Source organism: Kitasatospora sp. NPDC001683 (genome assembly GCF_053596495.1).
In genome coordinates this window covers 9,038-61,318 of the sequence record NZ_JBSFGK010000047.1, presented here as the reverse complement: position 1 = coordinate 61,318, position 52,281 = coordinate 9,038, and the positions used below count along the sequence as shown (strand labels likewise).

The 52,281-nt window shown below is 70.3% G+C and carries 51 protein-coding genes and 6 pseudogenes; 27 read left to right on the top strand and 30 right to left on the bottom strand.

Features of this window, described 5'->3' with window-relative positions:
- Positions 1–63: 63 nt before the first annotated feature.
- From ACWCYO_RS24375 to ACWCYO_RS24350, 6 genes are all read right to left on the bottom strand, one after another.
- On the bottom strand, positions 64–594 hold the full coding sequence (locus ACWCYO_RS24375) for a transposase family protein (RefSeq protein WP_449785377.1): 531 nt from the start codon (positions 592–594) through the stop codon (positions 64–66).
- A gap of 22 nt (positions 595–616) precedes the next feature.
- Positions 617–973: an SMI1/KNR4 family protein gene (locus ACWCYO_RS24370; RefSeq protein WP_270150611.1), complete on the bottom strand. Its 357-nt coding sequence runs from the start codon at positions 971–973 to the stop codon at positions 617–619.
- A gap of 1 nt (position 974) precedes the next feature.
- A complete protein-coding gene (locus ACWCYO_RS24365) occupies positions 975–1,157 on the bottom strand; it encodes a hypothetical protein (RefSeq protein WP_270150610.1) in 183 nt (60 codons plus the stop codon).
- Between the two features lie 35 nt (positions 1,158–1,192).
- Positions 1,193–2,524 carry an APC family permease gene (locus ACWCYO_RS24360; protein ID WP_449785376.1) on the bottom strand — a complete coding sequence of 444 codons (1,332 nt, stop codon included), beginning with the start codon at positions 2,522–2,524 and terminating at the stop codon, positions 1,193–1,195.
- Positions 2,525–2,854: 330 nt separating this feature from the next.
- On the bottom strand, positions 2,855–4,492 hold the full coding sequence (locus ACWCYO_RS24355) for a serine/threonine-protein kinase (protein ID WP_449785375.1): 1,638 nt from the start codon (positions 4,490–4,492) through the stop codon (positions 2,855–2,857).
- 360 nt (positions 4,493–4,852) lie between these two features.
- Positions 4,853–6,259 (bottom strand): flavin monoamine oxidase family protein, encoded by a 1,407-nt coding sequence (locus ACWCYO_RS24350; RefSeq protein ID WP_270150606.1) that lies wholly within the window; start codon positions 6,257–6,259, stop codon positions 4,853–4,855.
- A 287-nt stretch (positions 6,260–6,546) separates the two neighbouring features.
- Here ACWCYO_RS24350 and ACWCYO_RS24345 point away from each other — a divergent pair, with 287 nt between their 5' ends.
- Complete coding sequence (locus tag ACWCYO_RS24345) at positions 6,547–7,086, top strand: TetR/AcrR family transcriptional regulator (RefSeq protein WP_270150605.1); 540 nt, start codon at positions 6,547–6,549, stop codon at positions 7,084–7,086.
- Positions 7,087–7,153: 67 nt separating this feature from the next.
- On the opposite strand, the pseudogene ACWCYO_RS24340 reads toward ACWCYO_RS24345, so the two are convergent.
- Positions 7,154–8,195: pseudogene (locus ACWCYO_RS24340) on the bottom strand (integrase core domain-containing protein).
- Positions 8,196–9,024: 829 nt separating this feature from the next.
- Between ACWCYO_RS24340 and ACWCYO_RS24335 the strand changes: the two are divergent.
- Positions 9,025–10,401, top strand: a complete 1,377-nt coding sequence (locus tag ACWCYO_RS24335; RefSeq protein ID WP_449785374.1) for a multicopper oxidase family protein — start codon at positions 9,025–9,027, stop codon at positions 10,399–10,401.
- A 16-nt stretch (positions 10,402–10,417) separates the two neighbouring features.
- Here ACWCYO_RS24335 and ACWCYO_RS24330 read toward each other — a convergent pair whose 3' ends face one another.
- Positions 10,418–10,654, bottom strand: coding sequence for a hypothetical protein (locus ACWCYO_RS24330; protein WP_449785373.1), 237 nt, complete (start codon positions 10,652–10,654; stop codon positions 10,418–10,420).
- A 644-nt stretch (positions 10,655–11,298) separates the two neighbouring features.
- On the opposite strand from ACWCYO_RS24330, the gene ACWCYO_RS24325 reads away from it, so the two are divergent.
- Together ACWCYO_RS24325 and ACWCYO_RS24320 are read left to right on the top strand one after the other, a co-directional pair.
- The gene (locus tag ACWCYO_RS24325) at positions 11,299–11,532 is read left to right on the top strand and encodes a hypothetical protein (RefSeq protein WP_449785372.1); all 234 of its coding nucleotides are present in this window, start codon (positions 11,299–11,301) and stop codon (positions 11,530–11,532) included.
- A gap of 46 nt (positions 11,533–11,578) precedes the next feature.
- A complete protein-coding gene (locus ACWCYO_RS24320; protein WP_449785371.1) occupies positions 11,579–12,460 on the top strand; it encodes a dioxygenase family protein in 882 nt (293 codons plus the stop codon).
- 218 nt (positions 12,461–12,678) lie between these two features.
- Here the strand turns inward: ACWCYO_RS24320 and ACWCYO_RS24315 are convergent, their stop codons facing one another.
- On the bottom strand, positions 12,679–12,807 hold the full coding sequence (locus tag ACWCYO_RS24315) for a hypothetical protein (RefSeq protein WP_270150600.1): 129 nt from the start codon (positions 12,805–12,807) through the stop codon (positions 12,679–12,681).
- 453 nt (positions 12,808–13,260) lie between these two features.
- Here ACWCYO_RS24315 and ACWCYO_RS24310 point away from each other — a divergent pair, with 453 nt between their 5' ends.
- On the top strand, positions 13,261–14,568 hold the full coding sequence (locus tag ACWCYO_RS24310) for an RICIN domain-containing protein (protein WP_449785370.1): 1,308 nt from the start codon (positions 13,261–13,263) through the stop codon (positions 14,566–14,568).
- A gap of 103 nt (positions 14,569–14,671) precedes the next feature.
- Here the strand turns inward: ACWCYO_RS24310 and ACWCYO_RS24305 are convergent, their stop codons facing one another.
- The gene (locus ACWCYO_RS24305; protein WP_449785369.1) at positions 14,672–14,887 is read right to left on the bottom strand and encodes a hypothetical protein; all 216 of its coding nucleotides are present in this window, start codon (positions 14,885–14,887) and stop codon (positions 14,672–14,674) included.
- A gap of 57 nt (positions 14,888–14,944) precedes the next feature.
- The gene (locus tag ACWCYO_RS24300; protein ID WP_270150597.1) at positions 14,945–15,520 is read right to left on the bottom strand and encodes a TetR/AcrR family transcriptional regulator; all 576 of its coding nucleotides are present in this window, start codon (positions 15,518–15,520) and stop codon (positions 14,945–14,947) included.
- A gap of 152 nt (positions 15,521–15,672) precedes the next feature.
- Between ACWCYO_RS24300 and ACWCYO_RS24295 the strand changes: the two genes are divergently transcribed.
- From ACWCYO_RS24295 to ACWCYO_RS24275, 5 genes and pseudogenes are all read left to right on the top strand, one after another.
- On the top strand, positions 15,673–16,518 hold the full coding sequence (locus tag ACWCYO_RS24295) for an SDR family oxidoreductase (RefSeq protein ID WP_449785368.1): 846 nt from the start codon (positions 15,673–15,675) through the stop codon (positions 16,516–16,518).
- 44 nt (positions 16,519–16,562) lie between these two features.
- Positions 16,563–17,477: a nuclear transport factor 2 family protein gene (locus ACWCYO_RS24290; RefSeq protein WP_270150594.1), complete on the top strand. Its 915-nt coding sequence runs from the start codon at positions 16,563–16,565 to the stop codon at positions 17,475–17,477.
- Positions 17,478–17,778: 301 nt separating this feature from the next.
- A pseudogene (locus ACWCYO_RS24285) lies at positions 17,779–18,414 on the top strand (sigma-70 family RNA polymerase sigma factor); the annotation flags it as partial.
- Positions 18,404–18,994, top strand: a pseudogene (locus ACWCYO_RS24280) (transposase); the annotation flags it as partial. The pseudogenes ACWCYO_RS24285 and ACWCYO_RS24280, both read left to right, overlap by 11 nt.
- A 726-nt stretch (positions 18,995–19,720) precedes the next feature.
- Entirely contained in the window at positions 19,721–20,602 is an 882-nt protein-coding gene (locus ACWCYO_RS24275) for a hypothetical protein (RefSeq protein WP_449785367.1), read from the top strand.
- A gap of 103 nt (positions 20,603–20,705) precedes the next feature.
- On the opposite strand, the gene ACWCYO_RS24270 is transcribed toward ACWCYO_RS24275, so the two are convergent.
- Together ACWCYO_RS24270 and ACWCYO_RS24265 are read right to left on the bottom strand one after the other, a co-directional pair.
- A complete protein-coding gene (locus tag ACWCYO_RS24270; RefSeq protein WP_270150589.1) occupies positions 20,706–21,200 on the bottom strand; it encodes a hypothetical protein in 495 nt (164 codons plus the stop codon).
- A 544-nt stretch (positions 21,201–21,744) separates the two neighbouring features.
- The gene (locus tag ACWCYO_RS24265; protein ID WP_449785366.1) at positions 21,745–22,272 is read right to left on the bottom strand and encodes a hypothetical protein; all 528 of its coding nucleotides are present in this window, start codon (positions 22,270–22,272) and stop codon (positions 21,745–21,747) included.
- A 261-nt stretch (positions 22,273–22,533) separates the two neighbouring features.
- Here ACWCYO_RS24265 and ACWCYO_RS24260 point away from each other — a divergent pair, with 261 nt between their 5' ends.
- From ACWCYO_RS24260 to ACWCYO_RS24250, 3 genes are all read left to right on the top strand, one after another.
- On the top strand, positions 22,534–22,809 hold the full coding sequence (locus tag ACWCYO_RS24260) for an HU family DNA-binding protein (RefSeq protein WP_270150587.1): 276 nt from the start codon (positions 22,534–22,536) through the stop codon (positions 22,807–22,809).
- Between the two features lie 898 nt (positions 22,810–23,707).
- Entirely contained in the window at positions 23,708–23,938 is a 231-nt protein-coding gene (locus ACWCYO_RS24255) for a hypothetical protein (protein ID WP_270150585.1), read from the top strand.
- Positions 23,939–23,980: 42 nt separating this feature from the next.
- On the top strand, positions 23,981–24,394 hold the full coding sequence (locus ACWCYO_RS24250) for a nuclear transport factor 2 family protein (protein WP_270150584.1): 414 nt from the start codon (positions 23,981–23,983) through the stop codon (positions 24,392–24,394).
- 855 nt (positions 24,395–25,249) lie between these two features.
- Here ACWCYO_RS24250 and ACWCYO_RS24245 read toward each other — a convergent pair.
- Entirely contained in the window at positions 25,250–26,140 is an 891-nt protein-coding gene (locus ACWCYO_RS24245; RefSeq protein ID WP_449785365.1) for a hypothetical protein, read from the bottom strand.
- Positions 26,141–26,526: 386 nt separating this feature from the next.
- Here ACWCYO_RS24245 and ACWCYO_RS24240 point away from each other — a divergent pair.
- Positions 26,527–26,667, top strand: a pseudogene (locus tag ACWCYO_RS24240) (transposase); the annotation flags it as partial.
- Between the two features lie 24 nt (positions 26,668–26,691).
- On the opposite strand, the gene ACWCYO_RS24235 reads toward ACWCYO_RS24240, so the two are convergent.
- Both ACWCYO_RS24235 and ACWCYO_RS24230 read right to left on the bottom strand, forming a co-directional pair.
- The gene (locus ACWCYO_RS24235) at positions 26,692–27,819 is read right to left on the bottom strand and encodes an integrase core domain-containing protein (protein ID WP_449785364.1); all 1,128 of its coding nucleotides are present in this window, start codon (positions 27,817–27,819) and stop codon (positions 26,692–26,694) included.
- Positions 27,820–28,075: 256 nt separating this feature from the next.
- On the bottom strand, positions 28,076–28,528 hold the full coding sequence (locus ACWCYO_RS24230) for a hypothetical protein (protein WP_270150578.1): 453 nt from the start codon (positions 28,526–28,528) through the stop codon (positions 28,076–28,078).
- Between the two features lie 307 nt (positions 28,529–28,835).
- On the opposite strand from ACWCYO_RS24230, the gene ACWCYO_RS24225 reads away from it, so the two are divergent.
- Positions 28,836–30,011: an SCO2583/SCO2584 N-terminal domain-containing protein gene (locus tag ACWCYO_RS24225; RefSeq protein ID WP_449785363.1), complete on the top strand. Its 1,176-nt coding sequence runs from the start codon at positions 28,836–28,838 to the stop codon at positions 30,009–30,011.
- 104 nt (positions 30,012–30,115) lie between these two features.
- Positions 30,116–30,619 (top strand): annotated as a pseudogene (locus ACWCYO_RS24220) (transposase); the annotation flags it as partial.
- A gap of 262 nt (positions 30,620–30,881) precedes the next feature.
- Here ACWCYO_RS24220 and ACWCYO_RS24215 read toward each other — a convergent pair.
- Positions 30,882–31,094, bottom strand: a pseudogene (locus ACWCYO_RS24215) (IS3-like element IS987 family transposase); the annotation flags it as partial.
- Between the two features lie 92 nt (positions 31,095–31,186).
- Between ACWCYO_RS24215 and ACWCYO_RS24210 the strand changes: the two are divergent.
- From ACWCYO_RS24210 to ACWCYO_RS24200, 3 genes are all read left to right on the top strand, one after another.
- Complete coding sequence (locus ACWCYO_RS24210) at positions 31,187–31,858, top strand: hypothetical protein (RefSeq protein ID WP_449785362.1); 672 nt, start codon at positions 31,187–31,189, stop codon at positions 31,856–31,858.
- Positions 31,859–31,864: 6 nt separating this feature from the next.
- Positions 31,865–32,497, top strand: coding sequence for a Fic family protein (locus tag ACWCYO_RS24205; protein ID WP_449785361.1), 633 nt, complete (start codon positions 31,865–31,867; stop codon positions 32,495–32,497).
- Between the two features lie 83 nt (positions 32,498–32,580).
- Complete coding sequence (locus ACWCYO_RS24200) at positions 32,581–32,853, top strand: hypothetical protein (protein ID WP_449785360.1); 273 nt, start codon at positions 32,581–32,583, stop codon at positions 32,851–32,853.
- A gap of 112 nt (positions 32,854–32,965) precedes the next feature.
- Here ACWCYO_RS24200 and ACWCYO_RS24195 read toward each other — a convergent pair whose 3' ends face one another.
- Together ACWCYO_RS24195 and ACWCYO_RS24190 are read right to left on the bottom strand one after the other, a co-directional pair.
- Positions 32,966–34,048 carry an NlpC/P60 family protein gene (locus ACWCYO_RS24195; protein ID WP_449785359.1) on the bottom strand — a complete coding sequence of 361 codons (1,083 nt, stop codon included), beginning with the start codon at positions 34,046–34,048 and terminating at the stop codon, positions 32,966–32,968.
- Between the two features lie 52 nt (positions 34,049–34,100).
- Positions 34,101–35,126 carry an ArsR/SmtB family transcription factor gene (locus tag ACWCYO_RS24190; RefSeq protein ID WP_449785358.1) on the bottom strand — a complete coding sequence of 342 codons (1,026 nt, stop codon included), beginning with the start codon at positions 35,124–35,126 and terminating at the stop codon, positions 34,101–34,103.
- A 269-nt stretch (positions 35,127–35,395) separates the two neighbouring features.
- Between ACWCYO_RS24190 and ACWCYO_RS24185 the strand changes: the two genes are divergently transcribed.
- Positions 35,396–35,788 carry a peptidoglycan-binding domain-containing protein gene (locus ACWCYO_RS24185; RefSeq protein ID WP_449785357.1) on the top strand — a complete coding sequence of 131 codons (393 nt, stop codon included), beginning with the start codon at positions 35,396–35,398 and terminating at the stop codon, positions 35,786–35,788.
- A 421-nt stretch (positions 35,789–36,209) separates the two neighbouring features.
- On the opposite strand, the gene ACWCYO_RS24180 is transcribed toward ACWCYO_RS24185, so the two are convergent.
- Positions 36,210–36,452 (bottom strand): hypothetical protein, encoded by a 243-nt coding sequence (locus ACWCYO_RS24180; RefSeq protein WP_270150570.1) that lies wholly within the window; start codon positions 36,450–36,452, stop codon positions 36,210–36,212.
- A 466-nt stretch (positions 36,453–36,918) separates the two neighbouring features.
- Entirely contained in the window at positions 36,919–37,248 is a 330-nt protein-coding gene (locus tag ACWCYO_RS24175) for a helix-turn-helix domain-containing protein (RefSeq protein ID WP_270150568.1), read from the bottom strand.
- Between the two features lie 231 nt (positions 37,249–37,479).
- Here ACWCYO_RS24175 and ACWCYO_RS24170 point away from each other — a divergent pair, with 231 nt between their 5' ends.
- A complete protein-coding gene (locus tag ACWCYO_RS24170) occupies positions 37,480–37,767 on the top strand; it encodes a hypothetical protein (RefSeq protein WP_270150567.1) in 288 nt (95 codons plus the stop codon).
- Positions 37,768–38,261: 494 nt separating this feature from the next.
- Here the strand turns inward: ACWCYO_RS24170 and ACWCYO_RS24165 are convergent, their stop codons facing one another.
- From ACWCYO_RS24165 to ACWCYO_RS24155, 3 genes are all read right to left on the bottom strand, one after another.
- A complete protein-coding gene (locus ACWCYO_RS24165; RefSeq protein ID WP_449785356.1) occupies positions 38,262–39,140 on the bottom strand; it encodes an STAS domain-containing protein in 879 nt (292 codons plus the stop codon).
- A 118-nt stretch (positions 39,141–39,258) separates the two neighbouring features.
- Positions 39,259–39,492 (bottom strand): ATP-binding protein, encoded by a 234-nt coding sequence (locus ACWCYO_RS24160; RefSeq protein ID WP_270150566.1) that lies wholly within the window; start codon positions 39,490–39,492, stop codon positions 39,259–39,261.
- Between the two features lie 66 nt (positions 39,493–39,558).
- The gene (locus ACWCYO_RS24155) at positions 39,559–40,305 is read right to left on the bottom strand and encodes a type IV toxin-antitoxin system AbiEi family antitoxin domain-containing protein (protein ID WP_449785355.1); all 747 of its coding nucleotides are present in this window, start codon (positions 40,303–40,305) and stop codon (positions 39,559–39,561) included.
- A gap of 618 nt (positions 40,306–40,923) precedes the next feature.
- Here ACWCYO_RS24155 and ACWCYO_RS24150 point away from each other — a divergent pair.
- Positions 40,924–41,325: a hypothetical protein gene (locus ACWCYO_RS24150; protein WP_270150563.1), complete on the top strand. Its 402-nt coding sequence runs from the start codon at positions 40,924–40,926 to the stop codon at positions 41,323–41,325.
- Between the two features lie 787 nt (positions 41,326–42,112).
- On the opposite strand, the gene ACWCYO_RS24145 is transcribed toward ACWCYO_RS24150, so the two are convergent.
- From ACWCYO_RS24145 to ACWCYO_RS24130, 4 genes are all read right to left on the bottom strand, one after another.
- Entirely contained in the window at positions 42,113–43,309 is a 1,197-nt protein-coding gene (locus tag ACWCYO_RS24145; protein WP_449785354.1) for an IPT/TIG domain-containing protein, read from the bottom strand.
- A complete protein-coding gene (locus ACWCYO_RS24140) occupies positions 43,306–43,617 on the bottom strand; it encodes an IPT/TIG domain-containing protein (RefSeq protein ID WP_449785353.1) in 312 nt (103 codons plus the stop codon). The genes ACWCYO_RS24145 and ACWCYO_RS24140 overlap by 4 nt, the downstream gene beginning before the upstream one ends.
- Positions 43,618–43,770: 153 nt before the next feature.
- Positions 43,771–44,562, bottom strand: coding sequence for an IPT/TIG domain-containing protein (locus ACWCYO_RS24135; RefSeq protein WP_449785352.1), 792 nt, complete (start codon positions 44,560–44,562; stop codon positions 43,771–43,773).
- A 308-nt stretch (positions 44,563–44,870) separates the two neighbouring features.
- Entirely contained in the window at positions 44,871–45,131 is a 261-nt protein-coding gene (locus ACWCYO_RS24130; protein ID WP_270150560.1) for a hypothetical protein, read from the bottom strand.
- A gap of 656 nt (positions 45,132–45,787) precedes the next feature.
- Between ACWCYO_RS24130 and ACWCYO_RS24125 the strand changes: the two genes are divergently transcribed.
- Entirely contained in the window at positions 45,788–46,051 is a 264-nt protein-coding gene (locus ACWCYO_RS24125; RefSeq protein WP_270150558.1) for a hypothetical protein, read from the top strand.
- A gap of 273 nt (positions 46,052–46,324) precedes the next feature.
- Here the strand turns inward: ACWCYO_RS24125 and ACWCYO_RS24120 are convergent, their stop codons facing one another.
- Both ACWCYO_RS24120 and ACWCYO_RS24115 read right to left on the bottom strand, forming a co-directional pair.
- The gene (locus ACWCYO_RS24120; protein WP_270150557.1) at positions 46,325–46,453 is read right to left on the bottom strand and encodes a hypothetical protein; all 129 of its coding nucleotides are present in this window, start codon (positions 46,451–46,453) and stop codon (positions 46,325–46,327) included.
- Positions 46,440–46,754, bottom strand: coding sequence for a helix-turn-helix domain-containing protein (locus ACWCYO_RS24115; RefSeq protein ID WP_449785351.1), 315 nt, complete (start codon positions 46,752–46,754; stop codon positions 46,440–46,442). The genes ACWCYO_RS24120 and ACWCYO_RS24115 overlap by 14 nt, the downstream gene beginning before the upstream one ends.
- 584 nt (positions 46,755–47,338) lie before the next feature.
- Here ACWCYO_RS24115 and ACWCYO_RS24110 point away from each other — a divergent pair.
- The 4 genes from ACWCYO_RS24110 to ACWCYO_RS24095 all read left to right on the top strand — a co-directional run.
- Positions 47,339–48,745, top strand: a complete 1,407-nt coding sequence (locus tag ACWCYO_RS24110; RefSeq protein WP_449785350.1) for a hypothetical protein — start codon at positions 47,339–47,341, stop codon at positions 48,743–48,745.
- Positions 48,746–49,845: 1,100 nt separating this feature from the next.
- Entirely contained in the window at positions 49,846–50,517 is a 672-nt protein-coding gene (locus ACWCYO_RS24105; RefSeq protein WP_449785349.1) for a hypothetical protein, read from the top strand.
- A 252-nt stretch (positions 50,518–50,769) separates the two neighbouring features.
- Positions 50,770–51,567 carry an IPT/TIG domain-containing protein gene (locus tag ACWCYO_RS24100; protein WP_449785348.1) on the top strand — a complete coding sequence of 266 codons (798 nt, stop codon included), beginning with the start codon at positions 50,770–50,772 and terminating at the stop codon, positions 51,565–51,567.
- A 152-nt stretch (positions 51,568–51,719) separates the two neighbouring features.
- On the top strand, positions 51,720–52,281 hold a 562-nt coding region (locus ACWCYO_RS24095), incomplete at its 3' end, for an IPT/TIG domain-containing protein (protein WP_449785347.1).

Below are 52,281 nucleotides of genomic sequence, written 5' to 3'. Positions count from 1 at the left end.
ACACCCGCAGGAGGCACTCCGCGCTGAACTACCTCAGCCCGATCGAGTTCGAACAACGATCAGTTACGCTGGCACTCGCCGCATAGCACTGGTGTCCACACCTCGGGGGGAGCCCCCCTCGTCGATGCCCAGCACCCGCGGGACGACCCGGGCGGGCAGGCTGATGCGCATCAAGCAGTTCAGCACGCCCGCCCAGGTCAGCACGTGGTGCAGCACGCCCAGCAGGCGGGCCCCGGCCGACCCGGCCAGTGCCACGGCGACCGCGTCGACCACCTTCTGCAGAGCAGGAGTGGGACGCTGGTAACGCCGGGTCAGCCCGTCGATCTGCTCGGCGAAGGTGACCTTCTCGCAGGCTGGGTTCTCGCAGTACAGGCGGCGCACCGATAAGTCGATCACGACCGCCCGACCGCCCACCGCCTCGTCTGCGACATGCCGCTCGTATCGAGAGTGCACCCAGTCCGACGACTGCCCGCACAACGGACACGCCGCCGGCAAGTCATCCCTGGTCCGGGCAGTGATCCTCAGTAGATCCCCGCTGGCCTCCACGCGCTCGACTTGCACCGCGGCCAGCTGCGGCAGCAGGTCCCCCACCATGACAACACACCCAGACAGCGTCTCACCGCCAACCGAGCGACACCATAGGCGAGTTGAAGCGATCACCGGTTACGAAAATCTTGTAAGAGCCGAAGACCGTACAGACCCATTCGTCCGCAAGCGCTGCCTCCGAGAGCCTCGAGACCGCGATTCCCTGCTCGTTCGAGTTCACGGCGGGGATGTGAATGCCGACGATCTCCTCGATCGAGCCCCTACCGAAAGCTGCAACGAAGGCCCGGTAGTCGGCAGGGAATGGCGTCCCGTAAACCTTCTCCGCCGCACTCCAGTCGACGGTGTCCCCGCAGGTCGGCCCGATGCACGACAGCAGTTCTCCGATGCCCGCCATGGCGGCAATTGCAACAGACTGATCGTCACTCACGCTACGGCTTCCATTGGGTCGGGGCGTCCTTGCCCATGTTGTGCCATTGTCCGTCCTTCAGGCTGTACATCTCGTTAGCTACGTCCGCATCGAACAGGCTTATCGTGCCGATGTTGCGTACCGAATTGAGGCAGTTCAGCGGCGGTGTTGAGGAGCCTGTTGGCTGCAACAGGTGTTGCACCATCCCTCGCCAGAGTGACGGGTCGGCCGTCGCGCCCTTCAGTTAGCCTTGCGGCGGTGCCAGGCCAGCGGAAGGTAGAGCAGCGTCGAGCCGCCTGCGGCGATGAGGCAGTAGGTCACCGCGGTGGTGCCGTTCTCCGTGTACTGCTGCCACGCCGCCCAGGAGCAGACGGCCGTGAGGCTGAGAGTGATGAGGGACAGGACGAAGCTGCCGCCGGGGATACGGTAGGGCCGCTCGAGTCCCGGCTCGCGTACACGCAGCGCGATGAGTGCGGCGACCTGGAGCAGCAGTGTGATGTTGGTGAGGAAGACGTCCACGATGATCAGGTTGGTGAAGCTGCTCAGGCAGAACAGCGCGTAGATCGCCGAGGAGCCGATGATGGAGGCGACCGGTACCTGGCCGTGAGACCTCCTGGCCAACCACCTCGGGAAGTAGCCGTCCTGCGCCAGGGCGAACGGCAGGCGGGCGTTGGAGGCGAGCAGCGCGGAGAACATCGCCGCCGAGGCGAGCATGCCGCCGACGGTGACGGTGGTCTGCAGCCACGGTCCGGTCAGGGTCTTGGCCACGTCGGAGAATGAGCCGCTGTGCCAGTTCTTCCAGCCGTCTGGGCCGCCCGGCCCGACCGCGAGCGAGGCGAGCGCGGGCAGCAGGTAGCCGACGACTGTGACTACGACCGAGAGGGCGAGCGCCCGGGGCAGGTGCTTGCGCGGGTTGTCGATGTCGCCAGCGAAGGTCGAGACGTCGTCCCAGCCGCTGTAGTTCCACATGGCGAGGAAGAGCCCGGCGCCAAAGGCGTTCCACATCGGCTGATCCGGGCGGCTGGTCAGCTCCGTCACCGGGTTGACGCCGTGGCTGGACAGGTGGACGAAGCCGGCAACGGTCAGCAGCAACAGCGGGGTGAGGCAGACGATCGCAAGAAAGACCGAGGAGCTGCCGACCCTGGCCGTGCCCATGAGGTTGACCAGCGTGAAGACCATGATGACGGCTAGGCAGATGAACCAGTGCAGGTCGAACTGGAAGTGGCCTGCGGTGAACAGCACGTGCTTGCCAGGTTCGGCCCAACGGGCCATGGACTGCAGGTAGGTGGTGAACAGGATCGGGTAGACGGCCATGTCCACGAAGCTGCACAGCCAGCTGAGCATGCCTTGCTGGAAGCCCCAGAAGTTGCCCAGCCCGCGCCGGACCCAGTGATAGGAGCCTCCGTCGACCGGGATTGCCGTGCCGAGTTCGGCACAGACCAAAGCGTGGGGGACGCTGTAGATGAGTGGTGTCACCAGGATCAGCAGCAGAGCCATCCCGGGGCCGGAGGTGGAGAACAGGCCTTCGATGCCATAGGCCCCGCCGGAGACGCTGAAGAAGATGAGCGCCACGAGGGCTGTCGGCTTCACCTTCCGGGGCGGGGACATTGCTGTCTGGGGCAGGGCGAACGACTGCTCCGCCGAAGGGGTTCCGGCGGTGGCAGTGGCGTTCGGGGACATTTCTCACCTAGTTCTGGCGGACGACGTGCGAGAGGTGGGACGGCCGTCTCTGCGTCGCTGCCGGGTCGGCACATCGGTGGGGTTGTCTTGTCTGTAGGTGTCACGGCCAGCGAACGAAGATCGCTTCCCATGATCGGGGCTGGGCGATGGATCCGGAACGATGTCGCCGAGGCCGACGGGTCGGTTGATCGGTCAGCGCCGGATGCGTCCGGGCTCGGGTGGTCAAGCGGTACGGCGGTAGGCGGTGATGGAGACCTTGACTGGGCCGTCGTCCGAGGCGGTGGCGAGCGTGCGGATGATGGCGATGTCCTGGCCGCCGTGGGAGCGGACGCAGAAGCTGCGGTCGACACGCAGGGTGGTGAAGGGCAAGGCGGAGGTGGGCTTGGTGTCGATGCCCGTGAGGCAGTCGGGGAGCGTGAGGGGGCCGGTCGGGGCGATGTAGGCGTCGTTGTCCTCGGCGATGTAGAAGGCGCCCGCCTGGCGGGCCAGGTACCAGCTGGAGGTGTCCTGGGTGACTTTTCCGGCTCTGAGGTCGAACTCGTGGTCGCGGTCGGGAGAGGTGAGTTCGAGGTTGGTGTAGGCGGCGGTGTAGCCGGAGGCGGCGGTCTGCTGCGGGGACACGGAGGAAGGGGCGGGGGCGGGTGCGGTGGCGGGCGGGAGGTCTGCGGTGGCAGCTGCGGGCTGTTCGGTGGAGTCGTCGAAGTACTCGAAGTAGTCGAGCAGGAAGAAGGCCGCCGCGGCGCCGATGAGCAGGGCCGTGGCCGTCAGGAGCCCCGTGCGGACGCCCCGGGTGCCCTCGCGCCGGCGGCGGCTGGCGCGGGCAGGTTCCGGGCGGGCCGGCTCCGCCGCTCGGCGGGTGGGTGCGGGGGCGGGCAGGACGGGTGCGGCCGCGGCGCCTGCCGGGTCGAGGACGGTGGCAGGCGGTGCGGGCGTGGCCGGAAGGGCGGTGTGACGGTTCAGCTCGCTGCTGACCTGCGGGGGCAGCCAGCCGTCGGTGAAGCGCAGTTCGCCGCCGGTGGCGAGATGGCGGCGGGCGGCCTCGATCAGCCAGGCGGTGCCCGGCCGGTCCTCGGGGTTCTTGGCCAGGCAGTGCCGGACGAGGTCGTGCAGTCCGTGCGGAAGAGCGGACAGGTCGGGCTCCTCGTGGACCGCCCGGTAGAGCGAGACCTGTTCGGGCCCGTCACCGAAAGGGGCCCTGCCGGAGGCGATGAAGGTGCTCAGGGCACCGAGGGCGAAGACGTCGGTGGCCGGGGTGGCGGGCAGACCGAGGGCCTGTTCGGGGGCCATGAAGCCGGGTGAGCCGATGCGCAGGCCGGTGCCGGTGAGCGGGCTGGCGTCGGCGGCGCGGGCGATGCCGAAGTCGATGACGCGGGGGCCGTCGGCGGCGACGAGGACGTTGCCGGGCTTGAGGTCGCGGTGGACGACGCCTGCGGCGTGGATCGCCTGCAGGGCCTCGGCGATGCCTGCGAGCAGGAGCAGGACGGTGCGTTCGGGCAGCGGGCCGTAACGGCGGACGACCTGGTGGAGGGAGGGACCGGGCACGAAGGTGGTGGCGAGCCAGGGGACGGCGGCGTCGGTGCCCGCGTCGACGACCTGGGCGGTGTAGAGGCCGTGGATGCGCCGGGCGCTGGCGACTTCCTGGGCGAAACGGTGCCGGAACTCGGGGTCCTCGGCGAGTTCGGGCCGGACCACCTTGAGCGCGACGGGGCGCCCGCCGGGGGTGTAGGCCAGGTAGACGCGGCCCATCCCGCCCGCGCCGAGCCGCGCGCACAGGCGGTAGCCGCCGACCTCGCGGGGGTCCTCGGGGGACAGCGCCTCGTAGGCGGAGAACGGCTGGGCGCCGTAGGGCTGTGCGGTCATGCTGGCTCCCAGCGGGTCGTGCGGGGTACGGGGCGCGGTGGAACGGGTGCGGCGGCAGTGGCGCCCCGGGTCTATGCCAGCGTCCGGAATCGCAGCGGATCATATCCGGCCGCGGTTGCTGTCAGCGCCCGGCCCGTTCGACCGATCGCGTAGGCGCGGCTGGCCCCAGGGGCAGGCAAGCTGCGGTGTTCGGGTCCGAGCACGCCCCCGCCGGTGCGTTCGGGGGTAAGCACCGACGGGGGCCGCCGTCCCGCGGGCGGGGGGTCGCCCGGCGGGGTCCTGGTGGACGAAATCCCGGGTTGTCTCCGCCGTCCGCGCACGGCGGGAACACCCCAAGGTTCCGTCGTGGGGACGGCGGGTTCAGCCGGCGATCTCCTTGGCCGCGCGGATTCCCGACAGGTAGGCGCCGTGGACGGTGGCGAAGTCGCCCTTGTCCGTGGCCTCGCCGGCGAAGTGCACACGACCGTCGACGGCGGCCGCGAGCTGGTCGCGCATGGCCGGCGTGGAGCCGAGCTTGTTGAACGAGTACGAGCCCAGCGCGTACGGGTCGGACGCCCAGCGGGTGATCTGATAGTCGAGCGGCGCGGGGATGCCGCTGCCGTACATGGTCCTGAGCGTGGCCATCGCGCTGTCCACGACTTGGCCGTCGCTCCAGCCCTCGATAATGCGGCCGAAGTCGGCGGCATTGAAACCGAGCAGGACCGGCTTGCCGGTGGGGCGGGTGACGTTGATCCACTGCGTCCACTGGCCGTACCTGTCGACACGCGGCACGTAGCCCAGCCAGTCGGTGTCCGCCCAGAACACGGTGGGGAAGCGCAGGTAGCACTTGTTGAGCACTCCCACACCGAGCTTGCTGACGGCGGCGAGCTTGTCGTCGGGCAGGCCCGGCCCGAACTTCACCGCGCCAGCCTGGAGCACTCCCAGCGGCAGGGTCACCAGCACCCGGTCGGCCTGGAACACACCCTTGTCGGTGGTGACCGTGACACCACCGGAGTTCCAGTCGATGTTCTTGACCACCTGCCCGGTGCGAACGGACAGCCCGGCCGCGAGCAGATCGGTGATCTGGTGGTACCCCTGCGGGAACAACACGTCCTTGCCCTTGACCTTGTTGTCCTCGTCGAAGTGCAAACCCGACATCTGCTCCACGCTGCCGGAGTACTCGTGCTCGTAATCGTTCAGGTCCCAGTTGAGCAGCGCCCTGTCCTGGTCCGACAACGAGGACCAGCCGACCGCGGCCTCCACCACGCTGCGTACCGACGCGTCCTTGTCCCCCTCGTCCTGGAACGAGGTCAGCGCGTCGGCGGCCTTCTTCCGCCAGCTCTCCAGCGCCTTGGCCTGCGCGTCACTCAACTTGCCGCCGTCGGCGGAGTAGTCGGTAGTGCTTTCCAGGTCCGTCACGACCGTCTTCGCGTTCGCCTTCGCGGCCAGCGCGGCGATCGGGTTCTTCTCGATGCCATGGATCCACGAAGCGCCCAGATCGAGCGGCGTGTCCGCCCACTGCTGGCTGGTCCAGATGCGGCCACCGACCCGGTCGCGCGCTTCGAGCACCGACACATCGTGGCCCTTGTCGGCCAGGTAGCGGGCGGCGCCCAGGCCACTGATCCCAGCTCCCACGACGATCACCTTCTGGCGCCCGGACGGGCTGGGCGAGCCGTCCTCGCCTCCGTTGTCCCCGCTGTCGTCGCAGGCGGACAGGGAGGCAAGAAGGGCGAGACTGGGCAGGCCCAGACCCACGCTCCGCAGGAAGCGTCGGCGATGCATCGTCATGGCTGGTAACCGATCTTCGATCTGACACGGGCTGATCCGAGGATGCGGATGAACGCTTCGTTGCGCTCGCCGCACCGCCCGTGATGGGAAGAAGCCGCTTGGACTCCAGGGCACCCCGTCCGGTCGGGGACCGCCTCGTGCACGGCGATGCCGCTTCCGCGGGCACACGCGATGCGGAGCCGCGGATCAGAGCGATCCCGGCCCTTACGTACAATGAGGCTGATACAGAGCAGATTACTTAGATACATCGATGTGTCAATAGAGGCATTGGGGGTTTGGGCGCGACCATGCGTACCGACGCGACAGAAGTGCTGGAGTCGGCGATCCCGATCCTCGCCAAGGACCGGGCGGCCTCGATGCAGTCCATCGCCACACGCTCGGGCATCAGCCGGGCGACCCTGGTCCGCCTCTTCCCCACCCGCCAGCACCTGGTACAGGCGATGGCCCAGAAGATCCTCGACGACTGCGACCGGATCCTGACACGGGCCGAGGCCGACACGGCCGCCATGGAACACGTCCTGACCGCACTCGTCGCCGACTACCCGCCGTTCGCCCAGCTGTGGAACCTCGTCTACGTCGAACCCGACGTCCTGGGCATCCCCGAGGCCAGCGCACGCGCAGAGACGATCTTCACCCGGACCGTCGAGCTCATCCAACGCGGCCAGGACGCCGGACTACTGCGTAAGGACATGCCCGCCACCTGGCTGGCCTCGACATTCTGCGGCCTGGCCGAGACCGCCTGGGAACTTACTCTCGAAGGGCACATGGGCCAACGCCAGGCTCCCGACTTCATCGCCACGATCCTGCTGCGTGGCGCGGCTGCCTGAAGCGCCAGGCCGTGCGGTGGATGGCCCAGTCCCGGCTGTGTGGGTGCCGATAAATCATCCGGCGTGGTCACGCGGCATGTTGGTATTCGTGGAGGGTTCCGCCCAGTCGGTCTCGCCGACGGACCACCAGACGTCTGATCTGTGCTGGTTCGTTGATCGGTTCGGGTAGCGGGCGGAGTGGCGCGGCTTGCTTCAGGGTTCGGTGCGGCCGGTGCTCGTTGTAGAAGGTCTCGAACTCGCGCAACGCGTGGAGGAGATGGCGCTGGTTCCGGATCAAGGTGCGGTCCAGCAGCTCGCGTCGGCAGGTCTGTATCCAGCGCTCCATGACGGAGTTCATCCGCGGTATCCGGATGCCGGTGGCCACGACGCTCGGGCCGGCGTGGGCCATCAGGGCGTCGAAGGAGGCCGTGAACTTCGAGTCGCGGTCCCGGATCAAGAACCTGGCCTTGTTACCCGCGTCCTCGAGGTCCATGAGCAGGCTGCGTCCGAGCTGCACGACCCTCCCCCAGCCTCCGGCCGGGAGGTGCCCCCATCGCGGTGGGGTGTGCGGTGGCGCCGAGGATCCGGACGCGCCGGGTGCCGTGCTCGTACAGGCAGGCTCCGGCCAGGGTACGGGTCTCGAAGAGGTCGCAGGCGAGCAGGGCCTCGGCCTGGCCGCGCAGGAAGTCGGCCCAGGTCGCGCCCTGCCGCTCGGGCGCTGGTGGGATGCCGTGCTCGCGGAGGATCTCCCAGACGGTGGAGGCGGCGACCTTGATACCGAGGGCCGCGAGTTCACCGTGGCTCCGGCGATAGCCCCACGAGGCGTTCTCGCGCGCGAGGCGCGGGACAAGGGCGCGGATCGACCGGACCGTGGGCGGGCGTCCACGGCGCTTGGGCACGCAGGTGGTGGAGTGGTGCCGCTTGAGCAGGTCGCGGTGCCAGCGCAGGATCGTGTCCGGGCGGACCAGGAGCAGAACGTGCCGCAGCTTTCCCACCGGGAGGCGGTGGAGCAGACCGGCAAGGACGACACGGTCGGTGTCGGTGAACCAGGGCTTGCCGACCTGGCATAGCAGGACCAGCAGTTGGTGCCGCAGCGCCAGGATCTCGATGTCCTTCTCCCGAATGCCCATCAGCAGCAGCCGCAGCAGCGCGAAGCTGATCGTTGTTCGAACTCGATCGGGCAGACCGCCCGCGCTGCGCAGCCATGACGCCAAGGTGGTGGAGCCCTGGCGGTACCGCAGAAGTCCGGCAAGCGCACGAAGGGGCGCAGCGCTGAGGCTGCTTCCGGGCCTGGTGAGAGCTGGTCCGGGGAGGGTGGGACGGGCGGCGCGGGGGCGTTCACGCTGCCGGTTCGGTTCCAGGCGCCGGTGGACGAGAACGTGCTGGCGTTGTTCATCGCCTCGCGGGTGATGACGGGTGAGAATCCACCTGGTCGTCCCACGGGCCGGGGCGCTGGGTGATCCGGTCGCGCCCTTGGACCGAACCGGCTAAATGCACGGCGACCCCGATAGGTGTGATCGTCCGGGGTGGGAGAAGGACTGCTGCGCGATGCGTCTTCAGGCGCGCGTCGCCAGCGGGTAGCGGAGGTGTGGCATGGCGAAGACGGCGTTCGGCCGACGGCCCCGGACTCTGGGCGGCCGTTTGCTGGCGGGGCTCGCGGGCGCGGCCGTCATCGCGGCCGGCACGGTGAGTGCACCCGTGTCCACCGCCCGGGCCGACGACGATCCCCCAACCTGTGCCCCGTCGCCCACGCCACCGTTCTTCATGGACGAGGCCCAGCAGCCACCCCTCGCCGAGATGGACGGGCCTGACCACTACACGGTCACGGCAGCAGTCCACTACACCCATCGATTCGCCAGCTCCTGGCCACCGGTGAAAACGCTGGCATACAGCACGGCCAATGCCTCGACGGACTACTCCGGCCCCGAGATCGTGACCCGAGAAGGCCACCCCGTCGACGTGAAAATCGTCAACGCCCTGCCCCCGGCCGGGACCCCCATCTTCCCGTTCGGCCAGCCGAACAACGACAACCCCGCCAACCTCCACCATCACGGCGGCCTGCAACCCGCGCCCAGCGACGGGGTGCCCGCCCCACTGGGAGTGGAACTGCCGCCCGGCGACTCCTACACCAACCACTATCCGAACGACCAGGCCGCGGCGCCCCTCTTTTACCACACCCACACCGACAAACTCACCGGCTACCAGGCGTACCCCGGGCTGGTCGGATTCTCCCCGCACACCGACGAGCGGGAACGACACTTCGGCCTGCCCAGCGGAGAGTTCTCCAAGGAATACGAACTGCAGGACAAGTCGTTCGCCCCTGCCACCAAGCAGCTGTGCTACACCAACTTCGGAGACCTCCCGGTCATCAACGGCACGATCGCACCCAAGCAGCAGGTCGAACCCAGGCGCTACCTCTTCACCCTGCTGAACTCTTCAGCCAACCGCTTCTACCACCTGAGCCTGCGCCAGGTCGGCGGACACCGGGGAAACCACCACGGCCTACCGCCGCGCATGACCGTGGTGGCCAGCGACGACGGCTACCTGCACCACCCCGCCCAAGTCGACGACCTCCTCATCGCCCCCGGCGAGCGGTACCGCGTCGTCATCGACTTCACCGGCCACCACACGCAGCAATGGGTCCTGGCCAACGACGCCCCCGCCCCCTACCCAGGCCCCAACACCGCACCACGCATCCCCCAACTGATGCGGTTCGACATCGGCACGGACGTCACCTCCCCGGACCACTCCCGCATCCCGGGCACCCTTGACGAGACCAACAACCGCGAGCCCCTGTCCGCCAAACTACGTGAGGCCCGCCTGCGCACCGTCCAGGCCGGCGTGGGGGACGTGCCCGGCGCTCCGCAACTCGGCGACAAGGACCGGCTCCTGAACTACGAAGACCCGCCCACCGAGACACCACAGCTCAACTCCTGGGAGGTGTGGGCCATCCGTAACCACGGTGCCAACGCCCACCCCATCCACCTCCACCTCCTGGAGATGCAGCTCGTCGGGCGCTGGCATGTCGGGCAGTGGGACGACAACGGAAAGCCCGTGCCCTCCTCGATCGGGCCGTTCGAGCCCGCACCCGCCTACGAGTCCGGCCCCAAAGACGTGTTCATCGCCCCGCCGGACTACATCACCGCCTGGGTCGGCAAGTTCACCGTCCCCGGAACAGCCGTGTGGCACTGCCACATCCTCCCGCACGAGGACGGCACCACGACCAACGGCAAGATCGAGATGATGCGCCCCCTCGTCATCGGATCCGAACCACAGACCCAGCTACCGCGCGTCGGAACACTGGAGCGACTCGACCGACTCGTGCGCCAACCATGAGTGACGCCCTATATCGTCAGGAGACGTCGAGGGAGACGTCGTTGCCAGGGGAAGGAGGGCAACCGAGGTGGACGGCCTTCTCGACGAGTTCCAGCGGGGAGCCCTCTTCCCCCCGATAGTGCCCCGGCACGTCCAGCACGGGCGCAGCGCGGGCCTTCTCCAGGCGCTTGCGGGCCTTGGCGGCGGCCTTCTCCTGGCGTTCCTCGTGCTTCTGGCGATAGGACCAGCAGCGTCGCCAGGGCGGCGGGTCCACTGGCCGTGGAGCCCGTACTCCCAGGTGCTCTCCTCCTTCGGAACCTGGCCGCAGTCGGCACAGGCCAGGGAGTCCATCAGCTCCTGGTGGGCCTTCTGCTGCTCGTCCTCGCGGACGGCCCGGCGCTGGTCGTAGGCAGCGCGGTTGTCCGGGCTGTCCAACGTCTCGACCAGGGAGTGCCGGCCCGAGCGGTACCGGGCCGCGAGCTCTGGTCGGCATCCGGCGTTCAGGCCGTCGAGGACTTCCCCGACGGCCTGCTCCGTCACGTGCGCCGGGGCGGTCAGCCGAAGTGGCGGACGAAGACCTGCGACTTGCCGTTGGCGTCGCCGGGCACGATGCCGCCGGCCGCGGACTGGAAGACCACGTCCCGTCCGTCGGCGCTGACCGCGTGGACGCCGGCCGAGGCGGGCTGGTCCGAGACGGTCCTGTCGGTGTCCGTGCGCAGGTCGCGCAGAACCAGCGACGCCCCGGTCGTGTTCTTGGGGGCGTACAGCAGGTAGCGGCCCCAGGTCGCTGAAACGGCCCCTGATTGTGCACCGGCGTCGGGTCAGGGGCGCGAGAAGGCGGAAGCCGCCGGTTCGAGGCGAAGATGATCACTCAACGTGCCCTGCCATCGCGTCGCGGCCGCGGATCAACGTCACATCTTGGCAGAATGCACAGGTGCAGCCCCTGCCGGTTCCCTGCCCGCCCACCTCACCCTGGCCATCCTCACCGAGGCGGGCTGGGACAAGGTCGTCGCCACCGCCCCGGGCCACGTCGAGGAGGTCCGCCGCCTCGTCCTCGACCCGCTCACCCAGGCCCAGCAGCGCACCCTGCGCGCCATCGGCCAGCGCGTCAACCAGGCCGTCGACCCCACCGGCGCCTACCGCCTGGACTGACGATGCGTCCCACCCCCCGCTCCGCCCCCGCCGCGGAAGGCTCACCGTGCCCTCGATACTCCATCCCGCCGTGCCCGCCGGCGCGTACGACGAGTTCCTGCCCGGCGCCCTGCGCCGGGCCCGCGACCAGCGCGACTGGACCCCCGCCGACGGCCCCCTGCCCGCGCTCTACGTCAGCCACGGCGCCCCGCCCCTGCTCGACGACGGCCCCTGGCTGCGCCAGCTCCTCGACTGGGCCCAGAACCTGCCCAGACCCAAGGCCGTCCTGATCGTCTCCGCCCACTGGGAGCACGCGCCGCTGTCCCTGTCCGCGCCCGCCGCGCACACCCCGCTGGTCTACGACTTCGCCGGGTTCCACCCCCGCTACCGCCAGGTGCGCTACGACACCCCCGACGCGAGCGCGCTGGCCCGGCGGGTGGCGGCGATGATGCCGCACGACGAGCCCGTCCACCAGCATCCGCGCCGCGGCCTGGACCACGGCGCCTGGCTCCCGCTGATGGCCATGTTCCCGCTCGCGGACATTCCCGTCCTGCAGCTGTCCATGCCGACCCACGACCCCGCCCGACTGCTGGACCTCGGCGCCCGCCTGGCACCCCTGCGCGAGGAGGGCATCCTCGTCATCGGCTCCGGCTTCATGACCCACGGCCTCCACGCGATTACCCCCGACATGCTCTTCAAGGGCGCCGTGCCAGCCTGGTCCTCCGAGTTCGACGCCTGGGCCGCCGAGGCGTTGGCGCGCGGCGACGTCGAAGAACTCGCCGCCTGGCGCGACCGCGCACCCGGCATGCCCCACGCCCACCCCACCCCCGACCACTACACCCCGCTGTTCATCACCCTCGGCGCCGGCGGCGGCCCAGAACGACCCGTCACCACCGCCATCGACGGCTACGTCCTCGGCTTCGCCAAACGCTCCTTCCAGACCACCTGACCCCCAGCGGCAGAACCGCGCGCGGAAAGATCACGCAACCCCGGGATCCGCCAACCTGGCCGCAGGCGCGGTCCCGGGTCATCCGTCAGACCGGACGGACGTCAGGGGAAGACAGGACCGAGGAGCCGGCCCTCGGACCGGCGGATGCCACGCTGCAGTGAAGCGGCCCGACGACCCTATCTATGCGCGGCTCCTGCGCCGCGCACCCGTGGCATGGGTCAGCTGCCGGCCCTCTCAACGGCGCGCAGGGCCTCCACGAGCGCGGTCTGCCGCTCGGTCAGCTTCCCTCGACGCGGGCCCCGCCTGGCCGGGGCGTGCGCGGCCACCACCGTGGCGGCTGCGGCCACCCCGGCTCCATAGCGAGGTCAGGTCTCCAACGGCACCTCGGCGTAATCAGCCTCCTGCCCGGCTCCTTCGCCGGCCCGTCTGAAGCAACGCGGCCGGCAGGCTTCACGGTGTCCGGCAGCTGGCCGTTCCCGGCAGTGCCGGCCGCTGCAAGGCCGAATCAGCGAGAGCACCGGACAGGTCGTCCGGTGCTCCCGCGCACGGTCTCGGAAGCGAGGGCAGCGTGTGCCGGCCGTCGGGATCGGTGCGGCGAGCGGCTCGTTCGAATCCCACCCGGCGGCCGCCGCCAAGGCGGCGGAAGCGGCCACCGCGAACCCCGGGCAGCTCGGGGACCCGGCCTCGGCCACCAAGGCGGCGGGAGCGGCCACCCGAGGCACGACCGCAGGCCCGCACACGACGACGGCAACCACGTCCCGCTGACGGCCGTTCCCAAGAGCGATCCGGCCAAGGGACTGGTGTACACCGGGCTGGTCGTCGCGCCGGCCAACGATCCCTGCGCGGGCGAGCTCAAGAGCGCGGACGGCCTGTGCACCCACGGACCCGATGCCGCTCCCGACGGCGTGGACATCCACAAGAGCGTCCCGCCGGTCGTGCCCGCCACCGCGCCGACCCCCGGCCCCACCGGCGGATCGAGCCCGTCGCCCGCAACCACCGATCTGCCGCAGGGCACGGCGGCCTGGGACATCAGGACCCTCCCCGGCCAGGGCGGCTCCACACCGAGCCCGTCGAAGACACCCACCGGCACGGGCAGCCCCACACCGAGCCCGTCGAAGACACCCACCGGCACCGAGGTGGTCTGCGACGGCGACGGCACCACCGGCAACCGGGTGCAGGTCCTCTACGTCCACGGCCCGGACCACGACCGGTTCGCCGACTACCGGGACTCGATCAAGCACTGGGCGGCGGACGTGGACGTCATCTACCGCGCGAGCGCCGAACAGACCGGCGGCAACCGGCACGTCCGGTACGTCACCGACTCGAACTGCACGGCCAGTGTGCTCGACGTCGAGGTCTCGGCGGCGGCACTGGGCAACTGGAGCGCGGCCAACGGTGAGGTGGTGGACAAGGGGTTCAACCGCCGCGACCGCAAGTACATGATGTTCACCGACGCCCAGGTGTACTGCGGCCTCGGCAGCTTCGCCAACGACGACCGGGCCGGCCAGGACAACCCGAGCAACTTCGGCCCCTCGTACGCGCGCATCGACTCCGGCTGCTGGGGCGCCCACGCCGCGGCACACGAACTCGGCCACAACCTGGGCGCGGTGAGCAACAGCGCACCGGACTCCAGCGGACGCTCGCACTGCACGGTCAACTGGGACCTGATGTGCTACCCGGACGGTGGCGGCAAGCCGATGACCACGAAATGCTCCGACTTTCTCAACAGGGACCGCCTGGACTGCACCAAGGACGACTACTTCAACACCGACCCCAAGCCGGGCAGCTACCTGGCCTCGCACTGGAACGTGGCGAACAACCAGTTCCTGATCGCGGACGCTCACGCGCTCCCGGAGATTTCGATCCGCCAGCTCACTGCGACCGAAGTCGACTTCGGCTGGGGGAAGGCCGAGGGCGCGAAGGGGTACCGGCTCGTGATCAACGGCCAGGCCGGGGCCCTCATTCCAGCGGGCCCGTACTCGAACTCGACCGTGATGCCGGGCCTTACGCCGAACACCGACTACACGCTCGCCATCGAGGTCGTCGACGCCAACGGGAAGAGCTCCGCCCCGGGCCGGGCGACCAGCTTCCACACGCCTCGCGGCTAGCGGCCGACCCGACCGGACGGACCAGGACTGGTCCGCCCAGCCGGCCTTCCGATCACCCCGTGCCGCCTGTGGAGTAATCCCACCCCACGGGCGGCACGGCCCATCACCCTCGCCCGTCGCCGACATCGGCGGCGGGCGACGGGCCGTTGCTGCGGCGGCTGCCGTCCGGCCCACCGCCACCGACGGCGAGGACGTCCAGGCTGCGGCGGATGCCGTGGTCGCGCCGCGAGTCCTGCGTAAGGGAGTTGATGTCATGGCCGAGTCGCCAGAGGGCGGACGTAGTGGCGATCGCCTTGAGGCCGGGACTGGCGAACGCCACGCTCCAGCGGCGCCCGGTGCCGGTCCGACGGGTCCGTGCCGCGCGTGCGGGGGCGGGCTATCGGTCCGTGCCGTGGCGGAGCCCGTCGAGGAGCAGGTCGAGGAGGCGGCCGGCCCGTTCACGCTGGTCGGGAGCGCTGGTGACCAATGCGACGCCGGCGAGGCTGAAGCCGACGTCGAGGGGCTCGACATCCGAGCGCAGGAGACCGGCGTCGGCACCGGCGTGCAGAAGGGTGGCGACCGCGGTGCCGAGCCTGTCGAGCGACTCGGCGAAGGGGTCCGCGCCGGAGGCGACCGCGGCCCGCAGGGCGTCCGCCATGCCGTGCTTGGCGGCCAGGTAATCGATGAACCGGTCCATCCACAGCCGCAGCGCCTCATCCGCCGGGTTGACGGCCAGCAGCTCGGCGGCGCTGTCGCAGACCCGGGCCAGCTCGTTGCGATAGGCCGCCTCGACCAATGCCTCGCGGGTGGGGAAGTGACGGTAGAGCGTGGCCGAGCCGACGCCCGCAGCCTTGGCGATCGCGTCGATCGCAACGTCCGCGCCCTTCTCCGAGAAGGCGCGCACGGCCGCTTCGAGGATCCGCTCCCGGTTGCGGCGGGCATCGGCACGCAACACGCTCGGCTGGGCGGTCAAGGCAGCTCCTTTCGTCAGGTGATCAGTCTACCCAGGAAACCGGGGAACTCCCCGGTTATTGCCAACCGGGGAGTTCCCCGGTTACCGTGGCAGAGCAAACCGGGGAACTCCCCGGTTGCTGGCTTCGCCCCTGAGCTCCAAGGAAGACCCTCATGACCTCCCCGAAGACGGTTCTGATCACCGGCACGTCCTCCGGTATCGGCCTGGCCGCCGCGATCGGCGCCGCGCGGGCCGGCTGGACGGCCATCGCGACCATGCGCGACACCGGCAAGGCCGACGCGCTCCTCAAGGCCGCCGCCGAGGCGGGTGTGGCCGACCGCGTCCAGGTCAAGCGCCTGGACGTGACCGACCCCGGGAGCATCGCCGCATGCCTGGACGAGGTGATCGCCGAGCACGGCCGCCTCGACGCGCTGGTCAACAACGCCGGCGCCGCCCAGGTCGGCACCATCGAACAGAGCAGCCTCGACGACGTCCGCGCCGCCATGGAGGTCAACTTCTTCGGTGTCGTGGCCGCCACCCGTGCCGCCCTGCCCCACCTGCGCGCCTCCCAGGGCCGGGTGATCACCGTCAGCAGCGTCGGCGGCATCGTCGGCCAGCCCTTCAACGAGGCGTACTGCGCGGCCAAGTTCGCCGTCGAGGGCTTCATGCAGTCTCTCGCTCCCGTCGCCGCCACCCTGGGCGTCGACGTCACCGTGGTCGAACCGGGCGCGGTCGCGAGCGAGTTCGTCGCCAACCTCGGCCTGGACGTCCCCGCCCTGCTGGATGCGGCCGGCCCCTACGCCCCGGCCCTCAAGGCGTACATCGCCCGCACCCGGCAGTCCTTCGGCAACGCCCAGACCCCCACCGAGGCCGCCGCCTCGATCATCGACGCCCTGACCGCCGACCGCCCGCCCTTCCGCGTCCAGACCTCGCAGTGGGCCCGCGACTTCGTCGCCACCACCCTCGCCGACCTCGACGGCTCCGCCGTCCAGACCCTCACCAGCGCCTGGGTCCGCTGAACCACCCCGGAAACCGAACCACCCCCGTAACAGGAACACCGATCATGCCCGAGCCCACCGCCCTCGACACCCTCCGCGCCACCCTCACCGCCGGCTCCTACGAGCACCGCGCCCTCACCGTGGTGCACCGCTGGTACTCCGGCTACGAGACCGCCAACCGCGACCCCGACCACCAGGGCGAAATCGTCACCGAGGACTTCACCCTCCACCGCCCGCCGCAGAGCGGACAGCCCGACGTCCACGGGCGCCAGGCCTACCTGGACTTCTTCGCCGCCATGGACCCGGCCCAGGCCAACGCCCACCACCTGCGCAGCCACGCCATCGAGCACACCGGCCCCGACACCGCCCAGGTCACCGTCACCCACGACTTCGAAACCGCCGGACCGGCGATGAACGGCTCCACCCTGCTGCAATACGACCTCCAGCTGGTCCAGCACCCCGCCGAGCGCCTGCCCCGGATCAGCATCTGCGACCTGCAGGTCCTCGCCCGCCAGGACAAGCCATTCACCGACGCACTCGTCGAGAACCGCGTCCTCGCCTTCGTCCACTACTGGTGCTCCCTCCTGGAGCAGCCCGCGGACAGCGCCGAGGAGCTGCGCGAACTGCTCCACCCCGAGCTGGCCATGACCCTGCCCGACGGCCGGGTCCTGCACACCTTCGACGAGGTAGCCGCCTGGTACGCGCAGGCGGGCGAGCTGGTCGACGTCAGCACCCACCATGTGATCGACCCGGTGATCACCCCCGGCGAGGACGGCGACCACCGCCTCACTGTCGACTTCGCCTGGGAAGGCATCAGCCGCACCGGCCAGCCGATGACCGCCCGCACCCGCCACGACTGGACCCTCACCGACACCGGCGAGCGCTACCTGCGCCTCAAGCGCTTCCACGTCACCGCCCTGGAACCCTTCACCCCGGTCACCGCCGAAGAAGCCCTCGCCCACCACGACGCCGCACGCTGAACCGGCCTGTGGGCCACAGGCGTGAGGCCGCCCCGGCATACGGCACGCGCCGCACCGCCTGGCCGCTGCCGTTGGTCATGGAGGGGTCCGACACGGGGTTCTCACCTGATGTCGCCCGAATGATCACGAGGTGTCGGCTCCTGCGCCGCAGGAGCCGACACCTCGCACCACGCAGCCTTGCCACCACTGGGCACGTGGCCGGTCCGCACACGCCCTCCAGGCAAGGAACCCGCACCGGCGGGCCATGTCCCCTCCGGTGCACACACGCGGGAAACGATCGACCACAAGGGGAGGACGCCGGATGCGAATAGGCAGGGAAAGCAGCACGGAGACGGTCACCGCAGCGCAGGCCCAAGACGCGGCGGCCCAGGAGCGGTTGATCGCCGACCACCTGCCGCTGGTCTACAACATCGTCGGCCGCGCGATGGACGGCCATGGCGACGTGGACGACGTGGTGCAGGAGACCATGCTGCGCGTCGTCCACTCCCTGAACACACTGCGTGACCCGTCCTCCTTCCGGTCCTGGCTGGTGGCGATCGCGATGAACGAAGTCCGTCGCTGCTGGACGACCCGAAAGGCGGCACCCGTGCCAGGACTGCAGGAACTGGCTGAAGTCACCGATCCGGCCGCCGACTTCGTGGACCTGACCATCCTGCGACTCGGCCTGACGGGCCAGCGTCGCCAGGTCGCCGAAGCCACCCGCTGGCTGGACGAACGCGAACGCGACCTGCTCTCCCTCTGGTGGCTGGAGACCGGCGGCGAGCTCACCCGCGCCGAACTCGTGACAGCCCTCAACCTCACACCCCAGCACGCCGCCTCACGGGTCAAGCGAATGAAAGAACAACTGGAGACCGGCCGCCTGGTGGTCCGGGCCCTGACCGCCGAACCACCGTGCACCGAACTGTCCGAACTCACCGCAACCTGGGACCCAGTTCCACCCCTCCCTCGAACGCGTCCTCGGCCCGCACCTGGACCACCCCGCCGTCACCCACCTGCTGGAACAGCACGGCTCCCCTGCCGCCCTGCGCACGGCCGGCCGACGAAAACTCGTGACCCTCATACGGCCCAAGGCCCCACGCATGGCCGAACGCCTGATCGACGAGATCTTCGACGCGCTCGACGAGCAGACCGTCGTCGTCCCGGGCACCACCACCCTGGACACGGTCGTGCCCTCCCTGGCCCGCTCGCTCGCCGCCGTCCACGAACAACGACGCGCCGTCGAAGCCCAGATCGCCGAACTGCTGGAGGCCTACCCTCTTTCCAAGGTCCTGACCTCGATGCCCGGAGTCGGCGTCAGGACCGCCGCCACCCTCCTGGTCACCATCGGCGACGGCACCACCTTCCCCACAGCAGCCCACCTGGCCTCCTACGCCGGCCTCGCCCCAGCGACCAGATCCTCCGGATCCTCCATCCACGGCGAACACGCCCCCAGGACCGGCAACCGGCTCCTCAAACGAGCCATGTTCCTATCCGCGTTCGCCGCCCTCCACGACCCCGCCTCCGAAGCCGCCGCTGACGGGGACGCCGTGGACGGGGACGCCGCGGACTTCCGGTACGCCAACCTCGCCGTCCGCAGCAAGCTCATCGGCCAGATCCACGACAAACAGCTCCCCGCCGCCGTCTCGATGGGCGCCGAACTCGTCACCCTGGCCGGCGGCCTCAACGACGACGCCGCAGGCGACACCCACCCGCTATTCCCCGAAGGGGCCGCCGGGCCCCTGCCGAAGGCTCGGGCCCGGGTCCTGGCGGAGCACGGGAACTGGATCCTGTTCACACCGGACGCATCGCTCGCCCTGACCGACCTCGGGATCCTTCTGCGTGACCAGCGGGTCGGGGAAGCGCGGCTCACACGACCGCTCTTCGTGAAGGAAGCGTGGCTGGAGTCGGAGTACTACCGGGACCGCCTTCCGCTGGAGGGTGTCACGGCCTGAGCAATCAGCGGCACGGCGCCAACTTGCTTGCCGAACCATCACCAACCGACCGACACCTCGCTGAATCAGCGACAGTTGTCTTGCTGACCCACCCAGAGAACCGCACGTCGAGTAGCGCTGTTAGTGACAAGTAGCGTGCTGAGTCACACCGCTGAACCGCCGGCGCTCACCCGTAGCCGGGCAACCAGCCCACACAGTCGGGGGCGGTGTCCGGGCCCACGGCCGAACTGCGTAAGGTGACGGCCGCCTCAGCCAGAGGTGATCGTCTCGAAGGGGAACAGTGCGGTACCAGCGATCCAGGGCGGGCAGCGTGTGGCAGACCGTCAGTGGCTCAGGGCGGCCTGGCGGGCGCGGGCCATCCGGGAACGGCGGGAGGCCGCGGCTGCCGCAGTTGCCAGGCCACGGCGGCCTCGCCGGACAGCCGCCGGTCTACTGACCGTCGCCGCGGCGTTCGAGCTGGTGGTCCTGGTCTGGTTCATCGCCCTGCTGCCACCGGCGTTCCACGATGCCGACCGGTACCGGGCCGCCCTGCCGTGCCCGGCCGCCGTGACCCGGGGCGACTGTCTGGCCGTCGGCACCGAGGTGACGCTCGAGGTGCATGCGGAGGTCGGCAAGGACCCGGACGACCGGATCGTGGTCCAGGCGCCCGGCGGGGACGGCCGGGAGAGCATCCGCCTGCACGGCACCGAGCCCGTACTCAGCCGAGTTCACCCCGGCGACCAGGTCGAGGTCGCCCGATGGAAGGGCGAGCCGGTTTCGGTGGCGCTGTCCGGACGTCGGCAATACGCCGAGAATCTGCCGACCGACGGCCCGTACATGTTCCTGGCCGGGATCACCAGCGTCGGCCTGATACTCGCGGCGACGCTGTCGAAGGCCCGCCGCAGCCGGCGCGGCGACACCGGCTCCGCATGGGACCGCGGTCCGAGCTGGGCGCTCACGATCCTGGCGGCCGTGGCCCTGATGCTCGGACTGCTGGGTGTCTGGCTGCAGAGCTTCACCGTGCAGTTGCTCCTCGAAGTGCTGGTGGCCGGCCTCGGCGCCGTCAGCCTCCGCCCGCCCCGCCCGGCACCTCCCGAGCCCCTCCTCCCGCCCCGCCCACGCTGCCCTCGTCACCCGGCCGTACGGCTGCGCAGCGTCCCGCCGGGCAGTCTGGTCCGGCGAAAGCCACCACGGCTGGGATGGGGGCGTCGGTAGCTTGTTGTCGCAGGCCCAGGCCGCCTCCCTGACAAGTCGCGGCCAGGGCCTTGCTCTGTTTCGGCCCGGACCGGGGAGAGCGCGAAGCGGCCTGAGCGAGGACCTACAGGCGGCGCGCTGGCAGATCCTCGCGGGCTCGCCAGAAGTCTGCATCGCGAGGGTCGGCCAGCCACCCCGTCATGCGCTCGGCGCATGCTTCGAAGGCATGGGGCAGCGAGATCTCGTCACCGACGGCGAACTTGAGGACGTCGCCATCGTGGGTGCTGTGATCGCTCTCGCACCAGCAGCCCACGTTGACCAAGGCGGTCACCTCGTGCCGGCCTTGGTCCGTCCAGCCCACCTGGAGCTGGAATTCCAGCCAGTCGCCTGGACCCGACGGCCGAATGTCGCACAGGAGCAGGATCACTTGTGTCCGGCACTGAGGGCCTGTGAAGACCGCGTGCTCCGGGAACCAGTCCCATCCCTTGGAGGCGACCTCGGACTGAGCTGCGGCGACACTGTGAGCGGAGCGCTGAAGCGATTCGATGCCGGTGGCGGAAAGTTGGGGGAAAAGCATACTCAGGGGGACGTCGTCGAAGGTGCCTTGGCCTATGTACATGAACTGATCATCCGGTGCCCCCCCGGAACGAACCTGGTCGGCCTGATAGCGGTAGGACTCGGTGCCGGTCTGAATCAGGGCCCCAACCCTCGCCGCAGCCCCACCAGTTGCTTCCGACCCACGTCGTCGACGGTCTCGACGGCCAGCCCTCCACTACCGGATGCGGCAGACTGCCCGTCAGGCCGCCCACTCGGACACCCGTCTCTGATTCGATGCCCTGATTCGCGGGGACACGCGGCCCGGCCGGGCCCGGGAACGACGGGGGTACGTTCCACGGGCCCAGCCGGGGGGAGGCAAGCAGCGCCGAGCCGCGGCGCGGCTGCTCTGGCCGGCGGCCCGGTGGTGCTGTGGTGGGGCCGCCGTGCCGGGAATGCTAGACCCGCCGACCAGCCGATGGCCAGGGCCTTGGCCTGCGATCTTTCGGCCGCGCGCGATCCACCGCACCGGCCGGCGCAGAAACATGTACAGGCGCGGCGCCCGGTCCGCCGCGTGCGCCGTCCAGACCCCGGCCCTCGGCGGGCAGGGACACGACGAGCCGTCGGCCTCAGGGCGGCTGGTCCGAAGCCAGGGGGATCCGGCCGACGTCGAGTACCCCGTAGGTCGGTACCCCGGCCTGGTAGATGCGCCCGGCGTCGCGGACCTGAACGTCCGGATCGAGGACGCCGCGGAACCTCGTTTTGGTGAGGGTGCGTTTTTGGAACGCGAGGACGAACGCCGGGGTCATGGGCACGCCGAGGTAGGCCAGGGCGGGGGCCTCGGGTCGCGTGGGGTCGAGCGCGGTGCCGTCCGCGGTCGCGCACCATGCGTGCGCTTGTGCCGTGCCGTCGGCGGTGAGCGCGTATCCCTCGACGTATGCCGCGCCGGGCAGACGGGCGGCGATGCGCAGCGCGTTCGGGTGGCATTGGCCGCAGGAGCCGCGGCGCGGGGCCCCGGAGCGTGGCCATGGTGCGGGGGCGAGCAGGCGGCCTTGGGCGAGCACGATGCGGGCTGCCGGGGAGCCGGGGGTGGTGGCCAGGGTGGTGACGGCGGTGACGAGGGCGTGGTCGTGGGCGGTCAGCAGGTCGGCTGGCATGTGGTCGAGTCTGTGTCCGGCCCGTGAGCGCGGCGAGTTGACGGACGTGCTGCTGATCCGGGTGAGGGATCCGGCGGCACCGGCGCCGGTACGCTCTGGGGCGGCTGACGGGCGCGGACGGGCTGGACGGGCGGGTTGAGCCCGGTCGGGGCCCTGTCTGCGACATGGGCCGTCGGCGCGCCGTGCCTTTACTCGCGCGGGATGCCCGAGTTGTCTGGCAGCATGCCGTGGACACCGATTCCATGGTCGAAAGTGGGCGTGATGAACCGCACCGAGCTGGTGGAAGCTCTCTCCGTCCGGGCGTCCGTCAACAAGAAGGACGCCGACGCCGTCCTCTCGGCGTTCGCCCAGATCGCCGGGGAGGTCGTCCAGCAAGGCGCCGAGAAACTGATGATCCCCGGCTTCCTGACCCTGGAGCGCACCCACCGCGCCGCCCGTACGGCCCGCAACCCTCAGACCGGGGAACCGATTCAGATCCCGGCCGGCTACAGCATCAAGGCCACCGCCGGCTCCAAGCTCAAGGACGCCGTGAAGTAAGCCCGCCACGGACGTCCGGGACTCGTGGCCCCGAGCGTCAGAGACGGACCAGATCATGCCGAGCTGCTCCAGCATCTCCACCCGGTAGCGCGCCAGGCAGCGGGCGGCGATGTCGCGTACGCGGGATGCCGGGGCCGCGGGTGATCTGGGGCAGCACGCGGGCGCGGTCGGTCGGAAGGTCTACTGCCGCTCGGTCGCGTGCCGTTGTCCATGCCTCCACGATGGGACAGGTGTTTTGAAGCTCCTTGCCGGTCCACGGATCCGGCCCCCGTTGTCGCCGTCGGGCTGGCGACCAGACCGTGCAGCGCGAGATCGCCGAGCGCCTGCCGCACCGCCTTGTTCGAGGTGGCCGCAGGGCACAGCAGGAGTTGGAGCTGGTCGGCGGTGGCGACCTTGAGGACGCCGTGCGCGCCGAGGACGTCGGCACGCAACGCGGTGGTCGAGCCGTTGGGTTGGCGACACCGCGCCGGTACGCGGCCCATCCCGGCCGGGACGGCTGCGGCGGTCCGACGGCGTCGCCCTGGTCATCGTGGTCGCCGGACCGGGCGGGACGCTGAGGGGCGCTCACGGGCGACTCCCGGTGGTCGTGGTCGGCTGCTGCCTCTCCGGGATATCCGGCTCCTCCGACAGCGGCCAAGCCCGTCCCAGGCCCGCGCGCCGCACCCTCTCCAACCATCCCTCTCAGGCCCGCCGCCACCCCCGACCAGCGCGCGGCGGGCGGTGTTTCTCCCTCGGGGGCTTCGGCGTCCTGCCCGTCCAATCGGCGGAGGTGGCGTAGTCCCTGAGCGCATCGCGGGAACGTGACAAGGTCGAAGAAGGGCACCTGTGGCGCTGACCTCTGCAGTCGGGCCACGACCCGGACTCGCTCCTGCATACTCCCGAAACCGGGTTGAAGCTGATGCGCTGGCGCCTTCGTCGGCTGAAGGACGAGGGTCTGGTCGAGTCCGTCGTCCTCCCACAGGCCGCGCGGCAGCGGGCCTGGTTCCTGACCGAGCGGGGCGTGCGGATCGTCGCCCGCTTCCCGGAGCTGCGGCACGTGGCCTCCCCGCCGCTGGCCGAGGACGAGACCGACGATTTGGCTGTTGAGGTGTTGTGCCGGTTGATGGGCGGAGTGCAAGTGGTGGGGTGAGAGCATGGGCTGTCGATTTGGCCTGACCTCGAGTGAGTGATCATGACTGCAGCTGAGCTTGTGTCGGCTTATCTGTCGGCACTGGAGCGGGCGGATGCCGAGGCGGTCCTGGAGTTGTTCGCGCCTGGCGCGATGGTGCACTCTCCGCTGTACGGCCCCCGACCGGCCACGGAGTTCTATCCCGAACTCTTCGCCGATACCAGCCGGGCGAGCCTGACTCTGCTGGGGGTGGCGGAGGGTCAGACGCAGCAGGGGGCCGCGCTGATCTCGTTCTGGTTCCACTTTGACTGGCGCCTGCCGTCCGGAGCTGCCGCGCCGTTTGACGTGGTGGACCTGGCTGAGCTCGCCGAGGACGGCCGTATTGCCACGTTGCGCATCGTGTACGACACCGTTGACGTCCGTCCGGCGTTCGAACGCGAGACGGGCAGTTCGTGGCGGGCCACCACAGATAGTTGAGGTACCGGAAATCCCGGTGAGAATGATCACGGTCCGGTCGGCACGAGCGCGCTGACGGCCGGGGGGACCAGTGGAACAGCCACACCGCGTCCTGGCGCGCCTTGCGCCGCCCACCCGGCAGCAGGAACTCGCCCTCGGTCGCCCAGTCGGTCACGGCGCCCGCCCCGCCCGGCGCCTCCGGCGCGGTGCCGCCGAGGACGAGGGCCAGCACGGTCTCGTTGACGGCCATCGCGTGGGCACCGGAGCGCCCCGGTGCCCCGAGCGGTGCCGCCCATGTCGGAGCGGGGCGGGCCGAGGACGTGCCCAGCCGCCTCCAGCCCGGCCGTGCCCTCCAGCCAGCCACGTCTTGTGCCGCGCTTTGGTGTTGCTGTCTGCTCAGACCGGATCGGTGGGCAGGACGCAGTAGGGGTGGACCGCGATGCGCATGGGCGGTTCGGCGAGCAGGCCGGTGATCTCGTCGCGCAGTTCGTCGGCCAGGGGCTGTTCTCGTAGGCGTCCTTTGCCTCGTGGCTGCGGAATACCAGCCCCTTCACCTCCCGGTCGGCCGCGCGCTGCGGGCACTCCAACCGGTCCGGACCGGCGTTCTCGGTCAGCTCCAGCTCCAGCTCCGAGCCCGCCTTCCCGCCGATCGAGCCCCGGCACGTCCAGCACGGACGCAGCGCGGCGCTCGCCTCCCGGGCGGCTTCCAACTGTTCTTCGGCCTCCCGTTCCAGGTGCTCGGTGTGTGCCTGATGGCAGGGCCAGCAGCGGCCGCCGGGGCGGCGGGTCCACTGCTCGTTGCCGTCCGGGCCGTACTCCGCGGACCGCGAACCCCTGGAGCTTGCGCCCCAGGGGTTCACAGTCCGCGCTGGTGGCTCAGCGCTGCTGGGCGGCCTTCACCTGGTCGAGCTGCTTCTTCACCAGAGCCTGGTCCGGCTGCGGCACGGAAGCCTTCGCCATGTCGCCGATGCCGATCACGACGTCTCCACTCCGGACGAAGGCATAGGAGAACTCGGCCGACGTCTCGCCGGCCTCGGCCACCTTGAAGGTCAGGGTCGCGTCGCCGAGCGTCGGGTAGCTCAGCTTCGACACGGACATCGTGATCTTCTCGTTGCCGTTCCCGGGGACGGAGCCGGGGATGCTGGAGCACGACCCGAGCGCGGCCGCGGCGGACGAGAAGGCCTTGTCACCCTGGCCGGCACCGAACTGGTCGAGGTGGATCATGACCCCGGTGCCCGAACCGGTCTTGTAGACGCCCTCCACGCCCGCGGTCGGCTTCGTCGCGGCGTTCATCTCGTCCATCAGGTCGAGCACGGGCTGACAGGCGGCGTTGTCCGCGACCATCTTGCTGTCACCGCCGGCCGGGCCGGTTTTCGCGTCGGTGGCGCCCGGCACGTCGGCCTTGGTCAGCAAGGCCTTGGTGAGCTCATCGGTCGACAGGCTCTTCGCCGGACCCGGCTTGCCCGTCGGTGCGGCCGTGCCAGTCGGAGCCGGCTTGCCCGTCGGAGCGGCCGTGGCGGTCGGTGCGGCCGTGGCGGTCCCGGTGTCGCTCGGCTCGGGGTTGTTGGGGCCGCACTGGGCGGCCATGGACCCGAGGAGAGCGATCGGCAGAACAGCCGTCACGAGGAAGCGCTTGTGCGAAGCACGCATGGAGAAGTGTCCCCCTTGAGTTGGATCATGGTACAACTGCCGTGCCGGAGCCCGGTCATGATGCTCGCCGAGACCCCCGCCGCAGTGATCAGCAGCGATCCCTGCATGGGCCTGCAAGCCTGCATGAGGGATTCGGGCCGTTCCACGGGGGCGGATGCCGCCCGCGTGGTTGGGCCACCGCGCTGAGGCGCCACAAACTACCGCAAATCTTCGGCTGATGAGTACAGATGATCATCCGACAGCTGGAAGTCATCTCATGTGGAGAGTCTGTGGACTCAAGGCGGACTCACAGCGGACTCACCTGAGGGTTGCGGCGATGCTCGCGAAGGCTCGGCGCAGCCGCGCCCCACGCGGTCGGCGCGGGGCGCGGCTGGTGCGATGCGGTCAGTAACGCCACCAGACCTTCTCGTTGCTGGCCGAGGCGCAGGGGTAGGGGCTGGGCTTTGCCCGTGACGTGGACACCCTGACACTTGGATCTTGACGATCCAGGAAGGGAAGTCCGGGTGGGACGTCCGTCGAAGTACTCGGACGAGTTCCGTCGTGATGCCGTCGCGCTGTACCGGGTCTCGGAGGGCTGGCGCACGTTCGCGGCCGTCGCGAAGGAGATCGGGGTCAACCACGAGACCCTGCGGAACTGGGGACGGGCCTGAAGGGTGTCAAAACTCCGATCAGGCCGCTGAACTGGGGGTTTCCCTCGGGCTGCGAGGCGACTGGATCGGGGCGCCGTGGTACTCGTTGAGGAGTCCGCCGAGTACTCGACGGCACCGGATTGCCGCAGCGGGCAGCCGGATGACGTTGGGTTCGTCGTCCGGGGCCCGCAGCTCCAGGCTGCGGTGGGCGCGGCCGGTGTTGTAGTGCTCGGTGTACTCGGCGAGAACGGCGCGTAGGTGCCGTTCGCCGATGATGAGCAGTCGGTCGGTGCATTCGGCGCGCACGGTGCGTATCCACCGCTCCGCGAAGGCGTTCGAGCGCGGGCTCTGCGGCGGAGTCGGGATGACGGTCGTGCCGTTGCCGGCGAAGACGGCATCGAAGGCAGCCGTGAACTTGGAATCGCGGTCCCGGATGAGGAACCGGAAGCCCCCGGCTCCGTCTCCCAGGTCCACCAACAGGTTCCGGGCGAGCTGCGCCACCCACTCCCCCGTAGGGTGCGCTGTGACACCGAGGACATGGACACGCCGGGTCGTGGTCTCCATGACGAAGAAGACATAGAGGCGCTTGATGAAAACGGTGTCGACGTGCAGGAAATCGCAGGCCAGAAGCGTGCGAGCCTGGGCATGCAGGAAGGTCCGCCAGCTCTGCCGGGAGGCGCGCCGAAGTGCGGGCGGCAGTCCGAAACGGCGAAGGACTCGGCGGATGGTGGCAGCGGCGACCCGATGACCGAGCCGTCGAAGCTCGCCATGGACGCTGACGTAGCCCCAGGTCGGATTGTCCGTGGCCAGGCGCCGGATGAGCGCGACGAGTTCGTCGGGCAGCGGCGGCCGACCGGGCCCGGCCGGTGGCTGTCGCCACTTCCAGCGGACCAAGCGCCGATGCCAGGCCGGCAGCGTGCCCGGGGCGACCAGCCGGTGGCGGCGCAGCGCGGTCGGTAGCTTTCGGGCCAGTGCGGAGAGCACCGCACGGTCGGCCCACGACATCCGTGGTCGCTCGATCTGGCGGCGGAGCAGGGCGACCTCGTGACGCAGGACGAGGATCTCGGCGTTTCTCGCAGCTGACGAGAGCGCCCCAGTAGTGTCAGCCAGTCCAACACCCGGCAGAAGATCAAGTACAGCAGTCGCAGACCCACGAACCGCGATCATGCCCGTGAGGCGACCGCTGGCAAAGCCGCTGCTCAGCCACCGTACGGCAGCAAAGACACCCTTCAGCGGACGAGCAGGCCCTGGCCGTTCAGGTGGCGCTGGCGGGTGAGCCAGGAGATCAGCTGGCTTGACGGGGCGAAAGCGGCACCTTGACGGGGCGAAACTCACCAGCGGCCCGGCCGTGGGCAACACCGACCAGCTCCAGTCGAGCCGGCTACGGCCGGAGTGGCGTCTGATTACTGGCGGATGGTGCCGCTCACCACGGGTTCAGGCCGTAGCGGCCGCACGCCCCGAAGAGGTACAGCTCAAGTTGCTGGCCGACGATGCCCTCCTTCTTGGCGGTGTACTCGGTAAGCAGCCGCATCTGGTAGATCAGGCCATCGGGCATCTCCACGCGGGGCTGTCCGGAGGGCAACGCGCCTGGGCCGATCTCTAGGAGTACGAACATTGCCATGGGCCCCGGCTGAAGAACGGCCAGCTCTGCCGGGTAGGTCCGTTTGAGATCCTCTAGGTAGGCCTGAACCTGCTCGACGCTCTCATGACCGCTGAACGCGAACTCCATGACATTGCAGAAGAACGCGCAAGCCACGCCAAGAAAGGCGTTCCCGGCGACAGCGATGTCGGCCTCGCACTCCCCGGCCCGCTTTCCATGTAGGAGCATGTCCTGCAGCGCTCGGTGTGCTGCGTCGACCTGCTGTCGGAGCGTCATCGTGGCCCCCTTGATGAGTGTCAGTCAGCCCATCTGCCGTCCCATCATCGCGGCTTCTGAAGCCGAGGGACAGGGGTCGGGGGCGCTACGGCCGTGACGGTGTCCCAAGGCCACCAACTGGCCGCGAACTGCCTGCGCGCCATCCTGCTGAGCCGCATGGATGGGCCTTGGCCTTGGCGTGGAGCACCCGCGCCTCCCACCACGGATCGTCCGGAGCCGGGCCAGGCCGTTGTCACGGCCTAACGCGGAATGCGGTGTTGCGGCCGGTGCCGGTGACGCGGGGCACCCGAGGGCTGAGTGAGCGTCGGTGTCCAAGCCACAAGGCGTTCCGGGCCACTTCGCCGGTCGGTGTGTCCGAACGGGCGGGCATACTGGCGCCGTGCCAACCCCCGGGGAACCCCACCAACCCCCTTCCCGTGAGCCGGAGCCGATAGCGCCGGGCCGGGCGACACCCGACCCGTTCGAGGGGCGCGTCATGGATGAGCGGTTCATCAAGGACGCCGCCGTCAAGGAGCCTGCCGCCCGGACCCGGGTGCTCGCCGCGCGATGGCGGCAGGAGCCGCCAGTGGACCCGGGTGGCCGCCGCTGGGCGCCGGGGGCGGCCTCCGGCGCGGCCCGCTCGCGGTGGATGCGGCCCGGACACCGGCGCACCGCGCTGATCGCGGCCGGCGCTTTCGCGGCGCTGCTGGCCGTCGCGGTGGGGATGGACCCGGCCGGTCTGCTGAACGGCAGCGGTCGGTCGGCGCGCGACCCGTGGGCCGTGCCCGTATCTCCCGAGCCGGCCGCGGACGTCGCGCTGCCCGGCGGCGGGGTCTCCGACGGCACCAGGTGCGGTACCAAGGGCTTCCACCACTTCAAGCCAGCGCCCGCGTCCTTCACCTTCGCCGCCGGACCGCAGTCGGACGCCCCGCCGCCGGGACCGCAACTCGTCCTCAGCTCCTACGGGTTCTCACGGACCTCGCAGAAGGACCCCGGGCACTTCACCATCGGTCTGGGGCTCGGCCCGGGCCCCGGCGCCGGCGACCGTGCGCTGGACCTGTCCGCACCGCTCGGCCCGCAGGGCGTGGCGGTGGAGATCGAGGGCCCGGACGGCCTGGTCGCCGGGGCCCACGGGCTCCCGCTCATTTCCTCTTCACACTCCCGTTCCACCCACGGATGTTCATGCACCTCTGGACAATCCCATAGCTTGCCGTTTAACCTCTCGGCCGCCGGAAATCGAACGCTGTCGGCCAACCGGGTGTGGGACGATCCCGGCATGCTGCTGATTGCTGACGGAGTCACTCCGGTCCCGCGGATGATGCTGGTTGACGATCTTGAGACCGATAGCGGCGGCTTCTGTGAGCTGGACAGTCCGCTCTTCCTGGCGATCGGCGACCGGATCAGCTTCGATGGCCGAAGCCTGTCCGTGACACGAGCAAACGGCGAGACCTTCTCGCCCAGCGGCGAGTGGGGAATCCGCTGCCGCCGAGGTCCCCGAATCTGAGTGTTCGACCCTGTCACCCACACGGGCATTCCCAAGACGGTGGTTAGGCCTTCACGTGATCCTGAACTCGGCTAAAAGATCGAGGACTTCACGCGAAGGCCGTGGTGACGAGTGTGGTGGAACAGGCAAGCCAGCGCGATCCGTTCGCGGAACTGTCACGCTTCCGGGCGGACTTCTACGACTGCCTGCGCGGTCGAGGGGACGCGCTGTTCGAGCTGGCCGACGCGCTGCTGTGCACTGAGGGCCCGGTGAAGACTCTGGTGGACCTGGCGCTCGCGCCCGAGCACCGGCGTGGGCACGGCGCCCTGTACGGCGCGTTGAACAAGGGCCGCCTGGACATCGACCGGCTGCGGACCGAGCTGGCCAGCCTGTCGCTGCCGCGGGCCGCCGACGGCCGCCTGGTGCTGGCGGTGGACGTCTCGCCGTGGCTGCGGCCGGACGCCGGGACCTGCCCGGACCGGTCGTTCTGCCACACCTATGGCCGCGGCGACGCCAAGCACCAGATGATCCCCGGCTGGCCGTACTCATTCGTCGTCGCGCTGGAGGCCGGGCGCACGTCGTGGACGGCCGGTCGGTGCCGGCCACGGCCTTCGCCCAGATCCGCTCCGGCCGCTCCGCGTCCTTCAGCAGCGCGGCCGCCGCAGGCAGGTCCGCGGCGAACTCCCGCGCCCCGGACATCTGCGAGTGGAACGTGATCCGCCTGCCGATAGTCATCGAGGGCGATCAGTGCCTCGTCGGGCGCAGGGCACCCGGCGAGAGAAGCCTCGACGACACTTTCCGCCGCAGCCTTGATCGGAGAATCCAGTACATCGAGCAGCGGCAGGATGCGGATCAGGCAGAATACTCCACCTTGCATGGTCATTCCTTGTGCGCGGACTCCTCCGTGGTCGTCCCCGGACGCTGCCCGGAGTCGACCTGGTCGCGTCGCACTCAGTTGCGCAGGCTCTCGGCCGAGCCGATGCCCAGCTTCTCCGCGACGGCCCGCAGCGCGGCCGACTCGTTCGGGTAGTCACCGAGGACCTCGGCGACCATGCGCACTGCACGACGACGCAGCTCAGGCGGGTAGGAAGAGGGACGGGCCATGACTCGAATCCTTACACGAAATTGAGTCCCCACCGAACCCGGGGCGGTTCACACTGGCCAACAGGCCCAGCTTGTTGTGGAAGGCTTGGCCGGTGGACTTCGATCTTGCACCCTCCGCCCTCGCGTGGGCCGAGGCGGACCCCACTCGCCATCCGTTCGACCGTGCCTCGGCGTCCGCAGTCGTGGCCGCCCTGCGGCCGACCGAGGACCAGACCGTGCTCACCTGGTCGCACGGTGAGGGCCAGGCCTGGACAGACGCGCTGACGCGCGCCCTCGTGGAACGCTTCGGACGCTGGGTCATCGGCTGGCGATGGGCCCACCCCGGGGGCTGGATCAGCAGCGGCGCCGTGAGCGCCCCGTGCTGTCCCCGGGAGTCGCTAGCTGTCCCCGAGGCCTTGGACCGGGTCGCGACGGCGCTGTGCGAGTGGCGGGCCTGGCTGGAGGACCTGGCGGAGAGCTTCGACCGGTATCCGCTGGACTCCGTCCCCGCCGGGGAGCGGCCGCGTTTGTGGGAGCGCGCCGCTGTCCAGCTGGTCACCCTGGTCGTCGAGCGTACGCGGGCCGACGACGCCTGGCACGTGCACTGCGAGCAAGTGCTCACCTGGTTCCTCACCCACTGCGGCGTGCCGGCGAGCGCGGCGGAGGTGTTGGTCGAAGAGGCGATCGGCGGGCGGTTCGACAGCTGGACCGGGCCCGAGCGCCAGGTGCTGGAGGACATGGCGCAGCGCCTCGCCTGGTCGCTCCGGACCGCTGACGGAGTGTGAGCCGCCGTGTCCGACCATTTGCGGACCTGGCTCGCCGTCCGCGCGGCCGTGCCCTGGCACGAGGCACTCGACGTCGACGCGACGGCCGGCCCGCTCACCCCTGTACGGGATGGGGCCGTCCACGACATCCGTACCCGCGACCACGCTCGTAGCCCGGACCGGGCCGCCCGGCTGCTCGCGGGTCTCGCTCTGGCCCGCGCGGACGCCGCAGCCGGCCTGCCGCTGAGCTTCGACCTGCTCGCAGCCTGGCAGCGGCTCGTGCTGGCGACGTCGGAGGTGCCATTCCGCAGCCGTGCGGCGTTCGCCAAGGCGGGCCGGGAGCGCTACGGCATCGGACCGGACACCCGCCGCCGGTTCGACCGCTGCCTGACCCAGAGCGACGACGTGGCGCTTCCGTTCGCCGCCCGCGCGGCCCGCACCTACCTCGATGTCTGCTTCTTCCATCCGTTCGACGACGGGAACGCTCGATCGGCGTTCCTTGCCCTGACTTTCGTGCTGGCCCGCGCCGGGATCGTCCTGGACCAGGTCGGCCCGATCCGCCAGCTGCGGCGCCGCGCCGACGACCCCGACGGTGCGCTCGCCCTCGCCCGCCTGGTCGCCGTACTGATCGACAACACCCGTCGGCGCACTTCAATCTGACGAAGAGTCACCCCCACGTCGGCCGGCAGTGGTGGGACGACGCGTTCCCGGTCATCGGGTGCGGGCATCCGAAGGATCGGTGGGTGGATCTGCTGCAGGTCCAGACCGGGCTCGCGGTCACCGGCGACGGCGGGATCCCCCTCCACGCCCGGGTCTTCGGCGGCGGTGCGGCCGAGGTGAGCCAGGTCGTCGGGGCGATGAAGGACCTGCGGAAGATGGCCGGGGAGCGGGAGTTCCTGCTGGTCGCCGACTCCAAGCTGGTGTCGTACCCGAACGTCGCCGCGCTGCTGAAAGCCGGGGTGCCGTTCATCGCCCCGGCCCCGGCCGGTCGAGGGCGGCGTAGACCTCGTCCTTGACCTGCGCACTGTGCGGCCGTTGATGGCGTGCTGGAGCGGACAGCGGCCCCGGCTGGTGGTGTCGGGCGTTGCGCGGGTGGCGGCAGCCGTCACCCGCGCGGCACCCGGGCGGTCAGGCCGAGACGTGGTACCAGTAGCCGCCGGTGCGAAGGGTGACGTAGTGGACGTTGGTGTTTGTTTCCTTCGCCTCGTACATCATGTCGGCGCCGGTGGTGGGGTCGGTGCCGGCGTAGAGGACGACGTGCACGGTGTTGTGGGCGTCCGTGCCGAAGTACTCGACGTCGCCGGGGCGGCGCTGGGCCTTGGTGATGGGGGTGAGGTGGCTGTCCAGGGTCTGCTCGGTGGTGCCGCCCCCATTGGCGAGGTCGATGCCGGCGCCGAACCAGAAGGCCGCGCGCACCAGGCCCGAACAGTCCAGGCCTGTGGTGGTGTTGGCCGCGCAGGGCTGGGGCCCGGTGTATCGGTCGCAGGTGCCCAGGGAGGGGCCGGGGCCCTCGCCGCGCAGGGAGTGGCCGCCGCCCCACGCGTACTTGACGCCGAGGTAGGACTTCGCCGCGTTCAGGACCTTGGCGGGGTCGACGGCGCCGCTGGGCAGCGGGGCGGGGGTGCTGGTGTAGAGGGCGTTCTTGACGGCCGTGCCGACGGTGCCGTCGATGGTCAGGGCATGGGTGGCCTGGAAGTCGCGTACGGCGGTGTCGGTGGCCGGGCCGAACTGCCCGTCCACGGTGAGGCGGCCCGCGTGGAAGGTGTTGAGCATCGTCTGCAGGGTGCCGACGCACGCGCCGGTGGCGCCGGTCCGCAGGTCGCCGCACTGGGTGCGCAGGTCCACGGTGCCGGAGGCCGCGGCCGCCGCCGCGTCGAGCGCCGACTTGGTGGCCGGGCCCACGATGCCGTCGGGCGTCAGGGAGTGCGAGGTCTGGAAGGTGCGCACGGCTGTGCCGGTGGCCGATCCGAACTGCCCGTCCACCGTGAGCTGGGCTCCGGTCAGGTTGAGCTCCAGCTGGAGCTGGGTGACGCAGCCGTCGGCCTCGCCCTGCTGCAGGTCGGCCGGGCAGGCCGAGGAAGTCAGGGGTATCGGGGCCGGTGCGGTCGTGGCGGGTGCGGCTGCGGCGGTGTAGGCGCAGGCGCCCGGCAGTACGGCCGCCAGGGCCAGGCCCAGCGACAACCGGCGCCGGGTGGACAGGAGGGTACTCACAGAAGGCTCTCCAGATTCATGGTGTTGTCGGGGTAGTGCGCGAGGATCTCCGTCAGTTCGTCTCCGCCTGCAGCATCCGCGTTGCGCTCTGCGCGGCATGTTCCACTCCGCCTCGCAGGAGGACTTCGCCCAGCAGTGTGATGTGGTGCAGCACTGTGCCGCCTTGTCGCTGTTTGGTGGTGAGGCCGGCGTCGGCCAGGATGCTGGCGTGCTGGCTGGCAGTGGCCGGGGCGATGCCGAGCGCGGCGGCCAGGTCGCTGGTGCTGAGCGGGCCGCCCGTGGCCAGGGTGTCGAGCGCGACGGCCCGGGTCCGGCCCAGCAATGCGGTCAGCGCCGGTGGCGGGCCGACCCGGTCATCCGTGAGCAGGAGCCGGTCGGCCGGCAGGGGGTAGATGAGCACGGGCGGGTCTTCCGGACGCTCGAAGCCGGCGATCACCAGGCGGCCGGACGCGAAGACGGCCGGCTGAAGCACCAGGCCGCGACCCGTCAGGGGAAGCTCGGTCACGCAGGGCGAGGACATCGGCAGGCTCAGGACAGGTGGCTTCCACCGGGCGGCCGGGTGCAGTGTGGCCAGTACCGCGTTCAGGCCTCCGGTGGCCAGCTGCCTCGTCCGGTACTGGTGCTCCGCGGCCACCACAGCGTCGATCCGCTCCCAGTACGGTGTGATGGCCGCCGACTGGTACTCCGCCGTGAGGTCGCCGAGCAGCACACGCGACCTGTGGTCACCGTTCGCCAGGTCCCTGGCGAACGGTGTCAGCCGGCGGAGGCGGCCCAGTCCTCGCAGATAGCCGCGACCGTCCCGGTCCATCCCGTCCGCCGTGGCCTCGGCCGTGTCCCGGCCCCCCTCTGGACGCGCGATCAGGAATTCCGGAAGGTCGGTCGCCGCAAACAGGTCGAACAGCATGGCCGAACGCGGTTTCCAGCGCCGCCCGAGTTGCTCGTGCCACTTCCCGAGCCTGCTCTCCGGCCGGCGGGTCGCCAGCAGGTGGAGACTCAAAGACAGTTCCGCGGACATGTCGGCGGCTGGCGCGACCCGGGTGAGCGCCAGATCCCGGTCGGTGAAATGGATCCTCAGCACCTGCTGATCCTGGACCCCGCCGGACAGCCGCGCCAAGGGATTCGTCGAGAGACGAATCCCTTGGCCCAGGAAGCGAGGTGACGCATCGTCGTCGGCAGCAGAAGACCCCAACGGCTCTGCAACGGCTCCGGGAGACCCGCTGCAGAGCCGGGAACTGACAGCACCTGTGGCCTCGCCCCGCTCCTGATGGAGGGCCACACGAATACGACGGGAGCGACCCGACAACGCTCCCGTGACCACAGTGACATGAGCGATTGAGGAGACTCGACATGCAGAAGAAGTGGGCCCTTCGTGCGGCTACCCTCACCATCGGCGCCGCCGCAGCCCTCGGCCTCGCCGTCGGCACGGCCAGCGCTGCCTCCACGATCCAGTGGGGCTCCACCGGTCAGCCGGTGAGGTGCGTCCAGCAGGCCATGAACTACCTCGACAGCGCCGGCCTCTCGGTCGACGGCCAGTTCGGCCAGAACACCTACAACGCGGTGGTCGCCTACCAGGGCTCGAAGGGCATCCAGCAGGACGGCCAGGTCGGCCCGCAGACCGGTGGCGACATCAAGGCCGACATCTACAACGTCTACCTGGCCGCCCACCACTCCGGCGACTACTCCACGCAGAGCACCATGAGCGCCTGGATGAGCAACTGCAACAGCCAGCTCCCCGGCTGATCACCACTCCCCCGCACGAGTAGCCGGTCGAGGGTGGTATCGCGTCGTGCGCACAACCCGATACCACCCTCGCAGTGCATCGGGTCACACCGCCATTGCCGACCGACAACCCGCTCTCCGCCAGGCAGATCGCCGATAGGCTGCTGAGATGATCATGTCCCCGGCCATTGAGCAGGCCGTCCGCGACGCGGAACAGCAACTCACGGACGGGACCTGCAACCTCGCCGCCAATGACTCAGCCCTGGCCCTGAGCTTCCCCCGGTGTGTGGGAGGTGTTGATCAGCTGGTCAGAGCGGGTGTGGATGGTTCGACGGCCTCTGGTTCGGCCGTCGCCTGGTCGGCGTAGTGCTTCGCCTCGAACTCGTCCGGGCTGAGCCAGCCGAGACGCTTCCGGATGCGACGGGTGTTGTACCACCCGTCGTCACGGGAGGATCGTAACCGCCGGGAAGGCCGGGGACGGCCCGTCGAGCAGGTGCCCCTGACGGTGGCGCAGGTGCTCATCAAAGAACGCGAGCGGGTACGCCTGCTGGATCTTCACCCCCTGGTCAGGGTCGAGGGTGCCGATCGAGTCCTGGAGCTGCTGCCCGCTCCACCCGAGCAGCCCCGCGATCTGCGGGAACAGCGCCTCGTTGTCGCCGTACGACACTGGATGTTCAGCCGCCACCCGCGCAGGTGCGACCAGAACGCGGCGGCCGCGGGATCCGTGGCCCGGGTGAACGCGGCGGACATCATCATGAACGGCCGGTCCAGATCGCCGGCCAGCGGCGGGTTCGGAACACGACGCCGGGCCCTACCGCTAGGCCGGTCCTTCGCACATGACGAGTTCGGATGAACTGGTGATGCGACCGGTACCCCGGTGGGGTACACCAGGCGCAGCGACCGCTGTCGGGACGCAGCCACCGAACGGCGTGGCAGTGGGGACAGCGGCTCTGTAGCCCGCCGGGAACGGGGGCGGGCACGGATGCAGCTCCTGATGCGGTGCTGTCAGGGAGCTCTGCGTGGCTTCGGACGGTCGGTATCAGGCTGACAGGTGCCCTGGGGCCGGGCGGGCTACGGCTGACGAGCCCGCGAGAGGGCGAGCCGATGGCCGGGGCGGTGAAAGGCGGTCGGTCGTGCGCACGCGAGGCGGTTCACAGGGGCGGGAGGGAACGGCGCGCCGTGCCTGCCTGCCGCTCCCGCGCCGGGTGGCGCGGCTCGGGCGGCAGGACGGACTCAACCGGTGACCGCTTTGGGGGAGGCGGAAGCGGGACGGGCGGCTCGGCGGCTGGGAGGGCGAGGAGGTCGCCGGGTGTGCAGTCGAGGGCGGTACACAGCGCGGTCAGGGTGGACAGCTTCACCTGCGCCGCCTGCTTGGTGAACAGCACCGACACCGACGCCGCGGACATCTCGACCCGGGCGCGTTCGGCGAGCAGGCGGCGCAGCTGGGTGGCGGTCCACACACCGCGCTCAGCGGCCGCCATCCGCAGCCTCCACCGGACGCCGGGCGGTGGAGGCTGCGGGGGTGTCCGCGGGGCGCGGAGAGCTGGCGAAGGCGCGTAAAAAGGTGCGGCGGATGTGCCGGCGGCTGGAGGCGCCGGGCGGGCGCCGGGAGAGAGCTATAAGCGCCCTGTTACGAAAAGTGTTTGGCTGGATACAGTGAGTGCTGACCGGGTTGACTACCACTGCAACCCCGATGGGCAGGAGGATTGTCGATGCGACGCATCGCAGCCACTCTCGCAGTACTGGCCACCGCAGCCGCGATGACACTCAACTTCACCAGCCCCGCCTCCGCGGCTACGGGGACCCTCTACATCAACGGCGTCGGGCACTACAATCCAAGCGGGTGTTTCCCAACAGGGGGCATCAGCGCGATCATCGCCAACGAAACCGGCAGCAACGTCTTCGTCTACTCGGATGCCGGCTGCCAGGGCGATGTGAACGACGTCGTGCAGCCCGGGGAGACGACCGTGGCCTTTGGCGCGAGCCTGAAGGTCGATTGAGCCGGGGCCGTATGGGCGTTGTCGCCCCAAGCCGGCGACAACAGGCGCCGAAGCGGGCACAGACCACTTACGAGGCGGGGCCGGCCCGGCCGACGGCCGAGGCCAATCGACCCCATGCCGCAACGGCTGACCCGTAGTCCGTTCGGGCGCTGCCCGGGCCAGCAAGGTGCTGCCGGGGGAGGCCGACAGGGCCGCTCGCGGCGCGGGGCCGACCGGGCGGGCACGGTGGATCATGAACACTCCCGCCGAGACTGACGATGCGTTCGGTCAGCACGCGACAGCACGGCTCATCCCGCTCACGAGCCAGCGCGGGCACCCCCAGGACGGGAAGACCCTGCGCAGGAACATCCGGGGCGGGGATGGAGACGGTTGGCCGGCTGTCGGCCTGGCCGGTGCGGGCGGCGCAGGGACCGCGCGCGCGTCCGGGACAGCCAGCGGCACGCCAAGGGCGCTGGCGCGTGACAACCGTCGGCTGCGGCGGCGACCTCGGTTCGTCATGGCCGACAGCTTGCCCCGCCCCACGACGGCCATGCCGGGCGCGACACGGGAATCCACGAGACCCGGCCTTGCGGTACAGCGCCGCGGAGGGGCCGGGCCGTGACCCGTCGGTCTCGATGAAAGCGGGCACAAGCCCCGGGCGGGTCGGCCGGATATCCGCGTGCCGGCCGACCCGCAAAGGGGCGGCGCCCGAGCCGCCCGGAGCGGTGGGGGATGTACGAGCCGGGCAGCAGTGCGAGCAAGGTGTCCGCCGCGCGCCTCTGGTGGAGACGCTCACCCGGTTCAACGACCGGACAACGGCCGAGGACACGAGGACCGCGTCGCATGGCCTTCGACACGCAGAGGGCCCGGTGGGAGCGGTGGGTTCCGTCCGGCGGGGCGGCGGGCAGGGCCGGGGGTGTGCGGCGGGCGGCCGGGGTTCTGCCGCGCCTCGGCCGCCCTGGGCCGCCGCGCCCGCGGTCCGGTATGCCGGAACGCGGGACGAGAGCGGTCAGGCGCGCCCCACCCCGTGCGCCCGTAATGTCAACGAGACGACCCGAGGAAAGGCACGTACGGGTCGACGGGGGGAGCACCTGGTCGCAGCCGGTGATGTCCAGCAGACGCGCGACCTGGTGCGAGGGACGCGCCAGGTGGACGACAGCGCCCTGGCGGCGGGCCTGGATCCGGGCCAGCAGCAGGGCGTTCAGAGCGGCCGAGTCCATGAACGTCACAGCGCTCAGGTCCAGCAGCAGCATCGGCGGCACCGGCTGCGGTGCCAGAGCGCGGTGTGCGGCCCTGGTGAAGACCGGCACCCGGTCCTGGTCCAGCTCCCCCGCACACGCCAACAACGACCCGGCCAAACCGTCCCGGACGGTGACCGTGAACACCTGTGTCATCGATCGGCTGCTCCCTCGGCTCCCGCCCCTTATGGCATGTCCACTTTAGGCGCGGCCCGGACGGCCCCGGACCGGGACGTTTGCAAGGCCCCGGGGCACCCCGGCCCCCCGTTCAGCACTATCGCTGCCGGATGGTGAGCAGTTCCACCCACACCGTCTTGCCCCCGGGATCCGGTGTTGTCACACCCCAGCAGGCGGTGAGGCGTTCCACGGCCAGGAATCCGTAGCCGCCCGGGCGTCCGAGGGCGAGGGGCCGTGGCGGGGCCTGGTTGTGGTCACCGACCCTGACCCGCACCACCCCGGGACGGTAGTCGAGGGCCAGTTCGCGCACGCCGGCCGTGGACGCAGGCATTGGTAGGGCCTGGGCCGCCGTCCCCGCCGACGACTGGGCGAACTGGCCGCCGGCTGGGCCCGCGGGTCAGCCGTCCAGTTTCGCGTACAGGCCGCGGCCCGGGCGCTGCGCCCGGCCGGCTTTGGCCAGGCGCTCCAGCATGGTGCGCACCGCGTTCACGTTGTCCGCCGACTCCTCGATCCCCAAACGGGCGATCACCTCCCTGGCGCGCAGCGGTTCCTGGGCGTCGGCCAGCAGGGCCAGGACGCTGTCGGAGGTGGCGCCGGTGGTGCGTCGCCCGGGCACGGGCGCGGCCTTTTCGCTTTTCTCGGTGGCCGGCCCGGCGCCGGTGCGCACCGGCCCGGTGCCCGGGGCGGCGGCCGTCTTCTTCGCCGCGGTCTTCTTCGCGGGCGTCGCGTTCTTCGCTGTGGTTTTCTTCGCGGGTGCCGCCTTCTTGGCGGTGGTCTTCTTCGCGGGTACCGCCTTCTTGGCGGTGGTCTTCTTCGCCGTCTTCGTGACCGTGTCCGTGCCCACGGTGGTCTTCTCGGCCGGCTCCCCGCCCCGGTCCAGCGCCGCCTCGATTTCGGCCGCGAGCTGCTGCGGCCGGACCCCGACAAAGGCGTCCGCCTCTGCCCGAATGCTGCGCACCGGCGTGATGTCCTGCGAGGCCGGCAGTCCGGCCAGCGCCTGCAGGCCCTCGATGGCGCCGCGTACGGCGTTCTCACGCGCCACAGCGGCGGCCAGCTCATCCTCCAGACGCCGCCGCCGCGCCTCGATGCCGGGAAGTTCCGCCTGCAGCTGGGCGATGGTGTCACTGAAACGGTTCTCTGCCACGGTTCCTCGTCTCGTCCGCCCACGCGAATGTCGCAGGGACTGTGCGATCTTTATCCCACTGCCGCCCACTGCCACCACACTGCGACCTGCATCCCCGGAGTCGCCTTCCGCGGCGTCCACCCGCCGTTGCGTTCCTGAAGCGGCATCGCGGCGACCTGCGGATACGCCTGAGCCAGTACCACACCCAGCGAACGCGCCATCCCCGTCTCCTCCCTCATCGTGCCCGCGTCCTCCCCTGCCAAGGCACCGGACCGACACCGGCGCCGACTCAACGACGAGCAGCACGTGATCGTCACTCGCTACGTTGCACCAGCGCGCGGCGTACAGCGTCGCGCTGACGCGCGACGACTCGGCATGCACGACGGCTCTGGCACGACGATGCTCGGGCGGGCGCCGAGGACGAGCCGGCCATCCACCAGGACCACCCAGTACTTGCCGTGGCCGGGGTGGTGGCGGCGCACAGTCCCTGGGCACGTCGTCCCCCGCACCCGACGGCGCGCTTGCCTGAGTCGTGCGGCTGATCTTTCGGCATTCGCCGCCGCAAGCGCGGTACGTGTCCGATGATGTGACTGTCCGGCGCCGGGGTGGGCGGGCCGGAGCCGGGGAAAGGGACCGCTTGTGGAGATCGTCAGCAGCACCGGCCTGGACGGCCTGCCCTGGCCGGAACTGCTGCCCGACCGAAACCCCGTGCTGGTCTTCCCCACGCACCCCACACGCCTGCCCCTCCCCGACGACGGCTGGGCCGGCTGCGACACCGCCCACACCTTCCCGGCCGACCCGCAGCCCGGCTGGTCCGCCGTCATCGTCGGCACCCAACTGACCATCCACCGCCCGGGCGGTGCGGCGTGGTTCGACGGCGAGATCACCGCCACCCGTGAATGGCACCGCCGCGTCCGCGACCAGCACACCCTGCTGCTGATCACCGGCGCCTTCACCAGCGCCTTCGACCTCCGCCCAGCCGCCGCGGCCGGCCGACTCCTGCTGCTCACCACCCCGGTCAGGCACACCCACAGCCCGTGACCCCGTCTTCAAGCTCGATGGTCAGCACCCGCGCGGCCCGATAGCGAGCAGCTCCGCCCACACCGTCTTGCCACCGGGATCCGCTGTCACACCCCAGCGCGCGGTCGGGCATTCCAGGGCCAGGAGTCCGCAACCGCCCGGATGAGGCGGCCCCGGACCAGGCAAGGCCCGGCCGGGCTCGCGGGCGCGGCGCCGCGTGCGGCCGTGGCGTCGGTGGGCTGGGCAAGGGCGCTGGACGCGACTCAGGGCGGACTCGGCACTGATCCGTGCCGGGGCGTCCTGAAGCCGCCGGACAGCATCCTCCGCCTCCGTGCGGATTGCGCCGCGGCTGACGCCGTGGTCGCGGGCAAGGGCGGCGTGGAGCGGCCCTCCAGGTACGCGGCGCGTACGTCGGCGGTCTTGTCGGCCGGGACGGCGGGGCGGCGGGGCGGCGGCCGTCACCGACCTCGACCAAGAGACCCTCGACCACTGGCTGGCCGGCCGGCCCACGAAGCTGCGGGCCACCACCTCCTTCGTCCGCTGGGCCGTCGCCCGGCGGCGCGGAGCGCATGGCTGGTCCCTGCGATCAGGTATAGACGAAGGCCCCGGGCGCGGTAGTGGTGCCGCCCGCCGTCGTCACGGTGACGTTCACCGGGCCGGGGGCAGCCGCGGGGGGAGTGATGGCGGCGATCCTGGAGCACGTGGGATGGTGCTGCTGACGCTGATCACTAGCGGAACCATGACGCTCTCCCTTCCCAAATTCTGATCCGACCCAACCGCATCGCGACTGACGTCCCGTCAGCAGCGCTCAAGAAGGGTCGTAGACATAGGGCAGGGCGTTGCTGTTTCCGGCCGGGGTGTGCGCCACGACGTTCACCGTGCCGGGTGCCCCGCCCGGGCTGGTCGCGACGACCTGGGCGTCGGAGATCGCCGCGAACGAGGCCGGGACGCCGCCGAAGGTCACCGCGTCGGTGTAGGTGAGGTTGCTGCCGCCCAACACGACCGCCTCGCCGCCGAGATGAGAGCCGCGGGAGGGGGTGAGGCTGGTCAGGACGGGTGCCGCGAGGAACGTGTAGTACGGGTTTCCGGTGGCCGCGGAGCCGGTCCCGCCCGGTGTGGTGACGGTGACGACGACCGTGCCGAGCCCAGCTGGAGCGGTCACGGTGAGCTGGTTGTCGGAGATCACGTGGATGTTGGTGGCCGGGCTTCCCCCGAAGGTCACGGCGCTGGTGAGCGTCAGATTGCTGCCGAACACGGTGACGGTGTTGCCTCCGGTGGCCGGGCCGAGGTGGGAGGACAGATCGCTGACGGTGGGCGCGGCGAGGTAGAAGTACGGCAGTGGATTGCTGGTGCCTGCAGCCGTGGTGACCGTGACACCGACCGACGACGGCGGCCCGGCCGGGGCAACCACGGTGATCTGCGTCCCGGTGTCGGTGAGGATGGTGGCGGGGTTCGCACCGAACATCACCGAGGTGGCACCGGAAAGGCTGGTGCCGTTGAGCGTGACCGTGTTGCCACCCGAGGTAGGACCGGAAGCGGGACTGAGACTGCTGAGGGAGGGGACGGACGCGGCGACGTAGGTGTAGGTCAGGGCGTTACTGGTACCTCCGGCCGTGGTGACCGTGACACCCACCGCTGACGGCAGCCCAGCCGGGGCAATCACAGTGATCTGCGTCCCGGTGTCGGCGAGGATGGTGGCGGGGTTCGCACCGAACATCACCGAGGTAGCACCGGAAAGATTGGTGCCGTTGAGGGTAACCGTGTTGCCACCAGAGGCAGGACCCGCCGACGGGCTGAGACTGCTGAGGACCGGTACTGAGGTGTAAGCGTAGGTGAGAGCGTTGCTGGTGCCTCCGGCCGTGGTGACCGTGACACCGACCGACGACGGCAGCCCAGCCGGGGCAACCACGGTGATCTGTGTTCCGGTGTCGCTAAAGATGGCGGCGGGATTGGCACCGAACATCACCGACGTGGCGCCGGAAAGATTGGTGCCGTTGAGGGTCACCGTGTCGCCACCCGACGGGGGCCCGAGGCGGGACTGAGACTGCTGAGAGAGGGGACGGACGCGGCGACGTAGGTGTAGGTCAGGGCGTTGCTGGCGCCCGTCGGCGCCGTGACCGTGACCTGCACCGTACCGGTTCCTGCGGGGGTCTTGGCCGTGCTCAGGGTGTCGCTCGCGATGACGAAGTTGGTGCCGTTGGCGCCGAACCGGACCTGCGTGGCGCCGGTGAAGCCGGAGCCGGTGATGATGACGCTGGTACCGCCGGCTGGAGCACCTTGGGCGGCGCTGACGCTGGTCACTACGGGGGCCATGAGGCTCTTCTCCTTCTCCTGGCGCCTGGGAGACGGTGTGCCCTGGCCGGGGGTGTCGGCCCAGGCTCCGGGACGTCGCCGCCCGCCACGCGTCGCGGGCGGGCGGGCGGCGACTCGGTGCTCGTGCGGTCCGTGCCCGGCCTTCCCTGACGGTCAGACGATCGTGAAGGGCTCGGCGTTGGAGTTGCCGCCGCAGGTGTGGACCGTGATGCTTCCGAGCCCGGTGGCGAGTCCGCCTGGCACGGTGGCGACGAGCTGGGTGTCGCTGACGGGGGTGAAAACCGCGGTGGCGGTGGCGGCGGCGCTGTCGGTGAAGGTGACGGTGTCGACGTTGACGAAACCCGTGCCGTTGACGGTGATCTGGTCCCCCGCGGTACCCGATGCGGGCACCACCGAGGTGATGGCCGGCGCGAGGTAGTAGTCGATCTGGGTGCTGCCCGAGGCGCTGGTGCCGCCGGCGGTGCTGATGGTCAACGGCTGGGTCGAGACCGTGGCGACCTGGCCCGGGTTGGCCGGCGCGGTGAAGGTGACCTGACCCGACTGGGTGGGGGCGACCGCCACGGTACCGACGGTGCCCACCGCCACCTGCGTGCCGGTGAGGAAGTTGGTGCCGAACAGCGTGACCGCACCGCCGGTGGCGGCCGGCACGCAGGTGACGTTCGTCCCCGTGGTGGTCGGCGTGGCGATGACGAAGAACGGCAGCGCGTTGCTGGTGGCGCCGCTGCTGCTGGTGACACTGACCGAGACCTGGCCGGAGCACGGTGCCGAACTGGGCACCACGAAGGTGACCTGGGTGGCGGTGACAGTCGTCGGAGTGACCGTCGCCGCACCGAAGTTCACCCTCGTCGTGGTGGACAGAGAGGTACCGTTGATCTGGACGGTGTCCCCGGGCTTGCCCTGGTTGGTGGTGGTCGTCGTGTCCACCAGCGAAGTGATGGTTGCCATGATCTTTCTCCTTCGAACGTGCCTGCCGCCCTGCCGTGAGTGAGCAGGAGCAGGCGGATGGATGACGCGGCCAAGCAGCCGCATGGGAAGCCCCGGTGGGCGCAGTGGGGTGTGAGGACATGTGAAGGCCGTTGCCTCAGGGCGCCTGGGCGGGTGGTCCTGTGTGAAGTGCCGTGGCGCCACCTCACGGGGCGCCGTCAACCTCGCTCAACTTCGTGGTCGCGGCGCGGTCGTAGCAGGCACGGGCGTGTTCGCTCACTGTGCCGCGAACCCGTCGCGGAAGAGAGCAAGTTGAATGGCCTGGGTTTTCAGCATGGGGCGGTCAAAGGGGTGGTGGCGCAGTTGTTCGGGGCGTTGCCGGCCACGATGCTGGCGAGCAGCGTGACGGAGCCCGCGTTCCGGTAGATGCCGCCACCGTTGACGCTGGCGGTGTTACCGGTGACGCTGCCGGCGGTCATCGTCAGCGCGGTATCGGTGTAGATGCCGCCGCCGTACGAGGCGTGGCTGCCCCGGACGGCGCTCGAGGTGATGGTCAGCGACCCGCCGAGGTTGGCGATGCCGCCGCCCACGCCGAGGGCGGCGTCGCCGTTGCTGATCGTGACCGTGCCGAAGGTGAGCTGCCCGTGGGAAAACGGGAATTCCTAGGGCCTGTCCACTGGATGTAGGTGCACAACGGCGCAAGGATCAGGTCACCGCCCCCCGCGGCGTTGGCTTCGTCGACGGCATTGACCAATGCCGTCTCGCTGCACGGCACGGCCACCGCTTGCGCCGGACCCAGGGCATCTGCGTGTGCTGCCGCAGCGGTGAGCAAGTGCCCGCCGACCGCGCCGGACCCGGCCAGTAATCGAAATATATTGATGGCTCGCACCACGCCTCCCCTGGACGTATGAGCCACCCTCACCAGCCGATGCACCGCGAGAGCGCGTCGGCCGACGGCTTCCTCCGGTGGGTGCCCTCGCGAGCCCGCGCCAGTATGCGCAGGCAGATGCCAGCTGCGTTCCCCAGCGGAGGGATGGGCAGCCCACCTGGTCGGATACCACAAGTAAGCCATCTGGGCTGCGCACGAACAAGAGCTTTGACGATTTGCCACCCATTCGGCGCAGCGCACGGGAGTGTCTAGTGATTTCTTCGGGAGTGGACGGGTCCCACCCCGGGGGCCGTCCCGGGCGAGCTGGGGACTGGGTGCTTTTCGTACTGATCGCCGGTGCCGGTCGTTGTACCAGACGTGACGATCGCAGAGCGGAACTGGTGGACGCGGGCGCGGGTGCGCTTTCTGGAAGAAGTCGATGTCGAGGCGGTACATCCACGGCGCCGGCGGGTCTTCTGGCAGGGGGAAGAAGAGGTGATGGTCCAGTGGGGCCTCGCCGGACGCCGGGTGGACCGCAGCACCTGGTGGACCAGCATCGACGTCAACGGCGCGTACATCGTGATGGCCCCCTCAGTCGAGGTCCTCGAAGTACTCGAGGAACAGCCGCCCACCAGCTGGTGAACCGGCGGTCGACCGAAGCCTCCCGGGCGTCCCGGGGGCGCTTTCCGGCGAGGGGTGTTCGATGCGGCGGCGCAGTAGCGGGCGGCGGATTTCGGTATGACAGGCGCGCCGAGAGCGCCGGGGCAGTCGCGTTCGGGTGTGCCGGGGTCGTGGTCACCAGCCGGCTGTGCTGTTCTTCGCCGCGGGCGCGCAGCCCCACTCCTGGGATGCGCGCCCGCGCGGACTACGGAACGGGGGGCGCCGTAGCCACTCGACCACCGTAGCGAACCGCAGCTATTCCAGGACGAGCGAGGCGTCGCGGCTCAGCATCCTGGCGACCTGGCGCTTGGTGAAATCCTGGTCGATCAACTCCTGGGTCAGCCTCGCGGCCTCGTTGGGACGGTTCGGGTCAGCGGGACTCACCCCTCACCTCCGGCTGCGGCTGCGGCTGCGGCTGCGGCTGCAGGGCGGCGGTACCGGGAGGCCAGGACAAGCACTGGGCAGCGTGCGTGGGCCCGGCGAGCAGATCCAGCGGCCCCATCCCCCAGTGCCGAGCCAGGGTGTCCACCTCATCCAGCGACCACGGCTGCGTCCCGGACTGACGGCGGGAAACCTTGTCCTGCGTCAGCCCCACAGCCGCGGCCAGCTCATGCTGGCTCTCCCCCGTGCGCTGCCTGATCGCGGCCACCGTCAGCCGCAGCGTTTCCAACGTACTCAGCACCATACGACGCAATCTATGAGTTGTTCATGGGAAAAATCCGTTAATCATGGATAGAACCCCTCGATTGAATGACGCTAGTGCGTACCGGGTTACGACCGAATGCGTTCAACAAGCGCGACGGAAGGTGCAGGCGGCCGGGCCCGGGATCTTCCGTGTTTCTCTGTGCACCGGAGAGACGATCTCCTCGCTCGTCGGCCGGGTCGCCGCCCCCTACGGCCTGGGCGACGCCGATGCCGGTTTCTCGTAGCCGCACGGCCCGCTGCGACACACGTGGCATCCCATCGACTCGCTACCTCAAAGTGATCGGACCAGGGCATTTAATGATGTTTTGTCCTGATTATTTGCCAGGCGTCCCGTCATGCCCGCGCCTTGTAGCGTGAGGGGCGCAGGGCGCTTCGCTGTGAGGAGAGGTGAACCCGCGGATGAGTGCTCGTACTCGCGGACAAGGCGATCTGCCGTGGTACCAGGTCAGCCGTCACCGGCCCGTGGCCGTGTTCAACAGGACCCCGGCCGGTGGGACGACCCCGGTCCGTACCGCCGTCGCGTCCGACCCGGTCGGCTCGGGTGGACGACGTGGAGAGCGCGGCGTGGGGACGGTATCGATGGGGAGCGCGCTGCTGTCCGGCATGGCGCTGCTGGCGGCCACGGCTCCACCGGTGGCCGCCGCGCCAGTGGAGGCCGCGCCAGTACGGGTGCAGCGGGCTGATCCGTCGCAGACCTTCACCTTCACCGGCGCTGCGCAGACCTTGACGGTCCCGGCGGGGGCCGTGGTGACGATCACCGCGGACGGCGCCGGCGGCGCCGACAACACCGGCACCGCCTGTACCGTCACGGGGACGGGCGGGACGGGCGCGCAGGTCGTGACCACCCTGCCGCAAACCGTCGCCCCGACGACGTTCACCATCGACGTCGGCGGTACCGGCGGCAAAGGCTGCAACGGCACCGGGACAGGGGGTGCCGGGGGGTTCAACGGCGGCGCCCCGGGTGGGGCCGGCGCGGGCAGTGGTGCCCATTTCGAAGGTCCGGGTGGGGGCGGAGCTTCCAGCGTCAGCGCGGGCGGCTCCTTGCTGGTGGTCGCCGGGGGCGGCGGTGCCGCCGGCGGCACCGGAGCCGGCTCTGCGGGAGGGAACGGAGGCAACGGCGGAACAGCGGATGGCACCGACGGTACCGCGGGAAGTGCCACCGGCCCTGGGGCTTCGCCGGGGCAGGGCGGGGGCGGTGGCAGCACCACCACCAGCACCGGTGGCGCCGGCGGGGCCGCCGGCACCGCTGCATTCTGTGCGGCCACGCATGGCGGGCCGGGAGGCGGGTTCACCGGTGCCGCGGTCGGCACCGGCGGCACCGGCGGCACCTTCGACGGCGGCTGCACCTCCACTACCGGTGCCGGTGGGGGCGGCGGAGGCGGATACTTTGCCGGCGGGGGCGGCGGCAGCGCCACCGTCAACAGCAACGGCACCTCAGCGGGCGGGGGCGGAGGTGGTGGGGGCAGCAGCTTCGCCACCCCCACGGGTCTCCCCACGTCCTACGCGCCGTCGACGATCGGGACAGCGAACCACAACGGCCAGGTGACCATCTCCTACACGGTCCCGTCCTTGACCATCACCAAGACCCACACCAGGCACTTCACCCAGGGGCGGGACGGCACCTACACCATCACCGTCGGCAACGCCACCGGAGCCGCCCCGACCGACGGCACCACGGTCACCGTGTACGACACCCTCCCCGACGGGCTCAGAGCCGACAGCATCAGCGGCACGGGATGGAACTGCACCCTGAACAACCTCACCTGCACCCGCAGCGACGTCCTTGCCGCCGGAAGCAGCTACCCGCCCATCACCCTGGAGATCGACGTCTCCTGCAACGCCCGCGACCAGGTGACGAACACCGTCACCGCCATCGGCGGCGGCGACACCGCCAGCCACATCGCCTCCGACCCCACCAGGATCAAGCGCCACGAGCACCACGAGCGCTGCGAGCGCCACGAGCACTGGTAGACCGACCGACCCGGACCAACGGCGGGGCCGTCCGCACGACGGCCCCCCAGGAAGCGACGTGCCACCAGGCACGGGAGAGGCGCCAGCTGCGACAGGCCGAGGTGTCGCCATGAACGACAGCGTGGCCACCGGGAACGGTCATGCGGGCCACGACACGCCCCGTATCGCGCCGGCCGCGCGATACGGGGAGGTCAGCGGTGACCGGGGAAGGAGACGGTCAGAGTCATCCGTACTCGAAGACGTCCTCGCAGTGGCCGGGCACGCACGCCCAGGCGGTGGCGCGGACCTCGGCTCCGGCCGACCGAGCCCGGCCGATCACGGGTCCGCCCCCGGCGATCTCCCGGGCGGCCGTAAGCTGCCGAGGCCTCGAGAAGGCGCTCGAGGCCTCCACCCGCAGGTGTCGGCCTTCCGGCACCTCAGACAGGGACGGCGACGACACGACAGTCCGGGTGCCCGCTCAGCGATGTCGCTCGACCGGCCGGCGGTGAGGCGGGGGGCAGGGACGCGAACCGGCCGCCGGCAGGGCTGGGCCCGCAGGTCAGCCGTCCAGTTTCACGTACAGGCCACGGCCCGGACGCTGCGCCCGGCCAGCCTTGGCCAGGCGATCCAGCGCGGTGCGCACCGCGTTCACGGTGTCCGCGCGAACGCAGGCTCGCCTGGCTCGACGATCGCGGGCACCGGCCGCTGCGCAGGCGCGGTACCGATGCCCCGGCCATGGTCGACATCCGGCAGCCCCGGTACGGTCGTTCCCGCCGGCCTGGAGGGATGGGGCTGCATCGTGCGCTGAAAGCTGCCGGGCATCTCACGTCCCTCGCAGCCCGGCGACGGGGTACGCATGCGCCCAAATGGGTGATTAGCAGTCATATACCTTGGTTTTACGGCTGTTTGGATGACTCACTTGTGGTGTCCGATCAGGGGGCTGCCCATCCCTCCGTTGGGGAAGGTAGTCCATCGGTATGTGGTGGTGTGTGCCTGTCACAGGCCCGCGAGGGCGCCCATCGGAGGAAGCTGTCGGCCGACGTGCTTTCCCAGCGCACGGGCTGACGAGGGTGGCTCAGGCGTCCGGGGAGGCGTTCTTGCGAGCCGTCAACATACTTCGAGTGCTGTTTGGGACCGGCGCTGTCGGTGCGCTCATCCTCACCGCCCCGGCGGCCCACGCGCAGACCGTGCGTGCGGCGTCCACGGTGATCGTGCCGTGCAGCGAAACCGCGTTGGTCAGCGCCGTCGACGCGGCCAACGCCGCCGGGGGCGGTGCCCTGATCCTGGCACCCTTTTGCACCTATTCCCTCACCGGAGCCCACAGTTCGGGTGGGACCGGCGGACCGGCGGGGCTGCCGAACATCACCACGCCGGTCACCATGACCGGGCTGGCCACCCAGATCACCCGCGCGCCCGGTGCGCCCGCGTTTCGCATCATCGAGGTGGACGGGCCCTCGCATCTGCCCGCCGACAACGGCCAGCTCGCCTTGACCGCGGTCGCCGTCAGCAACGGTGACGCCGGTTTCGGGGTGGGCGGCGGCATCGCCAACCTCGGCGGGTCGGTCATCCTGATCGGCGGGGGTGTCAGCAACAACCGTGCCTCGTTCGGCGGCGGCATCTACACCGACACCGTACTGACGATGACCACCAGCAGCGTCACCGGCAACACCGCCACGGTCGACGGCGGCGGCATCTACCAGAACGCCGGCTCCGTCGCGCTGGTGGCCACCAACGCCTCCGGCAACTCCCCGAACAACTGCGCCGCCACCCCGCCCCTGACCGCGCCCTGCTGAAGCCCGACGGCGGCACCCCGGGACACTCCCGCCCACCCACCCGGGCGGCAGTCAGGTCGACGGCGGTGGAACCACGCCGCCCGCACCACACTCTCGTGCCCGCTCCCCTCCAGGTCAGCGACTTCCGGCAGCGCTGCGAGCCCTGCCCCGTGACTGCCGGAACCCGATCACGCCCTGTGCGACGGACCGTCGATACGCCGGCTCCGGCGCACTGGGCAACAGTGTCATCCGCAACAGCAAAGGAGATCAGTCATGGCACCCGTCATCACCTCCATCTCGCCCACCTCGGGCCACTCCGGCCAGACGATGACCATCACCGGCACCGGTCTGGGGAGCCTGAGCACCACCAAGGTGAACATCGGCACCAAGACGGTCACGCCCACCACGGCCAGCAACACCTCCGTCACCTTCCCCATCCCGCCGGGGTGCAACGGCCAGGCCAACGTCACCGCGACCGTCTCCGGGGTCAACAGCAACAGCAGCGCCTTCTTCTACGTCGCCGCCCCGACGGTCACGTCGCTGACCCCCAGCACCGGCCCCGCCGCGCCCGGCGCCATCGACGTCTTCGGCACCGGTTTCGCGACCGCGACCTCGGTCGCCTTCGACGCGATCGGCACCGCCGTCCCCACCGTCCTGTCGGACAGCCAGCTGAGCGTCACCCCTCCGGCCCACGGCGCCTTCACCGGCTGCACCGACGCGGCGGACGTGATCGTCACCGGCAGCGGCGGCACCAGCTCCCCGATCGGCGCGGCGGGTCAGTTCACCTACTACGCACTGCCGACGGTCACCAGCGTGACGCCCAACACGGGGCCGGCGGGCACCACCGGGGTCATCGTCTCCGGCACCTGCTTCGTCGACGTCAGCTCCGTGACGTTCACCCCCGTCGGCGGTGGAGCGTCCACCCCGGCCGTCAACGTCAGCGCCATCAGTGTGGGCAGCCTGACCCTCGACGTGCCCGGCACCCTGGCCACGGGCACCTACGACATCCAGGTCACCAACCCCGGCGGCACCAGCGCGGCCGTTGCCGCCGACCACTTCATCGTCGTCTAAGCCCCGGGCGAGGCACGGGCACCGAACAGCGGGCGGCACGGTCGCCCTACGGCCCGTCGACGCGGATCCGACGGGCCGCGACCACGGACGCCATGTGCCCTGGCCGCCCACAGCGGCCTGGGCACCCCACCAGCCACGCAAAGGAGCATCCGATGGCTCCGGTCATCAGCAGCATCAACCCCAACCACGGGCCGCCCACGGGGGGCACGGCCGTCACGATCACCGGCAGCGGCTTCATCGGCGCGACCTCGGTGAAGTTCGGAACCGTGCCGGTGTCGTCATTCACGCTGGTCAGCGACAGCCAGATCACCACCATCGCCCCTGCGGGCACCGGTTCGGCCGCCGTCACCGTCGCCACGCCACTCGGCACGAGCAACGGCGTCACCTATACCTACGGCACCGTGCCGGTGATCACCAGCCTGACCCCGACCTCCGGCACAGCCGGCACCTCAGTGGTCATCAACGGCTCCGGATTCACCGGTACGTCATCGGTGCACTTCGGAACAGCATCAGCGGCATTCACGGTGCTCAGCGATGGGCAAATCCAGGCCACAGCCCCCGCAGGCACCGGAACAGTCCAGGTCACGGTCACCACACCGGCAGGCACCAGCAACGGTGCGGCCTTCACCTACACGGTTCTGCCGGTGATCACCAGCCTGACCCCGACCTCCGGCACAGCCGGCACCTCAGTGGTCATCAACGGCTCCGGATTCA

What these genes read in the sequence shown, in the direction of transcription:
- ACWCYO_RS24375 (WP_449785377.1), bottom strand. Translation starts at nt 594, where the DNA reads ATGGTGGGGGACCTGCTGCCGCAGCTGGCCGCGGTGCAAGTCGAGCGC.
- ACWCYO_RS24365 (WP_270150610.1), bottom strand. Translation starts at nt 1,157, where the DNA reads ATGGTGCAACACCTGTTGCAGCCAACAGGCTCCTCAACACCGCCGCTG.
- ACWCYO_RS24355 (WP_449785375.1), bottom strand. Translation starts at nt 4,492, where the DNA reads ATGACCGCACAGCCCTACGGCGCCCAGCCGTTCTCCGCCTACGAGGCG.
- ACWCYO_RS24350 (WP_270150606.1), bottom strand. Translation starts at nt 6,259, where the DNA reads ATGACGATGCATCGCCGACGCTTCCTGCGGAGCGTGGGTCTGGGCCTG.
- ACWCYO_RS24345 (WP_270150605.1), top strand. Translation starts at nt 6,547, where the DNA reads ATGCGTACCGACGCGACAGAAGTGCTGGAGTCGGCGATCCCGATCCTC.
- ACWCYO_RS24295 (WP_449785368.1), top strand. Translation starts at nt 15,673, where the DNA reads ATGACCTCCCCGAAGACGGTTCTGATCACCGGCACGTCCTCCGGTATC.
- ACWCYO_RS24290 (WP_270150594.1), top strand. Translation starts at nt 16,563, where the DNA reads ATGCCCGAGCCCACCGCCCTCGACACCCTCCGCGCCACCCTCACCGCC.
- ACWCYO_RS24270 (WP_270150589.1), bottom strand. Translation starts at nt 21,200, where the DNA reads ATGTACATAGGCCAAGGCACCTTCGACGACGTCCCCCTGAGTATGCTT.
- ACWCYO_RS24265 (WP_449785366.1), bottom strand. Translation starts at nt 22,272, where the DNA reads ATGCCAGCCGACCTGCTGACCGCCCACGACCACGCCCTCGTCACCGCC.
- ACWCYO_RS24260 (WP_270150587.1), top strand. Translation starts at nt 22,534, where the DNA reads ATGAACCGCACCGAGCTGGTGGAAGCTCTCTCCGTCCGGGCGTCCGTC.
- ACWCYO_RS24255 (WP_270150585.1), top strand. Translation starts at nt 23,708, where the DNA reads ATGCGCTGGCGCCTTCGTCGGCTGAAGGACGAGGGTCTGGTCGAGTCC.
- ACWCYO_RS24250 (WP_270150584.1), top strand. Translation starts at nt 23,981, where the DNA reads ATGACTGCAGCTGAGCTTGTGTCGGCTTATCTGTCGGCACTGGAGCGG.
- ACWCYO_RS24235 (WP_449785364.1), bottom strand. Translation starts at nt 27,819, where the DNA reads ATGATCGCGGTTCGTGGGTCTGCGACTGCTGTACTTGATCTTCTGCCG.
- ACWCYO_RS24230 (WP_270150578.1), bottom strand. Translation starts at nt 28,528, where the DNA reads ATGACGCTCCGACAGCAGGTCGACGCAGCACACCGAGCGCTGCAGGAC.
- ACWCYO_RS24185 (WP_449785357.1), top strand. Translation starts at nt 35,396, where the DNA reads ATGCAGAAGAAGTGGGCCCTTCGTGCGGCTACCCTCACCATCGGCGCC.
- ACWCYO_RS24175 (WP_270150568.1), bottom strand. Translation starts at nt 37,248, where the DNA reads ATGGCGGCCGCTGAGCGCGGTGTGTGGACCGCCACCCAGCTGCGCCGC.
- ACWCYO_RS24170 (WP_270150567.1), top strand. Translation starts at nt 37,480, where the DNA reads ATGCGACGCATCGCAGCCACTCTCGCAGTACTGGCCACCGCAGCCGCG.
- ACWCYO_RS24165 (WP_449785356.1), bottom strand. Translation starts at nt 39,140, where the DNA reads ATGACACAGGTGTTCACGGTCACCGTCCGGGACGGTTTGGCCGGGTCG.
- ACWCYO_RS24160 (WP_270150566.1), bottom strand. Translation starts at nt 39,492, where the DNA reads ATGCCTGCGTCCACGGCCGGCGTGCGCGAACTGGCCCTCGACTACCGT.
- ACWCYO_RS24140 (WP_449785353.1), bottom strand. Translation starts at nt 43,617, where the DNA reads ATGGCCCCCGTAGTGACCAGCGTCAGCGCCGCCCAAGGTGCTCCAGCC.
- ACWCYO_RS24135 (WP_449785352.1), bottom strand. Translation starts at nt 44,562, where the DNA reads ATGGCAACCATCACTTCGCTGGTGGACACGACGACCACCACCAACCAG.
- ACWCYO_RS24115 (WP_449785351.1), bottom strand. Translation starts at nt 46,754, where the DNA reads ATGGTGCTGAGTACGTTGGAAACGCTGCGGCTGACGGTGGCCGCGATC.
- ACWCYO_RS24100 (WP_449785348.1), top strand. Translation starts at nt 50,770, where the DNA reads ATGGCACCCGTCATCACCTCCATCTCGCCCACCTCGGGCCACTCCGGC.